Genomic DNA, 43,066 nt, shown 5'->3' on the forward strand with positions numbered 1-43,066 from the left:
GGCGTTCAGACTCTACCGCGCTGGTCTGGTTTAAAGATACAAGCGCGCTCAGGCTGCCGTAGTCGAGGCCATACTGCTTCAAGCCGCCGGTCTTGAAGTTCTCGATCAGCACGTCGCTCTGCTGCGCCAGGCGCCGCACTAGCTCCTGCCCCTCGGGCCGCGTGATGTCGATGGTCACCGACTGCTTGTTGCGGTTGGTGCACATGTAGTAGGCCGACTCCCCCGTGGGCGCGCCGCTGGGGTCGGTCACGTAGGGCGGGCCCCAGGCGCGCGTGTCGTCGCCGCTGCCGGGGCGCTCCACCTTGATGACCTCGGCGCCCAGGTCACCCAGCGTCTGGGCGGCCCAGGGGCCGGCCAGCACGCGCGACAGGTCCAGCACCTTCACGTGCTGCAGCGCGCCGGGTTGCAGGGCGGGCGGTGAGGTCATTGCAGCGGCACCTTGGCCTGGGTGACGATGCGCTTCCACAGCGCGATCTCGTTCTTCTGGAACTCGTGCATCTGGGCGGGGCCGCCGGTCATGGGCGTGGCGCCCAGGCGCTCGTAAAAGGCGCGGGTCTCATCCATCTTGGAGATGGTGGTGAACAGCTCGGCCAGCTTGGCGGTCTCGGCCGCGGGTGTCTTGCTGCTGACCATCGCGCCCACCCAGGTGTAGGCCTCGAAGCCGGGCAGGCCAGCCTCGCTGGCGGTGGGCACGTCGGGCGAGGTGGCCACGCGCTTGTCCGCCGCCACGGCCAGCACCTTGACGCGCCCGCCCTTGGCCAGCTCCTGCACGGCCGTGACTTCGGCAAAGGCGTAGTCCACGGTGCCCGCGGCGAGGGCGGTCATGGTCTCGCCGGCGCCCTTGAACGGCACATGCACGGTCTGCACGCCGGCGCTGTCGTTGAGCAGCTCGCCCATGAGCTGGTAGCCGGCCGAGCCGGCGCCGAAGTTCACCTTGCCCGGGTGGGCCTTGGCATAGCTGACCAGCCCCTTGAGGTCGGCAAACGGCGCCTGCGGGGCCGTGGCCAGCATGGCGGGCGAACGCATCATCATGGTCAGCGGCGCAAAGTCCTTCACCGGGTCGTAGGGCAGCTCCTTGAACAGCGCCGCGTTCACCGCCAGGGTGGAGTTGCTGCCGATGAAGACGGTGTAGCCGTCGGCCGGGGCCGAGAGCACCTGCTTGACCGCGATGAAGCCGTTGGCGCCGGGCTTGTTCTCCACCACCACGGACTGGCCCGTGAGGTCCTGCAGCTTGCGCGCAAAGTAGCGCGCCGAGGTGTCGGTGCCGCTGCCGGGCCCGAAGGGCACGACGAACTTGAGGGTCTTGGACGGGAAGGCCTGCGCCTGCACGGCGGGCGCGAGGGCGGCGCCCAGGGCCACGAGGCTGGCGCCCGCCAGGGCGCGCAGGGTGGTTCTGCGGTGGAATGCCATGTGCAATGTCTCCTTGGAGTTTCTGCTCCGCTACGGTGCCCCGCAAAGGGGTCGGAGTTGGCACTCTAGGCAGCACCTTGCATGCTGTCTAATATTAAGAATTTAGATTTCAATACTTTTTTCATATCACATGAACCTCCGGCAACTCAGCCAGTTCGTCGCATTGGCGGAAACCGGCAACTTCCACCGCGCGGCCGAGCGCCTGCACATGGCGCAACCGCCCCTGTCGGTGTCCATCCGCAAGCTGGAGGAAGAACTCGGCAGCCCCCTGTTCGAGCGCACCACCACGGGCGTGGTGCTCACCCCGGCCGGCGAAGCCATGCTGAGCGACGCCCGCCGCGCGCTGTTCCACGCCCAGCAGTGCCGCCAGGCGGTGCAGGACGCGCGCGAGGGCGAAGGCGGGCTGCTGCGCCTGGGCATCATCGGCTCGGCCACCTATGCGCTGCTGCCGCAACTCATCCCCTCGCTGCGCCAGCGCTATCCGCAGATCGAGTTGGAGCTGAGCGAAGCCACGTCGTCCGAGATCCTGGAGGGGCTGGTGTCGCGGCGCTTTGATGCCGGCCTGCTGCGCTACCCGGTGCTGGACCCGAGCGGCTTCGAGCTGCTGCCGCTGGACCGCGACGACTTCGTGCTGGCCGTGGCCGAGAGCAGCCCGCTGGCGCAGCGCGACGCCATCGCGCTGGCCGAGGCCGCGCACGAGCCCTTCATCATGTACCCGCAGCACAAGGTGCCCAGCCTCTCGGCCCTGGCCATGATGCGCTGCCAGTTCTCTGGCTTTTCGCCGCGCGTGGCGCAGGAGGCGATGCAGGTGCAGACCATCATGAGCCTGGTGGCTTCGGGCCTGGGCGTGGGCCTGGTGGCCAGCGTGGCGCGGCAGGTGGTGCCGCGCGGCGTGAAATGCCTGGCGCTCACCGACAACCCGCCGGGCTTTCACGTGGGCATTGCGCTGGCGCGCCTGGCCGGCGGCACCAGCCGCGTGGTGGAGCGCTTCACGGAGCACGCGCTGCGCTTTGCCAGCGTGCCGCGCGTGGAAGGCGAGAACTGGGACAAACCGGGCTGAACCGCCCGTCCATCAAGCGCGAGCAGCTATCTTTTATGAAGCAACCGCCGCCGCACGTTGCCGCGCAAAGTCCACGTACCACGCCAGGCAGCCGGGGTTGGCCATGGCGTCCGGGTTGACCACCTTGTCCATCGACTGGCCCAGCAGCAGCTTCTTGACGGGCAGCTCCTGCTTCTTGCCGCTCAGCGTGCGCGGCACCTCGGCCACCTGCACGATTTCGTCGGGCAGGAAGCGCGGGCTCAGGCTGGCGCGGATGGCGTCGTTGATCCGCGCGCGCAGGCCGTCGTCCAGCACCAGGCCGCTGCGCAGCACCACGAACAGCGGCATGTAGCTGGCGCGGCCCAGGTATTCCAGGTCCACGACCAGGCTGTCGAGCACCTCGGGCAGGGCCTCGACGGCGCTGTAGATCTCGCTCGTGCCCATGCGCAACCCGTGGCGGTTGATGGTGGCGTCGCTGCGGCCGTAGATCACGCAGCCGGGGCGGGCGCTGGAGCCGATCTCGATCCAGTCGCCGTGGCGCCAGACGGCCCCGGCCTCGGGCCCCAGATCCCCGCCGCCGGGCCTGCGGCCATGGCCGGGCGGGTACATGTCGAAGTAGCTGGCGCGGTAGCGCGCGCCATCGGCGTCGCCCCACAGGAACAAGGGCATGGACGGGATGGGCTGGGTGCACACCAGTTCGCCCACGGCGTCCAGCACCGGGCGGCCCTGCTCGTCCCAGGCCTCGACGGCTGCGCCCAGCATGCGGCACTGCATGCGCCCGGGCGTTTGCGGCAGCTCGCGATTGCCGCCGATGAAGGCGCCCGCGAAGTCGGTGCCGCCGGAGATGTTGCACCACCAGACCTGAGGCACGCCCGCGCTGGCCAGGAGTTGCGATCCCCACCGCTGCACTTCGGCAGGCAGCGGCGACCCCGTGGAGCCCAGCACGCGGATCGCCGACAGATCGCCGCAGGCCGCAGGGGTGATCCCGGCCTTCATGCAGTGGCCGTAGAACGCGGCGCCAGCGCCGAAGAAGGTCACGCGCTCCTCTGCTGCCATGCGCCACAGCACCGTCCAGTCGGGCCGCTCCTTGCTGCCGCCGGGGTTGCCGTCGTACAGCACGCAGGTGGTGCCGCCCAGCAGGCCGCCGACCTGGGCGTTCCACATGATCCAGCCGGTGGAGCTGTACCAGTGGTAGCGCTCGCCCAGGGAGTTGGGCGCGTAGCTGCAGCCGATGTCGTTGTGCAGCACCGCCAGCTGCAGCATCACCAGCATCATGCCGCCATGGCCGTGCACGATGGGCTTGGGCAGGCCGGTGGTGCCGCTGGAATAGACGATCCACAGCGGGTGGTCGAACGGCAGCCACGCCGGTTCAAAGGCCGCAGTCTCTGCATCATTTCGGGCGATGACGCTTGCGTAGCAAGCGGTATCAGCTACTGTTTTTGAAGCATCCAGGTTGTTCACCAGCACCACGTGGCGCAGCGTGGGCAGTTGCGCGCGCAGCTCCGCCAGCACGTCGCAACGGTCGTGGTCGCGCCCCCCATAGGTGACGCCGTCCACGGCCAACAGCACCGTCGGTGCGATCTGGCGGAAGCGGTCCAGCACCGCGTGCGTGCCCATGTCGGGCGCGCACAGGCTCCACACCGCACCGATGCTGGCGCAGGCCAGGAAGGCGACGATAGTCTCGGGGATGTTGGGCAGGTAGGCTGCCACGCGATCGCCGGGCCGTACGCCTTGGGCCCTCATGTGCAGCGCCAGCGCCGCCACCTGCCGGCGCAGCGCGGGCCAGGACAGCTCGCGGCGCTCGCCGCGTTCGTTGCGGCCGATGAGGGCCGGCTGGCCCGCGGCCTGTGCGGCGTTCACATGGCGCAGCACCTGGCGCGCGTAATTCACCTGCGCGCCGGGGAACCACTGCGCGCCGGGCATCACGTTCTTTGCGAGTACCGCGCGGTGCGGCGTGGGCGACTGCAGGTCGAAATAGTCCCAGACGCTCTGCCAGAAGGCGTCCAGATCGGTGGTGGACCAGCGCCATAGCGCGTCGTAATCGTCAAAGCGCAGGCCGTGCTGCGCCTGCAGCCCATCCTGGTAGCGGCGTATCTGGGGCGCGTAAGGCGGGTGTGTTGGGGGGATGTTGTGGTGTGTCTCCATGCGCACAGCCTAGCGCGGTAGCGGTCGCCGTGCGCGCCACGCACGTGACAACTGGCCGGTCGCACCTGGCCTCAGCGCCGCGGCTGCTCCGTCACGCTGGTGATGGCATAGCCCTTGTCACGCAGCTGCCGTCCGGGCTCGGGAATACCAAGGTCGTTCCAGTGCGCCTGGGTTTCGTCCCGTTCCACGGCGCGGTGCTCGCAGTTCCAATCGGTATTGATGGCCTCCTGCGGTATGGGCTTGCCCTCGGGCACGGCCAGATGGGAATAACGCCCCTCGGCTTCGGATCGGCGGTAGATGTCCACGCGCATGTCGGGTCCTTTGCTTGCTGGTTGCAGGGTTCTCCACTGTAGTGAGACCATCGCCCGCCCGGCGTAGGACGCGGCCGCATGGCCGCCGTGCTTGACGCAAGGCAAGATCGCCGCTTTCCGCCCTGCCGACAATTGCCCGCTGTTGCCACTGCCGGCGGCCTGTTTCTGAATCATGACAACACAAGACGTTTCCTCTCAGCGCAGCGACGTGCTCATCGTGGGTGCGGGGCCTGCCGGGCTGTCGCTGGCGGCCTCGCTGGCCCAGGCTGGCATGCAGGTGACGGTGCTGGAGCAGCAACCCGCTTCCACGCTGGCCGCGCCCCCGGCCGACGGGCGCGAGATTGCACTCACCCACCCCAGCGTGGCGACGCTGCAGCGCATCGGCAGCTGGCAGCGCCTGGCCGCGCACGAGGTCGGCCTGCTGCGCGAGGCGCAGGTGCACGACGGCCCCGTGGGCCAGCGCGGGGCCATGCAGCTGCACGCAGGCGGCAGTGGCGTCCAGCATCTGGGCTGGATCGTGCCCAACCACGCGCTGCGCCGCACGGCCTACGAGGTAGCCGCGCACACGCCCGGCGTACGACTGGTCACCGAGGCGCGCGTCACGCGCGTGGCCGTCACGCCCGCGCATGCCGAGCTGGAATACACCGACACCCGCAACCTCGACGCAGCGCCCCTGCGTCTGCAGGCCCCGCTGCTGGTGGCTGCCGACAGCCGCTTTTCCGCCACGCGGCGCCAGTTGGGCATTGGCGCGGCCATGCACGACTTCGGCCGCACGGTCATCGTCTGCCGCCTGCGCCATGAGCTGCCCCACCACGAGGTCGCGCACGAGTGCTTCGGCTACGAGCAGACGCTGGCGATCCTGCCGCTGCCGGGCGACCTGGTCGATGGCGCGCCGATGTGCTCGGCCGTGGTCACCACCGGCGCGGCGCATGCGCAGGAGCTGCTGGCACTGCCCCCTGAGGCATTCGCCGCACGCGTACAAGCCCAGTTCAAGGACCGCCTGGGCGCCATGCGACTGGTGGGCGAGCGCCACGCCTACCCGCTGGTCGCCGTGTATGCGCACCGCTTCGCCGCCGCGCGCTGCGCGCTGCTGGGTGACGCGGCCGTCGGCATGCACCCGGTGACGGCGCACGGGTTCAACCTGGGGCTGGCGGGTGTGGACAGCCTCACGCGCGCACTCACCCAGGCACGCGAGCGCGGCGCGGACATCGGCGCCGCCAGCGTGCTGGAGGGTTACGCGCGCGGCCATCACCGCCACGCCTGGCCGCTGTACCAGGGCACGAATGCCATCGTGCGCCTGTACACCGACGACCGGCCGCTGCCCCGCCTGCTGCGCCAGGTGGTGCTGGCGGGCGCCAACCGGCTGCCGCCCCTCAAGGGCGCCATCGTGAGCCAGCTCACAGGCCGGCGCCCCGCCTGGCCCAGCGCCGCACCTTAGCGCGCACACCGTGATCCAACTGGAGGGGCAGGCGTTCGCTGCCTGTCCCGGCCTGCGTCCTGCGGCACACCCACCCATAATGGCCGCATGGACAACCTGTTGGACCATCTCAGCGAGACCGTCACCCGCGCACGCACCGTCGAAGAGCTCACCCGGCCGCTGCTGGAGCTGCTGGAAGACATCACCGGGTTCGAATCCACCTACCTCACGGTGGTGGACCTGGAGCGGGGTGTGCAACGTGTGCTGTACGCGCGCAACACGCGCCAGATGCAGATCCCCGAGGGACTGAGCGTGCCCTGGCACGATACGTTGTGCAAACGCGCGCTGGACGAGGGCCGCCCCTTCACCGCCGACGTGGGGCAATGCTGGGGCGATTCGCAGGCCGCGGCGGCGCTGGGCATCCAGACCTACGCCAGCACACCGGTGCGCATGGCCGACGGCCAGCTCTACGGCACGCTCTGCGCCGCCAGCGACGAGCGCCAGGAGCTCACTTCGCAGGCGCGCAACGCGCTGACGCTGTTCGCGCGGCTCATTGGCCAGCAGGTCGAGCGCGAGCTGCTGCTGCAGCAATTGCTGCAGGCCAATGCCCGGCTGGCGGCCTATGCGGCGACCGATGCCCTTACCGGCCTACCCAACCGCCGCGCGCTGCGCGAGATGCTGCACCAGCAACTGGCGCAAGGCGCGCGCCAGGGCACGGCGGTGCTGATCGCCTTCATGGACCTGGACGGTTTCAAGGCGATCAACGACACCTATGGCCACGAGGTGGGCGACCTCTTCCTGGCCGACATGGCCGAGCGGCTGCGCGGCGCGGCGCGCGCGCAGGACTTCGTCGCACGCTACGGGGGCGATGAGTTCGTGGCCGTAGGCCCCGGCCCCGCGCCCGGCCCGGCGCTGGAGGCGGCCCGCCAGGGGTTCGGCCAGCGCCTGGCACAGGCCACGCGCGGGCGCTTTGGCGGGGCGGACGCCCCCATCGACTACGCCGGCGCCAGCGTGGGTGTGATCGCCGTGCTCCCCAACGGCATGACGGCCGATGAGGCGCTGCGCGAGGCCGACCGCGCCATGTACGCCGCCAAGAAGGCGCGCCGCGCCGTGCGCTGAACAAGCCCCCGCACGGGCATGCGCGGCAGGGGGCCGGGATAATCCGCCGCTCTGCCAGCCCCCTCCACCCCTTTGCCCATGCCCGCAGCCCTGCCCCGCGTGCTGTCCGTCATCCCGCCGATGACGCAGCTCAACACGCCCTACCCCTCCACCGCCTACCTCACGGGCTTTCTGCGCTCGCGCGGCGTGCCGGCGTGGCAGGAGGACCTGGCGATCGCGCTGGTGTTGCGGCTGCTCTCGCGCGACGGTCTCGCGCAGGTCGCCGAAAGGGCGCGGGCCCTGCCCGCAAACGCGCAGAGCCCGGCGGTGCAGTCCTTTCTTGCACAGCAGGAGCGGTACCTGGCCACCATCGGCCCAGCCATGGCCTTTTTGCAGGGGCGCGACAGCACCCTCGCGCACCGCATCGTGGGCCGCCACTACCTGCCGGAGGGGCCGCGCTTCGCGGCGCTGGACGTGTACGAGGACGACGGCAGCGGTGACCCGCTGGGATGGGCCTTCGGCGCCCTGGGCCTGACCGACAAGGCCAAGCATCTGGCCACGCTGTACCTCAATGACCTGGCGGATGTGCTGCAGGGCGCCGTGGACGCGCGTTTCGAGTTTGTGCGATACGCCGAACAGCTCGCCGGCAGCCAGCCCACGTTCGACCCGCTGGCTGACGCGCTGGCGCAGGCGCCGACCTTCGTGGACGAGGTGCTGCAGCAGCTCACCCATGAGGCCGTCGCGCGCCACCAGCCCGGCGTGGTGCTGCTCTCAGTGCCCTTCCCGGGCTCGGTGTACGGCGCGTTTCGCATTGCCCAGGCCCTCAAGGCACAGCACCCGCACATCGTCACCGTACTGGGCGGCGGCTTCGTCAACACCGAGCTGCGCGAGCTGGCCGACCCACGGGTGTTCGATTTCTTCGACTACGTGACGCTGGACGCCGGCGAGCGCCCGCTGCTCGCGCTGCTGGAGCACCTGCAAGGCCAGCGCGGGCGCCAGCGGCTGGTGCGCACCTTTGTGCGCAATGACGATGGCGCCGTGCAGTACGTCCACCTGGCGGAGCCCGACGTCGCCTTTGCCGAGATCGGCACGCCCACCTGGGACGGCCTGCCGCTTCAGCGCTATCTGTCGCTGCTGGACATGCTCAACCCCATGCACCGGCTGTGGAGCGACGGGCGCTGGAACAAGCTCACCGTGGCGCACGGCTGCTACTGGAAGAAGTGCAGCTTCTGCGACGTGAATCTGGACTACATCGGCCGCTACGAGGGCGCCAGCGCCCAGGTGCTGGCCGACCGCATCGCGGCCATCGTGGCCGAGACCGGGCAGACCGGTTTTCACTTCGTCGATGAAGCCGCGCCACCCAAGGCCCTCAAGGCGCTCGCGCAGGAGCTGATCGCACGCGGCACCGGCATCTCCTGGTGGGGCAACGTGCGCTTTGAAAAGACCTTCACGCCCGAGCTGGCCGAGCTGCTGGCCGACGCGGGCTGCATCGCCATCTCGGGCGGGCTGGAGGTCGCCTCCGATCGGCTGCTGGGCCTGATGAAGAAGGGTGTCAGCGTGGACCAGGTGGCACGCGTGACCCGTGCCTTCAGCGACGCCGGCATCCTGGTGCACGCCTACCTGATGTACGGCTTTCCCACGCAGACCGTGCAGGACACGGTGGACGCGCTGGAATACGTGCGCCAGCTGTTCGAGAACGGCTGCATCCAGAGCGGCTTCTTCCACCGCTTTGCCTGCACCGTGCATTCACCCGTGGGGCAGAACCCCGAGGAATACGGCGTGACCCTGGCCCCGTTGCCGCCGGGCGGCTTTGCCAAGAACGACGTGGCCTTTATCGACCCCACGGGCGTGGACCACGACGCGCTGGGCGCGGGGCTGAAGAAGGCCATCTACAACTACATGCACGGCATCGGGCTGGAGCAGGACGTGCGCATGTGGTTCCCCTTCCACGTGCCCAAGACCACGGTGCGGCCAGGCCGCATCGCGCGCGCCCTGGCGGCGCGATAGCTATTGTTTTAATAGCCTCTCGCGCTTTCCCCGCAAAGCGTTGCGCTCACCGCGCGTACACTACATGCCCGGTATTTCTGAGCAACGAGGTGTCCTATGTGGTGGCAGCAGCAACGTTTTTCGGCACAAGGGCGCTGGCAGGCCATTGCAGAGCAGACGGCCGTGGTCGAAGTGGATGTCCAAGGCGCGGTGCGCGAAGTGAACGCGCGGTTTTGTGACCTGCTGGGCTACCAGCGTGCCGAATTGATCGGCCTGCCCCAAACGATTTTCTATCCGCCGGAATACGTTGCCAGCCCTGCCTTTCAGGCCAATTGGCGGCGCCTGTGCGGCGGCGAATTCGTGCAAGGCACGGCGCAGCGCCGCTGCAAAAACGGCACCGTGGTCTGGGTGCAGGGCATGTTCTACCCCGTGCGCGATGCCCGCGGCCGGGTGGAGCGCATCGTGGGGCTGGTTTACGACGTGACCGCCACGCAAGAGCAGACGCAGCGCGCCCATGCCATCCTGGAGGCCATCGAACGCTCCATGGGAGTGATCGAGTTCGACCTGCAAGGCCATGTGCTGCGCGCCAACGACAACTTTCTGCACACCATGGGCTACACCCGCCAGAACCTGGTGGGCCAGCACCACCGCATCTTGTGCCCGCCCGCGTTCGCGCAAAGCAGCGACTACCTGCGCTTTTGGGACGATTTGCGCGCGGGCGTGTATTCCAAGGGCAAGATCGAGCGCGTCGATGCGCGGGGGCGCACGGTGTGGCTGGAGGCGACGTACAACCCGGTGCTCGACCCTGACGGCGTGGTGAGCCACATCGTCAAGTTCGCCACCGACATCACCGCGCGTGTGCAGCAGGCGCAGGCGCGCGAGCAGGGCGTGAACACGGCGTTTGCCGTGGCGCAGGAGACGCAGCAGCTCTCCGAAGAAGGCACGCAAACCATCGTCGACGCCACGGCGCGCATCCAGTCGATCGCCCAGCTGTTCGAGGACACCGCGGCCCGCGTGCACGAACTCGGGCGCAAGACCGAGAGCATCGCCGCCAGCGTGCAGGGCATACGCCGCGTGGCCGACCAGACCAACCTGCTGGCCCTCAACGCGGCGGTGGAGGCAGCGCGCGCCGGCGTGGCCGGGCGCGGCTTTGCCGTGGTGGCCGAGGAGGTGCGCAAACTCGCCGGCGACAGCCGCACCGCCACCAACGACATCCACCAGACCATCCAGGCCGTGCTGCAGGAGATGCGGGCGATGATCGACCACATCCAGGGCGGCGTGGCGGCGGTGGAGCAGGGTGCCCAGCTGTCACGCCAGGCGCGCGACGCCATCGAGCGCATCCGCGAGGACGCACACAAGGTGGTTGACGTGGTGCAGGAGCTGCACGCGCTCGAGACCGGCAAGCCGGGGCGCTGAGGGCCTGGCAAACCTGGGCCCCGTGACGGCAGAAAACGGCCCCGCCACGCTCGGCAGGCCGGCGGCAATGGGCCCGTCTGGCACCCCTGGGTGATAGCGCACTCCTGCACACTCCTGATTTGATAGCTGTTTGCGCTTGCCACACAAGCGCCAGAGGCCCATCTAACCTCTAAAATCAGCGCTTTCACACAAGGAGAGCCCCATGGCCCTTTTGCAATGGAATGAGCGCCCGGCGCAGGTGCTGCAGGGTGGCGGCGTGATCGGACCGGATGAGCGGCTGCCCTGGGCGCAGACCGGGCTGATGGGCATCCAGCACGTCATCGCCATGTTCGGCGCCACGGTGCTGGCGCCCATCCTGATGGGGTTCGACCCCAACGTGGCGGTGCTGATGAGCGGCATCGGCACGCTGATCTTCTTCTTCATCACCGGTGGCAAGGTCCCGAGCTACCTGGGCTCGTCGTTCGCCTTCATCGGCGTGGTGATCGCGGCCACGGCCTATGCAGGCAAGGGCCCCAACGCCAACATCGGCGTGGCGCTGGGCGGCATCATCGCCTGCGGCCTGGTGTACACGCTGGTGGGCGTGGTGGTGCACCTGGTGGGCACGGGCTGGATCGAGCGCTTCATGCCCCCGGTGGTCACCGGCGCGGTGGTGGCCGTGATCGGGCTGAACCTGGCCGGCATCCCCATCAAGAACATGGCGGCCAACAACTTCGAGGCCTGGATGCAGGCCCTGACCTTCGTGTGCGTGGCGCTGGTGGCGGTATTCACCAGCGGCATGCTGCAGCGCCTGCTGATCCTGGTGGGACTGATCATCGCCAGCCTGCTGTACGCGCTGCTGACCAACGGCATGGGCCTGGGCAAGCCGATCGACGTATCGGGCATCGCCAACGCCGCCTGGTTTGGCCTGCCGCAGTTCCACGCGCCCGTGTTCAGCGCGCCCGCCATGCTGCTGATCGTGCCGGTGGTCATCATCCTGGTGGCCGAGAACCTGGGCCACATCAAGGCCGTGACGGCCATGACCGGCAAGAACCTGGACCAGTACATGGGCCGCGCCTTCATCGGCGACGGCGTGGCGACGATGGTGAGCGGCGCGGTCGGCGGCACGGGCGTGACGACGTACGCCGAGAACATCGGCGTGATGGCCGCCACGCGCATCTACTCCACGGCGGTGTTCCTGGTCGCGGCGCTGCTGGCGGTGCTGCTGGGCTTCTCGCCCAAGTTCGGCGCGCTGATCCAGGCGATCCCGCTGCCGGTCATGGGCGGCGTGTCCATCGTGGTGTTCGGCCTGATTGCGATTGCCGGCGCCAAGATCTGGGTGGACAACCGGGTGGACTTCTCGCAGAACAAGAACCTCATCGTGGCGGCGATCACGCTGATCCTGGGCACGGGCGAATTCACGCTGAAGTTCGGCGACTTCGCGCTGGGCGGCATCGGCACCGCGACCTTCGGCGCCATCGTGCTGTACGCGGCCCTGAACCGTGGCAAGTAAGGCTGGGCGGGAGCGCCCAGGCGCTCCCGTATCCATAGCTGCTGGCGCTTATCCTGAAACGATTCAAGGCACTTTCCGCCTTGATAATCAATCGTAACAAGCGCCAGCAGCTCTTTTTTTAGTAGCAAACCGATCACCGCCGCAACAGCGACCACACCATCTCGATGCCCGCGGTGAGCAGGTCGAACTCGTCGCTGCGCGTGCCCTCCAGCCGTTCGCGCTGGCGCGCACGCTCCTCCCGCGCACGGTTGCGCTCCAGCGCCACCAGCGCGTCGGCCAGGGCGTCGGGCGAGGCGGCGTCCGCCGGCGCGGTCTGGCGGGCGGCGCTGCCGTGGCGCGCCAGGGCCTTGTCCACCGCCTGCGGGTCCAGCAGCGACAGGGCCGAGCGGCAGTAGGGGCAGGCGTGGTCGTGGCGGATGTCCACCGTGCCGCCGCAGCTTGTGCAGTTGATGGTGCCCACACGCTCGGCCAGCGCCTCGATCTCCATCGTGGACAGGTGCCGCACGAAGCCCTTCTCGACCATGAACGAACCAAAGGTCGAAAAGCGCCCGTGGCGCGCCGCGCAGCGGTAGGTGACGTAGCGCCCGCCCTGCGCCACGTCGTAGCCCTTGGCCAGCGCCTGGCTGCAGCGCGGGCAGCGCAGCCGGTCGGCCAGCGGGTGGTGCGCGTCGCCTCGGTGCTGGTGCAGCAGCTCGAACAGCTCCAGCACGGCCGCCGGCGCCAGGCGCGTGTTCTCCTGCGGGTCGAACCACATGCCCTGGCAGGCAAAGCACAGGTCCAGCTCCAACGTGCCTCCGGTGCTGGCGGCAAAGCGCCGGATCTCGGTGGGCTGGCGGCACGAGGGGCAAAGCGGCGTGAACGGCATGGTGGACGCGATCGTACTGCCTGCCCGGCCGGTGCCGCGACGCGGCCGCGCCTGCGCGGGCGGCCTGCGTCAGCGCGGTGTAAGGCCAGGGTTATCCCTAGCCGCGCAAGGAGCCGCTGCTAAGATTTACGCTCTTTTTTGCGCCCCGCGCCAGCTGCCCGCCAGGCCTGCACGGGGCGCTTGTCCGTCTGGAGTTAGCGTGTCCACCTCGTCGTCCCCCCGTATCCAGCACCCCGGTCTGGCCCAGAAAATCATGAGCGCGGCCGAAGCCGCGGCCCTGATCCCGGCCGGCGCCAATATCGGCATGAGCGGCTTCACCGGCGCGGGCTATCCCAAGCAGGTGCCCCTGGCGCTGGCCGCGCGCATCGAGGCCGAGCATGCAGCAGGCCGGCCGTTCCAGGTCAACGTGTGGACGGGCGCCTCCACCGCGCCCGAGCTGGACGGCGCGCTGGCCAAGGTGAACGGCATCCACCAGCGCCTGCCCTTCCAGTCGGACCCGATTTGCCGCGACAAGATCAACGCGGGCGAGGTGCACTACCTGGACATCCACCTCTCGCACGTGGCGCAGCACGCCTGGTTCGGCTTCCTGGGCCCCATGCAGGTGGCCGTGGTGGAGGTGCTGGGTATCCTGCCCGACGGCCGGCTGATCCCCTCGGCCGCCGTGGGCAACAACAAGACCTGGCTGGAGATCGCCGACAAGGTGATCCTCGAGGTGAACTCGCTGCCCCCGATCGAGATGGAGGGCATGCACGACATCTACTACGGCACGGCCATCCCGCCGCGCCGCCAGCCCATTCACCTGACGCAGGCCACCGAGCGCATCGGCGAGCCCTACCTGCGCGTGGACCCGTCCAAGGTGATCGCGGTGGTCCAGACGCACCAGCGCGACCGCGACACGGCCTTCGGCAAGCCCGACGCAGTCTCCAACCAGATCGCGGCGCACATCATCGACTTCCTGGCCCACGAGGTGAAGGTGGGCCGACTGCCCAAGAACATGCTGCCGCTGCAGTCGGGCGTGGGCAACGTGGCCAACGCGGTGCTGACCGGGCTGCTGGACGGCCCGTTCGACGAACTGCTGGGCTTCACCGAGGTGCTGCAGGACGGCATGCTGGAGCTGATCAAGCGCGGCAAGATGACCGCGGCGTCGGCCACCGCGATCTCGCTGAGCAGCGAGGCGCTGAAGGACTTCAACGAACACATCGCCTTCTACCGCGACCGCATCGTGCTGCGCCCGCAGGAGATCAGCAACCACCCCGAGCTGGTGCGGCGCCTGGGCGTGATCGCCATGAACGCCATGATCGAGGCCGACATCTACGGCAACATCAATTCCACGCACGTGATGGGCTCGGCCATGATGAACGGCATCGGCGGCTCGGGCGACTATGCGCGCAACGGCTACCTGTCGTTCTTCGTCACGCCCTCGGTGGCCAAGGGCGGCAAGGTGAGCTGCATCGTGCCCATGGTCTCGCACGTGGACCACACCGAGCACGACACGCAGATCATCGTCACCGAGCAGGGCCTGGCCGACCTGCGCGGCCTGTCGCCACGCCAGCGCGCGCAGGTCATCATCGACAAGTGCGCGCACCCGGACTTCCGCCCGCTGCTGCAGGACTATTTCGACCGCGCGCGCAGCAAGGGCGCGCAGCACACGCCCCACATCCTGGGCGAGGCCTTGTCATGGCACGAGCGCTGCCTGGCCACGGGCAGCATGCTGCCCTGAGGGCCCAGCCGTCCCTGGCGTCCCGGGGCCTACACAAAGAACGGAGAACTGGCGCGCCCCAGGCAAGGGCCTGGACCGGCGGCGCCGCCCCATGGCCGTGGGGTGCGCCTCCTGCCCGCATCGCGCAGCAAATGCGAGAGCGGGACTGCGGGGCGCACTAGCTGCCTGCGCAGGCTGGGCGGTCCCGAAGGGCTGCCGCCTTGGGCAGCTGCACCGAGGCGCAAAGCGCCTCAGCGGTGCCGCTTTCAGGCGATGAAGCGGCCCGTGCTGCCCAGCACGCCCAGGTCGATGAAGCGCGAGCCCACGTAGGGCGCCTGGCCGCTGTAGTCCACCACGAAGCCGCCCAGGTCCAGGTTGCGGATGCCCGCCAGCGCCGCGCGCAGCTTGGGCTGGGTCACGTCCTTGCCGGCACGGTCCAGGCCTTCGATGAGCACGCGCGCGTTCACGTAGGCCTCCAGGCTGCCTTGCGAGAACTCGCTCTTGCCCTGCGCGCGCATGGCGGACTGGTAGTCGCGCACCAGCTGCAGCTTGGCGCGGTTGGGGTCGGGCACGATCATGGACAGCGCGAGGCCGCTGCCGTCCTCACCCAGCTGGCCCAGGCTGGCGCTGGGCAGCGTCACGCTCAGGCCGGCCATGAGCACGCCGGGCGATTCCTTCTTGATGCCGCGCACCAGGCCCACGGACACCGTGCCCGCGGTCGCCAGCAGCACGGCCGAGGGGCGCGCCGCGGCCACGGCCTGCAGCACCTGCGGCAGGTTCTTGCCGTCGGTGGCCACGGCCACCTGCACGGCGGGCTTCATGTTCAGTGCCGCCAGGGCGCGCGTGGCGTCCTCCAGCATTTCGCGGCCGTAGCCGTTGTCCAGGTACACCACGCCGATGCCCTTCAGGCCCATGCCCGCCAGTCGCTGGATGAGGCGCTGCACCTCGTCGGTGTAGCTGGCGCGCACATGGAACACGTTGCGCGTGGTCTTGCGCAGCGACGACGCGCCCGTGATCGGCGCCACGTAGGGAATACCGGCCTCTTCCACCAGCGGCACGATGGCCGCGTTGTTGGGCGTGCCCACGCACGACAGCAGCGCCAGTGCGCTGCCCTGGCCGATGATCTGCTTGACGTTGGCCAGCGTGCGCTCGGGGTCATAGGCGTCGTCCACCATCTGCAGCTGCAGCGTGCGCCCATGCACACCGCCGCGCGCGTTGGCCTGCGCGAAAGCAGCGCCCGCGCCCAGCTGGATGTCGGTGCCAAAGCCCAGCAGCGGGCCGCTCATGGCGGCCGAGCAGCCGATCGAGAGGGCCTTGGCGGACACGCCTGGCGCGTCCTGCGCACGGGCCGGGAGCACGAAGGCCGGCGCGGCCGCGAGGGCGGCGGCTCGGCCGGCTTGGAGGACAAACTGGCGGCGTTGCATGGTCAAAGGAATGTGTGGGTTGGATGGGAAGGCAGCCCCGCGGCGCCCCGGCCCGCTGGTGGGCCGCGCAAAGCACTGCGCACGGGAAACGGATAAGCTCCAAACGAGCAAACCGGTCGATTCTGGGCGTGTGGAGGTTGCAACTTCCGCCACCGAGCCCACCAATCGTGCCAAAGCCCGGAGCCGCTGCCGGGCGCAGCCCTGATGTGAGACCCCTCAGACCATGTCCCTCTGGAAAAAACCCACCACCCTCGCGCTGATCACCGCCTCCAGCGCCAACACCGCCGTGAGCCACCTAGGCATCGAGTTCACCGAAGTCGGCGACGACTTCCTGCGCGCGCGCGTGCCCGTGGACGAGCGCACGCGCCAGCCCTTCGGCCTGCTGCACGGCGGCGTGAGCGTGGTGCTGGCCGAGACACTGGGCTCGGTGGGCGCCTACCACGCCAGCCCCGAGGGCTGGCTGGCCGTGGGCCTGGACATCAACGCCAACCACCTGCGCGCCGCCAGGAGCGGATGGGTCACGGGCACGACCCGGCCGGTGCACATCGGCAAGACCACACAGGTCTGGCAGATCGACATGGTGAACGACGCGGGCGAGCTGACCTGCGTGTCGCGCATCACCATGGCGATGCTGGCGCCGAAATAAAGGCATCCCCCTGAGGCGCTGCGCGGCGTCTGCTGGCGTGGCCTGCTCCGCGGACTTCGGAAGGGCAGCATGACGAGGGATCGCGCGCCGGCACCGTTCCGGGCCGCAGTGGGACAATGGGTCCAATCGGGGTGTAGCGCCTGATGGATAAGCGCGAGCAGCTACTTTTTTAATAGCAACACCACCCCACTCGCGCCCAAAGACAGCGCCTGCGGCCTGCGCTGCGGCTTTCGGAAGGTTGGAGCGGGGTGATGGATTGCGCGCCGGCGCACCTGCCGCGTTGCGGTGACTTATGCGCCCCATCGTGTTATGCGTCCAATCGTGCCGCAGCGCTTGACCAGTCTGCGCTGGCAGCTACTTATTCAGTAGCATCGTTCTGGCGTGCCAGGCGCTCGCTCTTCCAGTAGACCTCGCTGCCGCCGTCCATGCGGTTGAGCGCGCGCGAGAGCACGAACAGCAGGTCGGACAGACGGTTCAGGTACTGGCGCGGCGCGGCGCGCATGGTCTCGTGCTGCTGCAGCGCCACCACGGAGCGCTCGGCACGGCGGGCCACCGTGCGGCACACATGGGCCTGGCAGGCGGCGCGCGTACCCGCGGGCAGGATGAATTCCAGCAGCCGCGGCAGCTCGGCGTTGTAGCGCGCGAGCGCGTTGTCCAGCTGCAGCAGCGCATCGTCCTTGAGCAGCTCGTAGCCGGGCATGGACAGCTCGCCGCCCAGGTTGAACAGCTGGTGCTGCACGTCGATCAGCAGCTCGCGCATGTCCGCGGGCAGCGGCTCGCACAGCAGCAGGCCGATGTGGGAGTTGAGCTCGTCCACGTCGCCCATGGCCTGCGGGCGGCCGCTGGCCTTGGACACGCGGGTGTTGTCGCCCAGGCCCGTGGACCCGTCGTCGCCGGTGCGCGTGGCGATTTGTGTCAGTCTGTTTCCCATGGCGCGTTTCCTCCTCATTCGGGGCCGGGGCGACGATTGTGCGTTACATCCGCCGGGCCATTGTGGAGACGGGCAACAGCGGGCAAAAGTGCTGGCTGCGGCATCCATGCTGCGGTGCAATGAAGGCCTGTTCAACTTCCACCGGAGCCGAATCGATGCCTCACACACCGCAACGACGCACCCTCCCCTCCTTCGATGCCCGCAGCGTGATGCTGTTTGCGGCGCTGACCGTGGGCGGTGCGGCGGCGCAGGCCCAGACGCCCAGCGCCCCCTCCGCACAACCGCAGTACCAGACGGGGCCGGGCCCAGCCACAACGCAGCCCAAAGCGACCTTTGGCGGCAGCAGCACGGCCACGCCCAGCGGCAGCAGCGCCAGCGCCTTTGAACGCGCCGATGCCAACCGCGACGGCCAGCTGAGCAGCGCCGAGGCGGGCCAGCTACCCGCCATCGCCAACCGCTTCCAGGCGCTGGACAAGGACAAGAACGGCAGTCTGTCCCGCACCGAATTCGAGGCCGGCAGCCGGTCTTGACGCTTAAAGGGACGGGCATGGTCAAGCATTGATTACGCACCCTTCGAGCGCAACGCCGTACCCGTCCTGGGCGGCCCGTCTGGGCGACCCCGCCCTCTCGGGCCGCCACCACCCCCCGCCTGCACTGTCCTCCAGGGTGCGGGCGGGGTTTTTCCTTGGATACACGCTAGGGCCTGTTCACACTATTTTTGCCAGATGCGTTGCGATCAAAAAGGGCCAGGCGCAAGGCGCCAAACGAAGCTGGGGTGCTACCCCAGCGAGGCTTGGCAACGCCGCGAATGGCCCTTTTTGATCGCAACCCGGAGGGAACGGAGTGAAAACCGCGCCATTCGTCGTTGCCCTCCTAGCCAAGGCCCCGGCCTTGGCGTCGTCACGCGCCTAGATTGGCGCGGTTTTCACGCCATTCGCACTGGCAAAAATAGTGTGAACAGGCCCTAGATCGGCCTTTCGCCACAGGCCGACCATGGTGGACTCTCAACACGCGGCCCGCAGGCCGCAGCCCGGACTTCTAGAATGGCCGCCACCCACGCGCCTTGAAGGAAGCCCGCCATGAACGCCCCCGCGACCACCGCCCATCTGCAACCCCTGACCACGCCGCGCCCCGTGCCGCAGGCGATGCTGGACGCGCTGGCCGCACGCTTTGGCGCGCAGTACTCGGCGGCGCAGGCGGTGTGCGAGCAGCACGGGCGCGACGAGGGCTCGCTACAGGCGCCCCCGCCGGCGGCCGTGGTGTTTGCCGAGAGCACGCAGGACGTGCAGGACGCCGTGCGCCTGGCCGCGCAGTATGGCGTGCCAGTGATCCCCTACGGCGCGGGCTCGTCGCTCGAAGGGCACCTGCTGGCCATCCAGGGCGGCATCAGCATCGACATGGGCCGCATGAACCGGGTGCTGTCCGTTGACGCCGACGACCTCACCGTGACCGTGCAGCCCGGTATCACGCGCAAGCAGCTCAATGAGGCGATCAAGGACACGGGCCTGTTCTTCCCCATCGACCCCGGCGCCGACGCCAGCATCGGCGGCATGGCTGCCACGCGCGCCAGCGGCACCAACGCCGTGCGCTACGGCACCATGCGCGAGAACGTGCTGGCGCTGGAGGTGGTCACCGCCCGTGGCGAGGTGATCCGCACCGGCACGCGCGCCAAGAAGAGCAGCGCCGGCTACGACCTCACGCGCCTGATGGTGGGCAGCGAGGGCACGCTGGGCCTTTTCACCGAGGTCACCGTGCGCCTGTACCCGCTGCCCGAGGCGGTGAGCGCGGCGATCTGCTCGTTTCCCACCATCGAGGCCGCCGTGCGCACCGTGATCCAGACCATCCAGCTCGGTGTGCCGATCGCGCGCGTGGAGCTCATCGACGCCAACAGCGTGCGCATGGTCAACGCCCACAGCAAGCTCCGTCTGCGCGAGGAGCCACTGCTGCTGATGGAATTCCATGGCTCGCCCGCCGGCGTGCAGGAACAGGCCGAGGTGGTGCAGGACATTGCACGCGAATGGGACGGCAACGCGTTTGAATGGGCCACCACGCCCGAGGAGCGCACGCGCCTGTGGACCGCGCGGCACAACGCCTACTTTGCCGCCGTACAGAGCCGCCCCGGCTGCAAGGCCATCAGCACCGACACCTGCGTGCCCATCAGCCGCCTGGCCGACTGCCTGCTCGACTCCGTGGCCGAGGCCGACGCGAGCGGCATCCCCTACTTCCTGGTGGGCCACGTGGGCGACGGCAACTTCCACTTCGGCTACCTGCTGGACCCGGCCGTCCCCGCCGAGCGCGAGACAGCCGAGCGGCTCAACCACCAGCTCGTGGCGCGCGCGCTGCGCCTGGGCGGCACCTGCACCGGCGAGCACGGCGTGGGCGTGCACAAGATGGGCTTTCTGGTGGACGAGGCCGGCGAAGGCGCGGTGGAGATGATGCGCGCCATCAAGCGCGCGCTGGACCCGCAGAACATCCTCAATCCGGGCAAGATCTTCGCGCTGTAGCCTGCGCCGCGGCGACCGCGCCGCCACTCCTGATTCAATAGCTGCAAGCGCTTGCTGCATAAGCGCTAGGGCCTTTTTTACCCTTGTTTTCCGCACAACGGGCCCGAGCGCGCGGGCAATAAAAAGCCCAGCCGGTCCGCGGCTGGGCTGGGGGCAGGCGCTCCACCACCCGGCACCACGCGGACCACGCCGCGCGGCACCGGCGCGGCTTTCAGGCGCCGAACAGCTTGTTGGCCGTCTCGGCCACCAGACGGCCCTGGAAGCGTGCGCCGTCCAGCTCGGTCGCGCTGGGCTGGCGCTGGCCCTGGCCGCCGGCGATGGTGGTCGCACCGTAGGGGGCGCCGCCCACCACTTCGTCCAGCGTCATCTGGCCCTGGAAGCTGTAGGGCAGCCCCACGATCACCATGCCGAAGTGCAGCAGGTTGGTGATGATGGAAAACAGCGTCGTCTCCTGCCCGCCGTGCTGCGTGGCGGTGGAGGTGAACGCCGCGCCCACCTTGCCGTTGAGGGCGCCGCGCGCCCACAGGCCGCCCGCCTGGTCGAGGAAGCTGCCCATCTGCGAGGGCATGCGGCCAAAGCGCGTGGGCGCGCCGACGATGATCGCGTCGTAGTTTTCCAGCTCGGCCACGGTGGCGACGGGTGCGGACTGGTCCAGCTTGAAATGCGCGGACCGGGCGATCTCCTGCGGCACCGTTTCGGGCACGCGCTTCACGTCCACCGTGGCACCGGCAGAGCGCGCGCCTTCGGCGACGGCCTGCGCCATGGTTTCGAGATGGCCGTAAGTCGAGTAGTAGAGAACAAGTACCTTGGACATGACTTTCCCTTTTCAAGAACGCTTGTGCAGCCACAAGCAGCATGGCAGGCAGCGCGCGCAGCACCCCGCCGCCTTCATGGGCCAGCACACGGTGGCACCCCGCTCCAGCAGGCTCCACCGGCGCTGGTTCGATCTCACTTAACCACCCCGGTCCTGCGCCGCGCGGTGCGCGCGCACCCGGGCAGCCAGGCAGCGCACGTAGTCATCGCGGATGCCCAAGAGGTCGAGTTGGCACGCCAGCTGGTCCAGGTAGTCGCGGTTGCTGCCCACGCTGCCCTGCGCGCTGGCGATGATGGCCGCGGTGTCGTCCAGCGACAGCCCGCCGCGGTGCAGCGGGTGCGCGGTGTTGGCGGACAGCACCAGCGCCCGCACACCGCCCTGCGGCGTGTGCAGCGGTTGAAAGCCCGGGCAGTAGCTGCCGTGGATCATTTCGCGCCGCCACAGCATGCGCGATTCCCGCTCCAGCAGCGCCTGCGGAATGCGGAATGCCAACCCCTCGCAGTCACCCACGCCGCGCTGCAGCGTGAGCACCAGCCCCGGGCTGTCGGGTGTACCGCGGCCGATCGTGGTGGCCAGCGCGAAGCGGCGCGCATGGTCCGCGAGCCGGGCGCGGCGCACCTCGTCAAAGTGGATGGCGGGGTTCCACATCAGCGAGCCGTAGGCAAACACCCAGAGGTCGCACCCCTCGCTCTGCGCCAGCACGGCCTGGCGTGAGCGCTCGACCACGTCATCGGGCAGCCGCCAGTCGGCGGACAGGCCCTGCTGGCGCGCCTGCGCATCCCAGGCGGCGAGCACCTCGTCGGTCAGGCGCAGCCCGCTGGCCTGGGGCGGCGTGAGCCGTCCTTGCAGTTCGGGGAGATGCCTGAAGGCGTGGGGTTCCATGGGTGGGGTCGATGCAGAACCGGGGGAAGGAGCGGGCCCGTACGCTGGAGAACGACGCGGCGGCGCGCCGCTCTTCACTGCGGTTCACTGTATTTCGCATCCACCGCTTGATCAATGGGCCAGAGCGCATCACACCGTCCTGCATAACGGCCGAATGCAGCCTGCGGCGAACGCTTGCCGCCCCGCGCCCAGCGGCAGGGGAACCGCCAAGCCGGTATGCGCTGCGCAGGGCTTGCCCTGGAGGGCAGGCCGGCGCTCCTGTTTCAATAGCTGTTAGCGCTTGCTGCGTAAGCGCTGGAAACCACCGGAACCTATCACGCAGCCTGCGCCTGGCGCCGTGCCACGCCACCGCCCACCAGTGCCGCCGAGACCACACTCAGCACCAGCGCCAGGGCCGAGCCATAGAAGATGTCGGCGGTCTGCCCGCGGTCCAGCAGCACGCCAAACAACGGCGCCGCGACGGAAAAGCCCAGGTCCAGCCCCGAATACACCGTGCCGTACACGCGGCCCGTGGCGCCGGGGGGCGCGGCGCGCTTGATGAGCATGTCGCGCGACGGGCCGGCAATGCCCACGCCCATGCCCGCCAGCGCCGCCACGGCCAGCGCCACCGTGCCGGGCAGTGCGCCCAGCCCCACCAGCACCAGCAGCGCGGCGGAGGCCATCAGGCAGATGCTGATGGTCTTTTCCAGCCGCACCACGCGGCCCACGAGGAAGCCCCCGATCACCATGCCCACGGCGCTGCACAGCATGTAGCCCGTGACCACCATGGAGGTCAGCGACAGCGGCATGTCGTACATCCGCTGCAGCGCCGGGGCGGCAAAGCTCTGGATGGCGCTGAGCGAGCAGGTGCTCCAGAAGAAGAACGAGAAGCACAGCCACACGGCCGGCAGCTTGAGGAAGGCCATGGGGTGTTCCTGCGCGTGCGCGCTGCCCGTGGCGCCCTTGGCCGGCGCATGCGCCCAGGCGCCCTGGCGATCGTCCAGCGCGTCGCGGTTCCACACCATGACGGCCAGCACCACCAGCGCCAGCGCACCGCCGCTCAGGCAGGCCATGCGCCAGGATCCCGTGGCCGTGGCGATGCCCGCCATGAACAGCGGCGCGGTGGCCCAGCCCAGGTTGCCCGAGATGCCGTGCACCGAGAAGCCGTGGCCCAGCCGCGCGGGCGACACACGCTTGTTGAGAATGGTGAAGTCCACCGGGTGGAACGGCGCATTGCCCAGGCCCGCCAGCACCGACGCCACCACCAGGCCCAGGTAGCCGCTGGCGCTGCCCGCGGTGAGGCCCGCCAGCGCAAAGCTGGCCAGCGCGGCGAACAGCACCGGGCGTGCGCCCACGCGGTCCACCAGGAAGCCCGACAGCGCCTGGCCCACGCCGGAGACCACGAAGAACACCGAGACCAGCAGCCCCAGTTCGGAATAGCTGTAGCCGAACTCCGCGATCAGGAAAGGAAACAGCGGCGGCAGCAGCAGGTGAAAGAAGTGCGAGGAGCCGTGCGCAAGGCCGATCAGGCCAATGGTGCGCGCGTCCTGGCGCAGGGTGGGGGCAGCAGTCGACATGGGCATGATCTTAATGTGGAAATAGACACTCATCCGAAAACGCCGCGACCCGCCGTGTGAAGAAGACAGCGTTTGTGCATGGTAGCAGCCTTATTTCCATCATCCAGGGTGAACCGCAAGGGTCATGACAGTTAGGCAAGGCAGCCGCGGCCGATATACGATAGTCGGCCAATTGCTGTCGTGATCATGCCAAGCCCGTCCCTTCCCCGCCCTGCCCCGCCGCCTGCCGAGCCCGTCGCGGCCAGCACCGCCGGCCGCGCCGCGCGGCCGGCGCGCGTGCTGTCGTACGTGGAGTCGCTCACGCCGCACCTGTTCGTGCCCAGCCGGGAGCGCCCCGTGCGCGCCAAGCACCGCGAGCTGCGCGCCGACACGCAGGTGCGCCCGCACAGCCACCCCTGGGCGCAGGTGGCCATCTCCACCACGGGCGTGCTGCGCCTGACGGTGCCGCGCGGCACCTACATCGTGCCGCCCTCGCGCGCGCTGTGGATCCCCCCGGGCGTGGAGCACGCCGTGACCATGGTGGAAGACGCCGACCTGCGCACGCTGTACTTCTACCAGCCGCCCGGGCGCTGCGGCCCCGCCGTCGCGCGCGCGCAGGAAGAGCCCTGGCGCCAGTGCCGCGTGCTGGAGGTGTCCGAGCTGCTGCGCGCCGTGGTGCGCGAGATGCCCACCGACCCCGACGACGGCGCCCCGCCGCCGCCCGAGCTGCTGCACCGCGAGCGCCACCTGAGCGCGCTGATCCTGGACGAGTTGCGCCGTGCCAGCAGCGTGCGCCTGGGCGTGGACCTGCCGCGCGACAAGCGCCTGCGCCACCTGTGCGAGGCAGTGCTGGCCGATCCCACGCGCCACGACACGCTGGCCGACTGGGCGCGCGACACCGGCGCCAGCCCGCGCACGGTGGCGCGCCTCTTTCGCCAGGAGCTGGGCAGCACCTTCACGCAGTGGCGCCAGCAGGTGATCCTGGCGCGCGCCGTGGCGCTGGCCGCGGGGCGCAAGCCCATCAACCAGATCGCGGCGGAACTGGGCTACAACAGCCCCAGCGCCTTCAGCGCCATGGTGCGGCGGGCCGTGGGGCTGGCGCCGGGACGCTTCCTGGGGTCGCCTTAGATCTCAAGGCAAATAGGGCTCCAGCGCTTACCCCATAAGCGCAAGCAGCTCTTTTTTCAGGAGCACTACGCAGACAGCATGCCCGTGGCGGCGGCCAGGCGGGCCAGCGTCCAGCCCCGGCCCAGCAGCAGGCGGCGCGTGGCCAGGGCTTCCTGCACGCGCGCATCCACCTGGCGGCCCAGGTAGCGCGGGGTCTTGTGCTGCAGGCAGACATAGCCCTGCGGGTAATCACGCCCCAGGCGCTGCCACAGCGCGTGGGCCCCTGCGGACTGGCGCGCGCCGGACACCAGGCACTGCCCGCCGTCCAGCGCCCAGCGGTACACGGCCGTGGCAAGGCCCCGGCGCTGGTAGGCGGGCGCGTAGCGCGAATGCGGCGCGCGCAGGTGGCGGTCGGCGCGGCGGTTCAGTTCGACGAGGCGGTTGAAGACCGTGGTGCCCGCCAGGCACTGGCGCAGCGGGTCTTCGATGTAGACGTACAGCTCGCCATCGGCCACGCGGCTGCGCACGAAAAGGCCGGGGTGCCCCGGCAGCGGCGTGGAGGGCAGGCCATGCAGGGCGTCACCGGGAGAGTGCAGCCGCTGGTGCAGGGCCGAGAGTTCCTGCTCGATCGTGGCGTCGGGCGGGTCCACGTCGATGCGCAGCTCGGCGGGCTGCGCGAGGCGGCGCGCCTGGCGCCGGGAGACATCAAGAAAGGAGGAAAAAACGCCAGAAGCGTCGGGGGCGGGTGGCGGCTTGGGGCACGCCAGCCATGACGACCAGAACGGCGGCAGGGACAGGTACATGGAACTGCGGCAATAACAATGCGGCGCGCATGCTAGGCCACCGCGCGCCTGACGGCCAGCCCCGCCGGCGATACCGCACCCCGCGGGTGCGATACCGTGCCGTTCATGGTGTTTTCGGGCTATAGCCCTTGCAAGAAAAGCGCTGGCAGCTATGAATAACGAAGCACTTCCCCCATAAAGCGCCCACGAAAAAGCGGCCCGAAGGCCGCTTGCTTGCCGGGGGCCAAGCCCCTTGCGCCCCGCTCAGCGCGACAGCGCGCCGGCCGTAGCCGTGTCCAGGCGGCCGGTGACGGGCAGGCCCTGGGCCTGCTGGAACTCGCGCAGCGCACGCGCCGTCTTGGGACCGGCGGAGCCGTCGGGCGTGCCCACGTTGTAGCCCATGGCGTTCAGGCGTTCCTGCGCCTCGCGCACCGACATGGCCGCGCCCGCGCGGGTCTGCGAGGGAGCCGCGCCGCCATCCACGCCCAGGCGGCCGCCGCCGCCCAGGCCCTGGCCCTGCACCGACTGCGCCTTGTAGTTGCGCAGCGCCACAACCATCTGGTTGTAGGCATCCATGAACGCAGCGGTGATCACCTTGCCTTGCGCGGTGTTCTGGTAGCCCCCCAGGCCACCGCCGGCCGAGCCGCCGAACAGGCTTCCGAAGCCGGCAAAGTCGCTCTTGGAGGCGCTGCCTTCGGAGGCCGCCACCTGCACGCCCGAGCGGTTGTCCACCAGGGTCAGCATGGCGCTGGCCTCGCGCGTCTTCAGGCCGCCGCCGACGGCCGCCAGCGCACGGCCGCTGCCGCCGCCGATCAGGCCGCCCAGCACGCCGCCGATGGCGCCTGCGTCGTTGTTCGAGAAGATGATCTCGGGCGACAAGCCGTAGTCGGACGCCACCATCTGGCCCCGGCCAAAGTTGCTGCCGCCGCGCATCTCGCCGGAGCCCATGAGCTGGCGCTCGCGGTCCATGGCGCGCATGCCGGCTGCGCCGCGCTCCACCACGATGAAGCAGTTGGACTGCTGGATCAGCAGGCGCAGCAGGTTGGCCGTGGGGGGCAGCTTGTACTCGTTGCGCAAGATGGTGTACCAGCCGGCGTCCTGGTTCTCGACCAGCGACACGGTTCCCAGGGGCGACTGGCAGCGCTCCAGCTGGCCGCTCTCGTTGGCGGCGCTGCCACCGGCGGCAGCGCCGGTGGCCACGGTCTTGGACTCGGCGCTGCCCATCCGCATGTTGGTGGTTTCGCAGCCGGTCAGGGCCAGGGCGGCGCAGGCGGCCGCCAGCAGCGTCAGTGGTTTACGGGACATAGCTTTCCTTCCTCTCTCTTCTTGCATTCCGGGGTGTGTGGACACGTCTCAACCGAGGCGTTGCGGTCTGCGCACCCGGTACAGGACCGGCGTGGCCGATGTGAATGCAAAGTCATACCGATTCGGCAGTTTTTGCAACCGATGTTTGCAAGTTGTTTCGTTTTAGTGTGGCGTAGCACCGTCCCCCGGCAAAGGCAATTGGTAGATCCACACCGCATGGCCGGCGAAGGAATCCAGCCGCGCGCTGGGGCACACGCCCGGCACGGCGAACGCCAGACTCACGAGCCAGCTGCCCGGCGCCATCTCCGCGCGGGCCTTCGCGGCCACGCGGGCCATGCTCTCGGGCCGCTGGAACACGTACACAAGGTCGTAACCGCCCCAGTCCGTGGCCCAGATATCGCCGCGCCGCACGCGCGCCCAGGGGCAGCGCAGCCGGCACAGCAACGCCAAAGGTCCACTCCACTCCAGGCCGTGCAGCCGCGCCTGCGGATAGGCCGCGCGCAGGGCCTTGAGGCCATCGCCCAGGCCGCAGCCGGCGTCCAGCACGGCAGCACCCGCGGGCAGCGGCGCGGCGTCCTGCAGGCCGTGCAGCGCACCCGGCGGGGTGGGAAACAGCGGCGCATCACGCCAGGCGTTGAGCGGATACACCAGCAGCAGCAGCGCCAGCGGCAGCAGCCAGCCCCAGGCCGGTAGCGCCACCGCGCCGCCCAGTGCCGCCGACAAGGGAAAGCCCAGCGCGATCAGGCCGCGGCGCCACCAGCCCTGCGCCAGCAGGCTGCCCGCCACACCCACGGCGCAGGCCAGCCCGAGCGCCGCCAGCGGGGCCACGCTGCCACGCAAGCCCGCGAACAGCAGCCACGCCGCCGCCCACACCAGCACCGCCGGCAGCGGCCAGGGCAGGACGATGCGCCGCGGCGGCGGCGCGTGCAGATGATGGAGTCGGCGGGGCCGGCGCGGCATGGGCACGGGCCGCAACGATGCGGCGTCAGCCGCCCCGCAGGCGCTCGATGAGGCCGTTGAGCGCCTCCAGCGAGCCAAACTGGATGGCCAGCTCGCCCATCTCCTCAACCCGGCTGCCGCGCTTGACGCGCTTCTTGACGCGCACCTCGACCTCGGCCATGAGCAGGTCGGACAGCTCTTCCTCCACGCGCTTGAGGTCGCGCGACTTGTCCTTCTTGGGCTTTTGCGGCGTGAGGGCGAACTCCGCCCCCAGCTTCTTGACGAGGCTCTCGGCCTCGCGCACCGACAGCTTCTTCGCCGCGATCTGGTTGCCCGCGGTGATCTGCGCCGCGCGCTCCAGCGACAGCAACGCGCGCGCGTGGCCCATGTCGATGTCGCCGGCCATGAGCATGGTCTGCACCGGCTCGGCCAGGTTCAAAAGGCGCAGCAGGTTGCTCGCCGCGCTGCGCGAGCGCCCCACGGCCTGCGCCGCCTGTTCGTGGGTGAGGCCGAACTCGCGGATCAGGCGCTGCAGGCCCTGGGCCTCTTCCAGCGGGTTGAGGTCCTCGCGCTGGATGTTCTCGATGAGCGCCATGGCCGCGGCCGCCTCGTTGGGCACGTCGCGCACCAGCACCGGCACCTCGGCCAGGCCCGCCAGGCGCGAGGCGCGAAAGCGCCGCTCGCCCGCGATGATTTCGTACAACGGCCCACTGGCGCTGAGGGCACCCATCGCTGCCGAAGCCCCCTGCGATGCACGCTCCTGGCGGCGCTGTTGCGCCTGTTCGTCGTCGAGGCGCCGCACAAGGATCGGCTGCATGATGCCCTGGGCCTTGATGGATTCGGCCAGTTCGTACAGCGCGCCCTCGTCCATGCGTGTGCGCGGCTGGTAGATGCCGGGCACGAGACGGTCCAGGGCCAGCGTGCTCACCGGCCCGTCTGCCGCACCCGCTGCGTTGGCGCCGGCAGGCGCCTTGTCGGCCACCTTGGGGCCCAGCAGTGCTTCCAGGCCGCGTCCCAGGCCCTTGGGTTTCTTGGTGACCATGTGTCTTCAGTCCTTGTTCATCAATGCGCGCAGCAGTGCGTGCCCTTCGGGCCAGTCGCCCAGGTCGGAATCGGCGTTGATATGGCCGCGGGGCCCAGAATCCACGAAGCGTGCGCACCATGCACCGGCCAGCATCTGCGCACGCTCAAAGCTGCAGTAGGGATCGTCCTGGCTGCCCACCAGCACGGCCGGAAAGGGCAGCACCTGGCGCGCGATGGGCGCCCAACCGGGGATCTGCGCGGCCAGGTCGGGCCGCTCCACATCACCCGGCGCCACCAGCAGGGCGCCGCGCACCTTGTGCGCGTGGCGGGTGTGCGCCGCCCACCAAGCGGTGAGGATGCACCCCAGGCTGTGCGCGGCCAGCACCACCTCGCCCGGCGCATCGGCCACGACCTCTTCCAGCCGCGCGGACCAGTCGCCGCGCAACGGACGCATCCAGTCGTGCTGCTGCACCCGCTGGTAGCCATGCAGCCGCTCCCACTCGGTTTGCCAGTGGCCGGGGCCGGAGTTCTGCCAGCCGGGCAGGAGGAGGATCTGCGAGGGGTTCATGCGGCGTTACTATGATTTATATAGCTGATAGCGCTTATCCAATAAGCCTTGGAGGCTATTTTGACCGGTAAGACCTTGGCCAGGCATCACATGCGCTTCACGCGCTCCACCATCTCGCGCGCGAACTCCAGAAAAGCCTGGCTGCCCTTGGCCGCGGGATCGAACACCACGCCGGGCAAACCGTAGCTGGGCGCCTCGGCCAGGCGCACGTTGCGCGGGATCACGGTGTCGAACACCTTGTCGCCGAAGTGGTCCTTGAGCTGCTCGCTGACCTGGCTTTGCAGCGTGATGCGCGGGTCGAACATCACGCGCAGCAGGCCGATGATCTGCAGGTCGGGGTTCAGGTTGGCATGCACCTGCTTGATGGTGTTCACCAGATCGGTCAGGCCCTCCAGCGCGAAGTACTCGCACTGCATCGGCACGATGACGCCGTGGGCGCTGCACAGGCCGTTCAGCGTGAGCATGGACAGGGAGGGCGGGCAGTCGATGAGCACGAAATCGTAGTCGGAATCCACCGCCGCCAGGGCGGCTTTCAGGCGGCGTTCGCGCTGCTCCAGCGGCACCAGTTCCACCTCTGCCCCGGCGAGTTCGCGGTTGGCGCCCAGCACGCGGTAGCCGCACTGCTCCGACAGCACGGCGGCCTCCGGCACCGAGGCCGACTCCAGCAGCACGTCGTACACCGACAGCTCCAGCGCGCGCTTGTCCACGCCCGAGCCCATGGTGGCATTGCCCTGCGGGTCCAGGTCCACGAGCAGCACGCGCTGGCCGATCTTGGCCAGGCCCGCGGCCAGATTGACGGAAGTGGTGGTCTTGCCGACCCCACCCTTTTGGTTGGCAATGCAGAAGATCTTGGCCATGCGGGGCAATTCGCTATTACTTGGAAATGGCCAGCTTGACGCCGAAGCCGATGAGGAACACGCCCGCCGTTTTCTCCAACACGCGCGCCACCGTGGGGTTGGCGCGCATGCGCTCGGCCAGGAAGTGCGTGAGCAGCACCACAACCAGGCTGTACAGGAAGGTGAGCGTGGCGATGGTGGCGGCCATGGCGGCGAAGGTGACCAACCCGCGGTGCGTGGCCGGGTTCACGAACAGCGGGAAGAAGGCCATGTAGAACACGATGGCCTTAGGGTTGAGCAGCGTGATGACCGCCCCCTGGCGGAAGTAGTGGCGCGGCGCAATGTTCAGCACCGGCGCATCCCCCGGCTTGGCGGTGAGCATCTTGTAGCCCATCCAGCCCAGGTAGACGGCGCCCAGCCATTGCACGGCATGGAATGCTGCCGGATACGCGGCCAGCAGGCCCGCCACGCCCGCCACCGCCATCCACATGAGCACCTGGTCGGCGGCGATCACGCCCATGCAGGCGGCCATGCCGGCGCGCACACCGCCCTTGCCGGTGGAAGTGATGAGCGCCAGATTGCCCGGCCCCGGGATGGCGAGGAACAACACGATGGCGGCGACGAATGCGCCGTAGTCTGCAATGCCGAACATGGGAGCGCCTTGCGAAGCGGGAGGGGGCTTGAGTTTACGCGACGGGGCGCAGCCAGAGGATGCAGCGTTCGGCCTGCAGGCCCGGCACAGTGAGTTGTTCCACGTGAAACACGCTTACGTCCGCCGGTAGCGCGGCAATCTCGTCGTGCGGGTGCTTTCCCTTCATGGCCAGCCACACGCCGTGCGGTGCCAGTGCCTGGCGCGACCAGGCGGTGAAGTCCGCCAGCGCGGCAAAGGCGCGGCAACTGACCACATCGAACGGACCGGCCAGCGTTTCCACGCGCGCATGGATGCCACGCAGGTTGGACAGACCGAGGGTGCCCGCCGCCTGCTGGATGAACGCTGCTTTCTTGGCCACGGTGTCCACGCAACTCACATCCACTTCCGGGCAACAAATGGCGAACACCACGCCAGGCAGTCCCCCGCCTGATCCCACATCCAGCAGCCGTGCGCCCGGGCGGGCCGCACTGTCCTGCCCCCTCTGTGCGACATGGCGGCGCAGCGGCGGGACGGCAGCCAGGCTGTCCAGCAGGTGGTGCGTGAGCATTTCCTGCGGATCGCGCACCGCCGTGAGGTTGTAGACCTTGTTCCACTTTTGCAGCAGCGCCAGGAAGTCCAATAGCTGTGTGATTTGCGCTTCCGACAGATCCAACCCCAAGGCGTTGGCGCCCTCACGCAGGGTGAACTCAAGGCTTGTGTTCGACACCACGCTCATGCGACCGTCTCCACCCCATCCGCCGGCTGCGGGGCAAACCCTTTGAAACCGCCCTTCTTCAAGTGGACCATCAGCAGCGAGATCGCCGCCGGTGTCACCCCGGAAATGCGTGACGCCTGGCCCAACGTCTCCGGCCGGTGCTTCTGCAGTTTTTGCCGCACCTCGATCGACAAGGCCGCCACCTGCATGTAGTCCAGATCTTCAGGCAGACGCAGCTTCTCGAAGTGCGCGGCGCGCTGCACCTCATCCCGTTGGCGGTCGATATAGCCCGCGTACTTGGCGGCAATCTCGACCTGCTCGATCACGGGTGCGCTCAGCTCGCCCAACGTTTCACGTGAAACAGCCCCGCTTGCATACTTGCCGCCATCCATGGTCGTCAGTGCGTCATACCCCACGTCCGGACGGCGCAACAGGTCGAAGAGGTTGTATTCATGTTCGATGGCTTTACCCAGCACGCGCTCGGCCTCCACCGTGGGCAGGTTGCGCGGGTTCACCCATGTCGATTTCAAACGCTCTGTTTCACGTGAAACCGCATCGCGCTTGCGGCTGAAAGCGTCCCAGCGCGCATCATCCACCAAACCCAAGCGACGCCCCGCCTCGGTCAGGCGCATGTCGGCGTTGTCCTCGCGCAGCTGCAGGCGGAACTCGGCGCGGCTGGTGAACATGCGGTAGGGCTCGGTCACGCCCTTGGTGATCAGATCGTCCACCAACACGCCCAGATAGGCCTCGTCGCGCGCGGGCACCCAGGCACCCACCCCTCGGCATTGCAGCGCGGCGTTGATACCGGCGAACAGGCCCTGCGCCGCCGCCTCCTCGTACCCTGTGGTGCCATTGATCTGGCCTGCGAAGAACAGGCCCTGGATCTGCCGCGTCTCGAAACTGCTCTTGAGCGAGCGCGGGTCGAAGTAGTCGTACTCGATGGCGTAGCCCGGCCGCAGGATGTGCGCGTTCTCCAGGCCGCGCATCGAGCGCACCAGGTCGTACTGGATGTCGAACGGCAGGCTGGTGCTGATGCCGTTGGGGTAGAACTCGTGCGTGGTCAGCCCTTCCGGCTCCAAAAATATCTGATGGCTTTCCTTGTCGGCAAAGCGGTTGATCTTGTCCTCCACGCTGGGGCAATAGCGCGGGCCCACGCCCTCGATCTTGCCGGTGAACATGGGACTGCGGTCAAAGCCGCTGCGGATGATCTCGTGCGTGCGCGCGTTGGTGTGCGTGATCCAGCAGGGCACCTGGCGCGGGTGCATGGCCGCCCCACCGTACGCATGCGCCATGAAGCTGAACACCGGCACAGCACCCTCGTTCACGCCGCCGGGCATGCCATCGCCGGGCTGCTCCTCACACTGGCTGAAGTCGATGCTGCGCCCGTCGATGCGCGGCGGCGTGCCGGTCTTCAAGCGCCCCTGGGGCAGCTGCAGCTCCTTCAGGCGTGCCGACAGGCTTACGGCCGGCGGATCCCCCGCGCGGCCCGCTGCGTAGTTGTTCAGACCCACGTGGATCTTGCCGTCCAAGAAGGTGCCCGCCGTCAGCACCACCGTGCGACTGCGAAAGCGGATGCCCACCTGCGTGACGGCGCCCACCACGCGGTCGCCCTCCACCATCAGGTCGTCCACCGCCTGCTGGAACAACCACAGGTTGGGTTGGTTCTCCAGCATGCGGCGGATGGCCGCCTTGTAGAGGATGCGGTCGGCCTGCGCGCGCGTGGCGCGCACGGCCGGGCCCTTGCTGCTGTTGAGGATGCGGAACTGGATGCCCGCCTCATCGGTCGCCAGCGCCATGGCGCCACCCAGCGCGTCCACTTCCTTCACCAGGTGGCCCTTGCCAATGCCGCCGATGCTGGGGTTGCAGCTCATCTGCCCCAGCGTCTCGATGTTGTGCGTGAGCAGCAGCGTGCGGCTGCCCATGCGCGCGGCGGCCAGCGCGGCCTCGGTGCCGGCATGGCCTCCGCCAACGACGATGACATCGAAATCCTGGGGGTACAACATGGTGGGGTGCTCCGGGCCCGCTGCGGCCCTGTCAAACGGTGAACAAGCCCGGCTTTCACGGCGCCGGTACCGCCCCCACCCTCGCGCCTGCGCTGCCGGCCCGGCGGGGAACCCGTGATTTTCCCATCTTTGCCACCCCGATGCGCGGCGGGGTTTGTTTCACGTGAAACCGCGCAGGAAAAGTGTGTCCAGGCTGTGCTCCAATCCCGCGCATGAAGTTCCTCGTGTTCGCGGGCAGCACCCGCACCCAATCATTCAACCGCCGCCTGGCCGCCGTGGCCGCACACATGGCGCGCGACGCCGGCGCCGAGGTCACGCTGCTGGAGCTGGCCGACTTCGACATCCCCCTCTACAACGCCGACCTGGAGACCGCGGGCACCCCGGCCGATGTGATCCGGCTGAAGGAAGTGCTGGACGCCCACCCCGCCTGGGTGATCTGCTCGCCCGAATACAACGGCAGCTACACCGGCCTGCTCAAGAACACCATCGACTGGGCCTCCAGCCCCGTGGCCGGACACGCGGAATGGAGTGATGGCACTCGCCCGTTCGCGGGCAAGGTGGTGGGGATGCTCAGCGCGTCCAACGGCGCACTGGGCGGCCTGCGGTCGCAAAGCCACCTGGCGCCGCTGCTGCTCAACCTGGAATGCTGGCTGGCGCCGCGCCATTTCGCGCTGCCGCGCGCGGCCAGTGCCTTCGACGCCCAGGGCCAGCTGGTCAACGCAAGCCAAGCCGCCCACGTGCGCGGCGTGGTGGAGCAGGTCCTGTGGGCTGCCGGGCGGCTGCACGGCACCGCGTGACAGAAGCAAAAACCGGTACCAGCGCATATCCAGCAAGCGCTGACAGCTATGAATTAAATAGCGCCATGGATTGCCGCCCCGGCTGCGGCGCCTGCTGCACGGCGCCGTCGATCTCCTCGCCCATTCCCGGCATGCCGCACGGCAAGCCGGCCGGCATGCGCTGCGTGCAACTGGACGACGACGCACGCTGCCGCATCTTCGGCCGGCCCGAGCGCCCCACGGTGTGCGCCTCGCTGCGGCCCAGCCCCGCCATGTGCGGCGACAGCCGCGCGCACGCGATGCGCTGGCTGGCGTTCATGGAACAGGCCACACAGCCGTCCACGCCCCGCTGAGGCCGCCTTGCCCCCAGGCGCAGCGCCGCGGGGAAACGCCCCCACAAAGGCCTTGGCATGGCAGACCCGCGCAGGTCGGCATAGCATGCGCTGCGGAGATTTTCTTCATCACTCTCTTGAAAGGACAAGACCGCATGAAGCTCTACTACTCCCCTGGCGCCTGCTCGCTCTCCCCGCACATCGTGCTGCACGAAACCGGCCTGGCCCACACCTCGGTGCTGGCCAGCACCAAGAGCCACAAGCTGCAGGACGGCACCGACTACTACACCATCAACCCCCTGGGCTACGTGCCGGTACTGGAGCTGGACGACGGCACGCGCCTGCGCGAAGGCCCCGCCATCGTGCAGTACCTGGCCGACCAGGCGCCGCACAAGAACCTCGCCCCCGCCAACGGTACGCTGGCGCGCTACCGCCTGCAGGAGTGGCTGACCTTCATCGGCACCGAGATCCACAAGGGCTTCACCCCCCTGTTCAAGCCCACCACCCCCGCAGACTACAAGCCCCTGGTGCATGAGCAACTGCTCAGCCGCCTCAAGTGGGTGGACGGCGAACTGGCCCACAAGCCCTACCTCATGGGCGAGCACTTCAGCGTGGCCGACGCCTACTTGTTCACAGTGACCAACTGGGCCCCCGCCGTGAACCTGGACATCTCCGCACTGAAGAACCTGGCGGCCTACCGCGAACGCATCGCCGCCCGCCCCGCCGTGCAGGCCGCCATGAAGGCCGAGGGCCTGCTCAAGTAAGGCCCACATGGCCGCGCCCGGCATCTGCGGGGCGCGGCTTGTGCGTGCCGGCGCCTCACCGCAAAAATCCCCCCGCGCGCCGCACGCCCGGCGCCATCCAGGGCCGCCAGCCGGCCCCACCGCCGTACCCCCTCCCTGTTTGACGTAGCACAGAACCCGTGGTTCTGCAGCGCCTGGGTGTACTGCACGCCTTGAGCGATACCGGTATCCTTTGATGCGTTCCGCACCTCCCGCGGTTCGCTTTGCAAGAAGGTACTGAAGTCGCATGCCCACTCTGTTCGATCCCATCCAGGCCGGTGACCTGCACCTGGCCAACCGTATCGCCATGGCGCCGCTGACGCGCAACCGCTCGCCCCGGGCCGTGCCGCGCGACATCACCGCCACCTACTACGCCCAGCGCGCCAGCGCCGGGCTGCTGATCACCGAGGGCACGGCCATCAGCCACCAGGGCCAGGGCTATGCCGATGTACCAGGGCTGTACGCCACCGAGCAGCTCGATGGCTGGAAGCGCGTCACCGCCGCCGTGCACGCACGCGGCGGCCGCATCGTGACCCAGCTCTGGCATGTAGGTCGCGTATCGCACCGCGCGCTGCAGCCGGGCGGCGCAACCCCCGTGGCGCCCTCGCCCATCGTGGCCAAATCCAAGACCTATCTGGTCGACCCCGAGACCGGCGCCGGCCGGTTCGAGCCCACCTCCGAGCCGCGGGAGCTCGACGCCAGCGAACTGCCCGGCATCGTGCACGCCTTCGCCGCGGCGGCGCGCAATGCGGTGGAAACGGCAGGCTTTGACGGCGTGGAGATCCATGGCGCCAACGGCTACCTGCTGGACCAGTTCCTCAAGACCGGCGCCAACCAGCGCACGGACGACTACGGCGGCAGCATCGAAAACCGCGCCCGCCTCATGCTGGAGGTAACACGCGCCGTGGCCGATGCCGTAGGCCCGGGTCGGGTGGGCCTGCGCCTGTCGCCCGTCACGCCGGCGAACGACATCGTGGACGCCAACCCGCAGCCGCTCTACGAGTACCTGGCCCGCCAGCTTGCGCCGCTGGGCCTGGCCTATGTGCACGTGATCGAGGGAGCAACGGGCGGTCCGCGCGAGGTGGAAGGACGCCCATTCGACTACGCCGCCTTCAAGGCCGCCTACCGCGAGGCTGGCGGCCGGGGGGCATGGATGGTGAACAACGGCTACGACCGCGACATGGCCCAGGAGGCGCTGGCCAGCGGCCGCGCCGACATCGTGGCCTTTGGCCGCGCGTTCATCTCCAACCCCGACCTGGTGGAGCGCCTGCGGCGGGGCGCCCCGCTCAACGCCTGGGACCAAACCACGTTCTACGGCGGCGGCGAGCACGGCTACATCGACTACCCCGCGCTGGAGCAGGCCCCGGCCTGACGCAGGCGGCCCGCCAAGCATCACGCCCGGCGCCGGGCGTGATGCTTCATGGATGGATATAAAAAAAGGCTCCAGCGCTGATGGGCAAAGCGCTGGCCGCTATCAAAACAAAAGCGGGTACGCCCATGGACCCGCGGGCAGCAGGGAGACATGCATGGAGACACCGGCCGTCCTCGTCCTGGGCGCCGTCGTGGCGGGCTTCGTGCAAGGCCTGTCGGGCTTTGCGTTCAGCATGGTGGCCATGTCGTTCTGGGTCTGGGTGCTGGAGCCACACCTGGCGGCGGCGCTGGCGGTGTTCGGCTCGCTCACCGGCCAGGTGCTGGCTGCGGTGACCATGCGCCGCGGCTTCAATGCCCCCCTGCTGTGGCCGTTCATTCTGGGCGGTCTGGTGGGCGTGCCCGTGGGCGCCAGCCTGCTGCCCCACCTGAACGCCCATTGGTTCAAAGCACGCTGCTGGTGTGCTGGTGCCCCGCCATGCTGATGGCGCGCAGCCTGCCGCGGGTGCGTTGGGGCGGGCGCACGGCCGACGCCGTGGTGGGCCTGTGCGGCGGCGTGATGGGCGGCATTGGCGGCTTCACGGGCGTGCTGCCCACGCTGTGGTGCACGCTGCGCGGCCTGCCCAAGGACACCCAGCGCGCCGTGGTGCAGAACTTCAACCTGGCGATGCTGGCCGTGGCCATGGCCACCTATCTGGCCAAGGGTCTGGTCACGCGCGACATGCTGCCCGCCTTCGGCATCGTGGCTACGGCCGTGCTGGTGCCGGTGCTCCTGGGTACGCGGCTGTATATCGGCATCAGCGAGGTCCGCTTTCGCCAGATCGTGCTGGGCCTGCTCACGCTGTCGGGCGGTGCGCTGCTGGTGGCATCCGTGCCGCGCCTGCTGGCATCGGCATAAAAATCGGCTCTAACTCCCGCCCAGTAAGCGCTAGCAGCTACTTATTAAATAGCAATCTGCTAACTTCCTTGCGCGCCATCACAGGCCGCAAAACCAAGGGGCAAAAAAAACGCACCCGAAGGTGCGCAAGGAGGGTTTGTTGAAAACTGGCGGCGGCGCCCGGCCGCCGCGTGCGTCATGCAGCGCTCAAGCGGCGCTCAGGCGCGGCGTGTCGCCGCCCCGCAGCGCGGGGGCCGGCGCGCCGGTGCGCGTGAAGGCCGCTGGCGCGTGGCCGTCGTCGGCCAACTGGAACTGGCTCACCACCTGCGACAGGCGGGCGGCCTGCTCGCGCAGCGACTCGGCCGCCGCGGCGGACTCTTCCACCAGCGCGGCGTTCTGCTGCGTCATGCGGTCGATCTCGCCCACGGAGGCGTTGACCTCGCCAATGCCGCCCGCCTGCTCGGAGGCGGCGGAGTTGATCTCGCCAATGATGTCGGTCACGCGCTGCACGCTGGACACGATCTCCTGCATGGCCTTGCCGGCATCTTCCACGTGGCGCACGCCGCCGTCCACGGCCGTCACGCTGGAGCTGATCAGGCCCTTGATCTCGCTGGCTGCGGCCGCGCTGCGCTGCGCCAGGCTGCGCACCTCGCCCGCCACCACGGCAAAGCCGCGGCCCTGCTCGCCCGCGCGCGCCGCTTCCACGGCTGCGTTCAGCGCGAGGATGTTGGTCTGGAAGGCGATGGAGTCGATCAGGCCGATGATGTCGCCGATCTTGCGGCTGGAGGAGGAGATCTCGTGCATGCTGTTCACCGCCTGCTGCACCACCTTTCCACCGCGCGTGGCGATGCCCGAGGCCGAGGTGACGAGCTGGTTGGCCACCTGCGAGGACGACGCCGTCTGCTGCACCGTGGCGGTGAGCTGCGAGAGCGCGGCCACGGCTTCCTGTGCGTTGCTGGCGGTCTGCTCGGTGCGGGCGGACAGGTCCTGGTTGCCGGTGGCGATCTCCTGGCTGGCCGTGGCGATGTTGCTGCTCGCGTCGCGCACCTGCGCCACCATTGCGCCCAGGCCGTTTTGCATGTCCAGCAGCGCGCGCTGCAGGTCGGCCGCCTCGTCACGGCCTTCCACGTGGATGCGCTGAGACAGGTCGCCCCCGGCGATCGCCTGTGCCATCGCGCGGGCCACTTCCAGCGGGCGGCAGATGGACACCATGTTCAGCAGCGTGAGCGGCACCACCACCACCACAGTGATCAGCACCGCCAGGGCGAACAGCCACTTGGTCTGGTCGGTGACGCGGTCCTGGTGCGCAATGGCGCTGTCCACCTCGGCGGCCAGGCGCTTGTCCAGCGCGGCCACCTTCTCGGTGGCGATGGTGAACTGCTCCACCGCCTTGCCGCTCATGCGGTTGGCGATCGTGGCGGTGTCGTAGCCGCCGGCCTCCAGCTGACGTGCCACGTGCGCAAACTGCTCGCGGTAGGCCACCAGGTGCTTGGCGACGTCCTTCGCCTCGGCCAGGTCCTCGCCCTGCCAGATCTGGCCCAGCGTGGCCGTGACCTTGCCCGCACGGTCCAGCGACGCCAGCCACCGGTCGTGCGCGGCGCGCACCGACTCGGGGCGCTCGTAGTGGATGATCATGTCCTTCTCGTGCTGGCGGATCTCACCCATCTCGCTGCGCAACTGGCCCATCAGCTTCACCGCGGCATGCGGCTGGCTGATGAAGTCCTGGGCCAGCCCGTGGATGCGGAACATACCCAGCATGCCGGCACCGCCCAGCAGGCCCAACAGGCCCAGTACCACGCCAATGGCGCCGATCATTCGCAGGCGGATCGTGAAGAGCCGCATGAGCGCGTAAATATTCATCACCGTTTCCTTGTCGTGTGCAGCCCCCGGCGGGCCACCCTCCCATGATGTGCGTCGCGCAATCCGTCACCCTGTCAGGCGATGGCTTGCGCGTGACTTACGAAGAAGCCGCGCGCCAATATGCAACAAAACGTTGCAGTTTGCCAGAGAAATAAGAATCCTTTTGTCTCGTTTATCCCGCAATCACCCCCGCCAACGCTTGAGCAACAACGCATTCGTCATCACGCTGACCGAACTCAGCGCCATCGCGGCCCCCGCGACCACGGGACTCAGGTAGCCCAGCGCCGCCAGCGGAATACCGGCCACGTTATATGCAAAGGCCCAGAACAGGTTCTGGCGGATCTTGGCCACCGTGCGCCGCGAGATGTCCAGCGCCGCCGCCACCAGCTGCGGGTCCCCGCGCATCAGCGTGATGCCCGCCGCGTGCATGGCCACGTCGGTACCGTTGCCCATGGCCATGCCCACATCGGCCGCGGCCAGCGCGGGCGCGTCGTTCACGCCGTCGCCCACCATGGCCACGACATGGCCCTGCGCCTTCAGCGCATTCACCGCCGCCGCCTTGTCGCCCGGCAGCACCTCGGCCATCACCTCGCCGGCCTCCGGCTGCAGGCCCAGGCGGCGGGCCATGGCCTCGGCCGCGCCGCGGTTGTCGCCAGAGATCATCACGCAGCGCACGCCCTGGACGCGCAGTTGCGCCAGTGCCTCGCGTGCGCCAGGCTTGGGCTCATCGCCAAAGGCCAGCAGCGCGCGCAAGACATAGTGCGCCCCCGCGCTCGGTACTATCGTGTCCTCGCTGCCCCCCAGGGGAGTGCTCGCGGCTTCGGGCGGCCGTGCGCCGCTCGGGTCCTGCGCGACCCGCTCGGCCACCGCGGACACGGTGGCGCCTTCGGCCTGCAGCGTGGCCGCACGATCGGCCAGCGGGCCCAGGTCCACGCCCAGCTCCTGCATCCAGCGCAGGCTGCCGACCAGATAGCTGCGCGCTGCCACCTCGCCCTCGGTGCCACGGCCGGGCACGGCGCGCACTCCGTCGGGCGCAGGAACAGGCAGGCCACGCTCTTGGGCGGCGCTCACCACGGCGCGTGCGAGCGGGTGCTCACTGCCGCTCTGCACCGCGGCCACAGCCGACAGCAGTGCCGCCTCATCCACCCCTGGTTCCACGTGAAACGCTGTCAGGCGCGGGCGGCCCACGGTCAGCGTACCGGTCTTGTCAAAGGCCACGGTCTGCACGCGGTGGGCGGTTTCCAGCGCCTCGGCATCCTTGATGAGGATGCCGTGCCTGGCCGCCACGCCGGTGCCCGCCATGATGGCCGCCGGCGTCGCCAGTCCCAGCGCACAGGGGCAGGCGATGACCAGCACCGCCACGGCATGGATCAGTGCAGCCTCCACGCCCGCGCCCGCCCACAGCCAGCCCAGCAGCGTGACGATGGCAATCGCCAGCACCACCGGCACGAAGACGGCCGACACCTTGTCCACCAGCCGCTGGATGGGCGCCTTGGCCGCCTGTGCCTCCTCCACCAGGCGGATGATGCGCGCGAGCACCGTCTCGCTCCCCACCGCCGTCACCTGCATCACGATGCGCCCATCGCCATTGATCGAGCCGCCGGTGAGCGCCCCGCCCTCCGGGCCATCGGCGCTGCGCGCCACGGGCAGCGGCTCGCCGGTCAGCATGGATTCGTCCACCTGCGTGTGCCCTTCCACCACCGTGCCGTCCACGGGGATGCGCTCGCCCGGGCGCACCACCAGCCGGTCACCCGCCATCACCTCGGCGATCGGCACGTCCACCTCGCCGTCCCGGCCCAGCAGGTGGGCCACCTCGGGGCGCAGCGCGTGCAGCGCGCGGATGGCGGCCGTGGTCTGGCGCTTGGCACGCGCTTCCAACCACTTGCCCAGCAGCACCAGCGTGATGACCACGGCCGATGCCTCGAAGTACAGGTGCGGCGTATGCCCCGCGCCATGGGTGGATTCGGCCGTGGCCCACAGCCACAGCGACAGGCCGTAGCCCGCGCTGGTGCCGATGGCCACCAGCAGGTCCATGTTGCCCGTGAGCGCCTTGGCGGCATGCCAGCCCGCCTTGTAAAAGCGCGCGCCCAGAATGAACTGCACCGGTGTGGCCAGGATGAACTGCACCCACGCCGGCAGCATCCAGTGCAAGCCGAACAGATCGCCCAGCATGGGCAGCACCAGCGGCGCCGATAGCAGCAACCCCACCGCCACCGGCGTGAAGCCTGCCCAGGGCGACTGCGCGCCCTCCTCACCCGCTTCCTGCTCCTCCACGCTGCGCGGCTCGTAGCCGGCATTGCGCACGGCGCGGCGTGCCAGCGCCTCTATGCCCCCGCCGCTGGCGGCGTCGAACACGATGTGCGCGCGCTCGGTCGCCAGGTTCACCGTGGCGTCCTGCACGCCCGGCACCTTGCGCAGCGCACGTTCCACCCGGCCCACGCAGCTCGCGCAGGTCATGCCGGCAATGCCCAGGTCCAGCGTGCCCGCGGGGGCGTCGCCCGATGCGGCAGGGGAAAGGGAAGCAGAAGTCATGAAAGCCACCTTGGAATCGATACAGGGCGCACCTTAAACCCTGACATGCTGGCAAGGTCAAGCGGCAGGCCGCGTGTGTCCCCGCTTGACTTTGACACCATGTCAGGCTTCATGATGCAGCTGTCGGCCACCCGCTGGCCCGCAACCCATCCACCGCCCTTTGATCGAGAGGACCATCATGCAATACACATTTCAAGTCCAGGGAATGACCTGCGGCCACTGCGAACGCGCCGTGGTGCACGCGGTGCGCCAAGTCGACACCGACGCCCTCGTGAAGGTAGACCTGCCCACCGGCCAGGTCATCGTGGAGAGCGACAAGTCGCGCGAGGCGCTGGCCAACGCCATCCAGGAAGAAGGCTACAAGGTCGCCGCATGAGCACCGCGCCGCGGCGCCCCGCCCACCGCGTGCCCAGCGACGGCGCCGGGCCCGCGGCCGCGCTGGACTGGCCCGTGGCCATCGGCACCGCCGCCGAGCGCGCAGGCGTCTCGGCGCGCATGCTGCGCCACTACGAATCGCTGGGCCTGCTGACCGGCGTGGCGCGCACCGACAGCGGCTACCGCCAGTACACCGAGGCCGATGTGCACACCCTGCGCTTCATCCGCCGCGCGCGCGACCTGGGCTTCTCGATGGAGGAGATCGCCACCCTGCTCGGCCTGTGGCAGGACAAGCAGCGCGCCAGCAGCCAGGTCAAACGCATCGCCCAGGCGCACATCGACAACCTGAGCGAGCGCATCGCCGCCATGCAGGCCATGCAGCGCAGCCTGCAGGCGCTGGTGCACTGCTGCCACGGCGACGACCGGCCGGACTGCCCGATCCTGGACGATCTGGCCATGGCCGGCATCCCGAATAGCGGCGCCGCCGACGTCGCTATTTAATTCATAGCTGCCAGCGCTTGTGGACAGGGCGCTGGAGGCCTAAAACACCCCAAACCAACCCGCCGGCCGGGCCACAATGGCCGCCTTGACACACCCTGCAGGAGATGTAATGGATGCCTCCCTCCCCACGGGGAAGTCGATCG

The 43,066-nt window shown here is 69.1% G+C and carries 38 protein-coding genes and 1 pseudogene; 18 read left to right on the top strand and 21 right to left on the bottom strand.

Features of this window, described 5'->3' with window-relative positions:
- Positions 1-427, bottom strand: a 427-nt coding sequence (locus OX89_RS12890; protein ID WP_047350904.1) for a CoA transferase, incomplete at its 3' end; no start/stop codon positions are given.
- Positions 424-1,410, bottom strand: a complete 987-nt coding sequence (locus tag OX89_RS12895; RefSeq protein ID WP_047350905.1) for a tripartite tricarboxylate transporter substrate binding protein — start codon at positions 1,408-1,410, stop codon at positions 424-426. The genes OX89_RS12895 and OX89_RS12890, both read right to left, overlap by 4 nt.
- Before the next feature lie 130 nt (positions 1,411-1,540).
- Between OX89_RS12895 and OX89_RS12900 the strand changes: the two genes are divergently transcribed.
- Entirely contained in the window at positions 1,541-2,470 is a 930-nt protein-coding gene (locus OX89_RS12900) for a LysR family transcriptional regulator (RefSeq protein ID WP_047350906.1), read from the top strand.
- A 33-nt stretch (positions 2,471-2,503) separates the two neighbouring features.
- Here OX89_RS12900 and OX89_RS12905 read toward each other — a convergent pair whose 3' ends face one another.
- Positions 2,504-4,594 (bottom strand): acetoacetate--CoA ligase, encoded by a 2,091-nt coding sequence (locus OX89_RS12905; protein WP_047350907.1) that lies wholly within the window; start codon positions 4,592-4,594, stop codon positions 2,504-2,506.
- A 71-nt stretch (positions 4,595-4,665) separates the two neighbouring features.
- Positions 4,666-4,905 (bottom strand): DUF6139 family protein, encoded by a 240-nt coding sequence (locus tag OX89_RS12910; RefSeq protein ID WP_012655189.1) that lies wholly within the window; start codon positions 4,903-4,905, stop codon positions 4,666-4,668.
- A gap of 172 nt (positions 4,906-5,077) precedes the next feature.
- On the opposite strand from OX89_RS12910, the gene ubiM reads away from it, so the two are divergent.
- From ubiM to OX89_RS12935, 5 genes are all read left to right on the top strand, one after another.
- Positions 5,078-6,343 carry a 5-demethoxyubiquinol-8 5-hydroxylase UbiM gene (gene ubiM, locus OX89_RS12915; RefSeq protein ID WP_047350908.1) on the top strand — a complete coding sequence of 422 codons (1,266 nt, stop codon included), beginning with the start codon at positions 5,078-5,080 and terminating at the stop codon, positions 6,341-6,343.
- Positions 6,344-6,430: 87 nt separating this feature from the next.
- Positions 6,431-7,441 (top strand): sensor domain-containing diguanylate cyclase, encoded by a 1,011-nt coding sequence (locus OX89_RS12920; RefSeq protein WP_047350909.1) that lies wholly within the window; start codon positions 6,431-6,433, stop codon positions 7,439-7,441.
- A 78-nt stretch (positions 7,442-7,519) separates the two neighbouring features.
- Positions 7,520-9,427, top strand: coding sequence for a radical SAM protein (locus OX89_RS12925; RefSeq protein ID WP_199856243.1), 1,908 nt, complete (start codon positions 7,520-7,522; stop codon positions 9,425-9,427).
- A 96-nt stretch (positions 9,428-9,523) separates the two neighbouring features.
- Positions 9,524-10,822, top strand: a complete 1,299-nt coding sequence (locus tag OX89_RS12930) for a PAS domain-containing methyl-accepting chemotaxis protein (protein WP_047350910.1) — start codon at positions 9,524-9,526, stop codon at positions 10,820-10,822.
- 202 nt (positions 10,823-11,024) lie between these two features.
- Positions 11,025-12,311: a solute carrier family 23 protein gene (locus tag OX89_RS12935; RefSeq protein WP_047350911.1), complete on the top strand. Its 1,287-nt coding sequence runs from the start codon at positions 11,025-11,027 to the stop codon at positions 12,309-12,311.
- A 133-nt stretch (positions 12,312-12,444) separates the two neighbouring features.
- Here OX89_RS12935 and OX89_RS12940 read toward each other — a convergent pair whose 3' ends face one another.
- Positions 12,445-13,176: a zf-TFIIB domain-containing protein gene (locus tag OX89_RS12940; RefSeq protein ID WP_012655183.1), complete on the bottom strand. Its 732-nt coding sequence runs from the start codon at positions 13,174-13,176 to the stop codon at positions 12,445-12,447.
- A gap of 199 nt (positions 13,177-13,375) precedes the next feature.
- Between OX89_RS12940 and OX89_RS12945 the strand changes: the two genes are divergently transcribed.
- On the top strand, positions 13,376-14,896 hold the full coding sequence (locus OX89_RS12945; protein ID WP_255352825.1) for an acetyl-CoA hydrolase/transferase family protein: 1,521 nt from the start codon (positions 13,376-13,378) through the stop codon (positions 14,894-14,896).
- Between the two features lie 245 nt (positions 14,897-15,141).
- Here the strand turns inward: OX89_RS12945 and OX89_RS12950 are convergent, their stop codons facing one another.
- The gene (locus tag OX89_RS12950; protein ID WP_047350913.1) at positions 15,142-16,299 is read right to left on the bottom strand and encodes an ABC transporter substrate-binding protein; all 1,158 of its coding nucleotides are present in this window, start codon (positions 16,297-16,299) and stop codon (positions 15,142-15,144) included.
- Positions 16,300-16,522: 223 nt separating this feature from the next.
- On the opposite strand from OX89_RS12950, the gene OX89_RS12955 reads away from it, so the two are divergent.
- Positions 16,523-16,945, top strand: a complete 423-nt coding sequence (locus OX89_RS12955; RefSeq protein ID WP_047350914.1) for a hotdog fold thioesterase — start codon at positions 16,523-16,525, stop codon at positions 16,943-16,945.
- Between the two features lie 358 nt (positions 16,946-17,303).
- Here OX89_RS12955 and OX89_RS12960 read toward each other — a convergent pair whose 3' ends face one another.
- Positions 17,304-17,876, bottom strand: coding sequence for a cob(I)yrinic acid a,c-diamide adenosyltransferase (locus OX89_RS12960; RefSeq protein WP_047350915.1), 573 nt, complete (start codon positions 17,874-17,876; stop codon positions 17,304-17,306).
- A 155-nt stretch (positions 17,877-18,031) separates the two neighbouring features.
- Here OX89_RS12960 and OX89_RS12965 point away from each other — a divergent pair, with 155 nt between their 5' ends.
- Together OX89_RS12965 and OX89_RS12970 are read left to right on the top strand one after the other, a co-directional pair.
- Positions 18,032-18,406: a calcium-binding protein gene (locus OX89_RS12965; protein WP_047350916.1), complete on the top strand. Its 375-nt coding sequence runs from the start codon at positions 18,032-18,034 to the stop codon at positions 18,404-18,406.
- A gap of 549 nt (positions 18,407-18,955) precedes the next feature.
- Complete coding sequence (locus OX89_RS12970) at positions 18,956-20,380, top strand: FAD-binding oxidoreductase (RefSeq protein ID WP_047350917.1); 1,425 nt, start codon at positions 18,956-18,958, stop codon at positions 20,378-20,380.
- Between the two features lie 211 nt (positions 20,381-20,591).
- Here OX89_RS12970 and wrbA read toward each other — a convergent pair whose 3' ends face one another.
- From wrbA to OX89_RS12985, 3 genes are all read right to left on the bottom strand, one after another.
- The gene (gene wrbA, locus OX89_RS12975) at positions 20,592-21,194 is read right to left on the bottom strand and encodes an NAD(P)H:quinone oxidoreductase (RefSeq protein ID WP_019373987.1); all 603 of its coding nucleotides are present in this window, start codon (positions 21,192-21,194) and stop codon (positions 20,592-20,594) included.
- A 138-nt stretch (positions 21,195-21,332) separates the two neighbouring features.
- Positions 21,333-22,076 (bottom strand): gamma-glutamylcyclotransferase, encoded by a 744-nt coding sequence (locus OX89_RS12980; protein WP_047350918.1) that lies wholly within the window; start codon positions 22,074-22,076, stop codon positions 21,333-21,335.
- A gap of 314 nt (positions 22,077-22,390) precedes the next feature.
- Entirely contained in the window at positions 22,391-23,638 is a 1,248-nt protein-coding gene (locus OX89_RS12985; protein ID WP_047350928.1) for an MFS transporter, read from the bottom strand.
- Positions 23,639-23,818: 180 nt separating this feature from the next.
- On the opposite strand from OX89_RS12985, the gene OX89_RS12990 reads away from it, so the two are divergent.
- Entirely contained in the window at positions 23,819-24,739 is a 921-nt protein-coding gene (locus OX89_RS12990) for a helix-turn-helix domain-containing protein (RefSeq protein WP_047350929.1), read from the top strand.
- A gap of 65 nt (positions 24,740-24,804) precedes the next feature.
- Here the strand turns inward: OX89_RS12990 and OX89_RS12995 are convergent, their stop codons facing one another.
- The 9 genes from OX89_RS12995 to mnmG all read right to left on the bottom strand — a co-directional run bounded on the left by OX89_RS12995 (position 24,805) and on the right by mnmG (position 33,520).
- Positions 24,805-25,521 carry an N-acetyltransferase gene (locus OX89_RS12995; RefSeq protein ID WP_084002059.1) on the bottom strand — a complete coding sequence of 239 codons (717 nt, stop codon included), beginning with the start codon at positions 25,519-25,521 and terminating at the stop codon, positions 24,805-24,807.
- 243 nt (positions 25,522-25,764) lie between these two features.
- The gene (locus OX89_RS13000) at positions 25,765-26,805 is read right to left on the bottom strand and encodes a peptidoglycan-binding domain-containing protein (RefSeq protein WP_047350919.1); all 1,041 of its coding nucleotides are present in this window, start codon (positions 26,803-26,805) and stop codon (positions 25,765-25,767) included.
- Positions 26,806-26,967: 162 nt separating this feature from the next.
- Positions 26,968-27,765, bottom strand: a complete 798-nt coding sequence (locus OX89_RS13005) for a trans-aconitate 2-methyltransferase (protein ID WP_047350920.1) — start codon at positions 27,763-27,765, stop codon at positions 26,968-26,970.
- A gap of 25 nt (positions 27,766-27,790) precedes the next feature.
- Positions 27,791-28,786, bottom strand: coding sequence for a ParB/RepB/Spo0J family partition protein (locus OX89_RS13010; protein WP_011803503.1), 996 nt, complete (start codon positions 28,784-28,786; stop codon positions 27,791-27,793).
- Between the two features lie 6 nt (positions 28,787-28,792).
- On the bottom strand, positions 28,793-29,335 hold the full coding sequence (locus OX89_RS13015) for an alpha/beta hydrolase (protein ID WP_047350921.1): 543 nt from the start codon (positions 29,333-29,335) through the stop codon (positions 28,793-28,795).
- A gap of 86 nt (positions 29,336-29,421) precedes the next feature.
- Positions 29,422-30,192 carry a ParA family protein gene (locus OX89_RS13020; protein WP_011803501.1) on the bottom strand — a complete coding sequence of 257 codons (771 nt, stop codon included), beginning with the start codon at positions 30,190-30,192 and terminating at the stop codon, positions 29,422-29,424.
- A gap of 16 nt (positions 30,193-30,208) precedes the next feature.
- Positions 30,209-30,823: a LysE family transporter gene (locus OX89_RS13025; RefSeq protein WP_011803500.1), complete on the bottom strand. Its 615-nt coding sequence runs from the start codon at positions 30,821-30,823 to the stop codon at positions 30,209-30,211.
- 34 nt (positions 30,824-30,857) lie between these two features.
- Positions 30,858-31,538 (bottom strand): 16S rRNA (guanine(527)-N(7))-methyltransferase RsmG, encoded by a 681-nt coding sequence (rsmG, locus tag OX89_RS13030; protein ID WP_047350922.1) that lies wholly within the window; start codon positions 31,536-31,538, stop codon positions 30,858-30,860.
- Positions 31,535-33,520 (bottom strand): tRNA uridine-5-carboxymethylaminomethyl(34) synthesis enzyme MnmG, encoded by a 1,986-nt coding sequence (gene mnmG / locus OX89_RS13035; RefSeq protein WP_047350923.1) that lies wholly within the window; start codon positions 33,518-33,520, stop codon positions 31,535-31,537. The genes rsmG and mnmG overlap by 4 nt, the downstream gene beginning before the upstream one ends.
- 212 nt (positions 33,521-33,732) lie before the next feature.
- On the opposite strand from mnmG, the gene OX89_RS13040 reads away from it, so the two are divergent.
- The 5 genes and pseudogenes from OX89_RS13040 to OX89_RS13060 all read left to right on the top strand — a co-directional run bounded on the left by OX89_RS13040 (position 33,733) and on the right by OX89_RS13060 (position 37,676).
- Entirely contained in the window at positions 33,733-34,317 is a 585-nt protein-coding gene (locus OX89_RS13040) for an NADPH-dependent FMN reductase (protein ID WP_047350924.1), read from the top strand.
- A 65-nt stretch (positions 34,318-34,382) separates the two neighbouring features.
- Complete coding sequence (locus OX89_RS13045; RefSeq protein ID WP_041835834.1) at positions 34,383-34,649, top strand: YkgJ family cysteine cluster protein; 267 nt, start codon at positions 34,383-34,385, stop codon at positions 34,647-34,649.
- A gap of 134 nt (positions 34,650-34,783) precedes the next feature.
- The gene (gstA, locus tag OX89_RS13050) at positions 34,784-35,392 is read left to right on the top strand and encodes a glutathione transferase GstA (protein WP_012655159.1); all 609 of its coding nucleotides are present in this window, start codon (positions 34,784-34,786) and stop codon (positions 35,390-35,392) included.
- A gap of 265 nt (positions 35,393-35,657) precedes the next feature.
- Complete coding sequence (locus tag OX89_RS13055; RefSeq protein ID WP_047350925.1) at positions 35,658-36,782, top strand: alkene reductase; 1,125 nt, start codon at positions 35,658-35,660, stop codon at positions 36,780-36,782.
- 154 nt (positions 36,783-36,936) lie between these two features.
- Positions 36,937-37,676, top strand: a pseudogene (locus OX89_RS13060) (sulfite exporter TauE/SafE family protein).
- Between the two features lie 186 nt (positions 37,677-37,862).
- Here the strand turns inward: OX89_RS13060 and OX89_RS13065 are convergent.
- Both OX89_RS13065 and OX89_RS13070 read right to left on the bottom strand, forming a co-directional pair.
- Positions 37,863-39,515: a methyl-accepting chemotaxis protein gene (locus OX89_RS13065; RefSeq protein ID WP_047350926.1), complete on the bottom strand. Its 1,653-nt coding sequence runs from the start codon at positions 39,513-39,515 to the stop codon at positions 37,863-37,865.
- 183 nt (positions 39,516-39,698) lie between these two features.
- Positions 39,699-42,047: a cation-translocating P-type ATPase gene (locus tag OX89_RS13070; protein WP_011803491.1), complete on the bottom strand. Its 2,349-nt coding sequence runs from the start codon at positions 42,045-42,047 to the stop codon at positions 39,699-39,701.
- A 178-nt stretch (positions 42,048-42,225) separates the two neighbouring features.
- Here OX89_RS13070 and OX89_RS13075 point away from each other — a divergent pair, with 178 nt between their 5' ends.
- Together OX89_RS13075 and cueR are read left to right on the top strand one after the other, a co-directional pair.
- Complete coding sequence (locus OX89_RS13075; protein WP_011803490.1) at positions 42,226-42,423, top strand: heavy-metal-associated domain-containing protein; 198 nt, start codon at positions 42,226-42,228, stop codon at positions 42,421-42,423.
- On the top strand, positions 42,420-42,923 hold the full coding sequence (cueR, locus tag OX89_RS13080) for a Cu(I)-responsive transcriptional regulator (RefSeq protein ID WP_011803489.1): 504 nt from the start codon (positions 42,420-42,422) through the stop codon (positions 42,921-42,923). The genes OX89_RS13075 and cueR overlap by 4 nt, the downstream gene beginning before the upstream one ends.
- Positions 42,924-43,066: the final 143 nt, after the last annotated feature.

This window comes from Diaphorobacter sp. J5-51, from assembly GCF_001023515.1.
GTDB lineage: Bacteria > Pseudomonadota > Gammaproteobacteria > Burkholderiales > Burkholderiaceae_C > Diaphorobacter > Diaphorobacter nitroreducens.

Bases quoted from the DNA above. Each gene is read 5' to 3' on its own strand.
- OX89_RS12895 (WP_047350905.1), bottom strand. From the start codon at position 1,410: ATGGCATTCCACCGCAGAACCACCCTGCGCGCCCTGGCGGGCGCCAGC.
- OX89_RS12900 (WP_047350906.1), top strand. From the start codon at position 1,541: ATGAACCTCCGGCAACTCAGCCAGTTCGTCGCATTGGCGGAAACCGGC.
- OX89_RS12905 (WP_047350907.1), bottom strand. From the start codon at position 4,594: ATGGAGACACACCACAACATCCCCCCAACACACCCGCCTTACGCGCCC.
- OX89_RS12910 (WP_012655189.1), bottom strand. From the start codon at position 4,905: ATGCGCGTGGACATCTACCGCCGATCCGAAGCCGAGGGGCGTTATTCC.
- ubiM (WP_047350908.1), top strand. From the start codon at position 5,078: ATGACAACACAAGACGTTTCCTCTCAGCGCAGCGACGTGCTCATCGTG.
- OX89_RS12920 (WP_047350909.1), top strand. From the start codon at position 6,431: ATGGACAACCTGTTGGACCATCTCAGCGAGACCGTCACCCGCGCACGC.
- OX89_RS12925 (WP_199856243.1), top strand. From the start codon at position 7,520: ATGCCCGCAGCCCTGCCCCGCGTGCTGTCCGTCATCCCGCCGATGACG.
- OX89_RS12930 (WP_047350910.1), top strand. From the start codon at position 9,524: ATGTGGTGGCAGCAGCAACGTTTTTCGGCACAAGGGCGCTGGCAGGCC.
- OX89_RS12935 (WP_047350911.1), top strand. From the start codon at position 11,025: ATGGCCCTTTTGCAATGGAATGAGCGCCCGGCGCAGGTGCTGCAGGGT.
- OX89_RS12940 (WP_012655183.1), bottom strand. From the start codon at position 13,176: ATGCCGTTCACGCCGCTTTGCCCCTCGTGCCGCCAGCCCACCGAGATC.
- OX89_RS12950 (WP_047350913.1), bottom strand. From the start codon at position 16,299: ATGCAACGCCGCCAGTTTGTCCTCCAAGCCGGCCGAGCCGCCGCCCTC.
- OX89_RS12955 (WP_047350914.1), top strand. From the start codon at position 16,523: ATGTCCCTCTGGAAAAAACCCACCACCCTCGCGCTGATCACCGCCTCC.
- OX89_RS12960 (WP_047350915.1), bottom strand. From the start codon at position 17,876: ATGGGAAACAGACTGACACAAATCGCCACGCGCACCGGCGACGACGGG.
- OX89_RS12965 (WP_047350916.1), top strand. From the start codon at position 18,032: ATGCCTCACACACCGCAACGACGCACCCTCCCCTCCTTCGATGCCCGC.
- OX89_RS12970 (WP_047350917.1), top strand. From the start codon at position 18,956: ATGAACGCCCCCGCGACCACCGCCCATCTGCAACCCCTGACCACGCCG.
- wrbA (WP_019373987.1), bottom strand. From the start codon at position 21,194: ATGTCCAAGGTACTTGTTCTCTACTACTCGACTTACGGCCATCTCGAA.
- OX89_RS12980 (WP_047350918.1), bottom strand. From the start codon at position 22,076: ATGGAACCCCACGCCTTCAGGCATCTCCCCGAACTGCAAGGACGGCTC.
- OX89_RS12985 (WP_047350928.1), bottom strand. From the start codon at position 23,638: ATGCCCATGTCGACTGCTGCCCCCACCCTGCGCCAGGACGCGCGCACC.
- OX89_RS12990 (WP_047350929.1), top strand. From the start codon at position 23,819: ATGCCAAGCCCGTCCCTTCCCCGCCCTGCCCCGCCGCCTGCCGAGCCC.
- OX89_RS12995 (WP_084002059.1), bottom strand. From the start codon at position 25,521: ATGTACCTGTCCCTGCCGCCGTTCTGGTCGTCATGGCTGGCGTGCCCC.
- OX89_RS13000 (WP_047350919.1), bottom strand. From the start codon at position 26,805: ATGTCCCGTAAACCACTGACGCTGCTGGCGGCCGCCTGCGCCGCCCTG.
- OX89_RS13005 (WP_047350920.1), bottom strand. From the start codon at position 27,765: ATGCCGCGCCGGCCCCGCCGACTCCATCATCTGCACGCGCCGCCGCCG.
- OX89_RS13010 (WP_011803503.1), bottom strand. From the start codon at position 28,786: ATGGTCACCAAGAAACCCAAGGGCCTGGGACGCGGCCTGGAAGCACTG.
- OX89_RS13015 (WP_047350921.1), bottom strand. From the start codon at position 29,335: ATGAACCCCTCGCAGATCCTCCTCCTGCCCGGCTGGCAGAACTCCGGC.
- OX89_RS13020 (WP_011803501.1), bottom strand. From the start codon at position 30,192: ATGGCCAAGATCTTCTGCATTGCCAACCAAAAGGGTGGGGTCGGCAAG.
- OX89_RS13025 (WP_011803500.1), bottom strand. From the start codon at position 30,823: ATGTTCGGCATTGCAGACTACGGCGCATTCGTCGCCGCCATCGTGTTG.
- rsmG (WP_047350922.1), bottom strand. From the start codon at position 31,538: ATGAGCGTGGTGTCGAACACAAGCCTTGAGTTCACCCTGCGTGAGGGC.
- mnmG (WP_047350923.1), bottom strand. From the start codon at position 33,520: ATGTTGTACCCCCAGGATTTCGATGTCATCGTCGTTGGCGGAGGCCAT.
- OX89_RS13040 (WP_047350924.1), top strand. From the start codon at position 33,733: ATGAAGTTCCTCGTGTTCGCGGGCAGCACCCGCACCCAATCATTCAAC.
- OX89_RS13045 (WP_041835834.1), top strand. From the start codon at position 34,383: ATGGATTGCCGCCCCGGCTGCGGCGCCTGCTGCACGGCGCCGTCGATC.
- gstA (WP_012655159.1), top strand. From the start codon at position 34,784: ATGAAGCTCTACTACTCCCCTGGCGCCTGCTCGCTCTCCCCGCACATC.
- OX89_RS13055 (WP_047350925.1), top strand. From the start codon at position 35,658: ATGCCCACTCTGTTCGATCCCATCCAGGCCGGTGACCTGCACCTGGCC.
- OX89_RS13065 (WP_047350926.1), bottom strand. From the start codon at position 39,515: ATGAATATTTACGCGCTCATGCGGCTCTTCACGATCCGCCTGCGAATG.
- OX89_RS13070 (WP_011803491.1), bottom strand. From the start codon at position 42,047: ATGACTTCTGCTTCCCTTTCCCCTGCCGCATCGGGCGACGCCCCCGCG.
- OX89_RS13075 (WP_011803490.1), top strand. From the start codon at position 42,226: ATGCAATACACATTTCAAGTCCAGGGAATGACCTGCGGCCACTGCGAA.
- cueR (WP_011803489.1), top strand. From the start codon at position 42,420: ATGAGCACCGCGCCGCGGCGCCCCGCCCACCGCGTGCCCAGCGACGGC.